Annotated in this window: 51 protein-coding genes (2 of these 51 only partly in view); 26 read left to right on the forward strand and 25 right to left on the reverse strand. The window is 65.2% G+C overall.

What is annotated here, in order from left to right; all coding sequences use genetic code 11:
• A protein-coding gene (hemN, locus tag AC522E_RS19520) for an oxygen-independent coproporphyrinogen III oxidase (protein ID WP_500747888.1) crosses the window boundary here: on the reverse strand, nucleotides 1–510 show its beginning. Its footprint begins 843 nt before the window's first position; 510 of the gene's 1,353 nt are visible here — the first part of the coding sequence; the start codon lies at nucleotides 508–510; the stop codon falls past the left edge of the window.
• A gap of 330 nt (nucleotides 511–840) precedes the next feature.
• On the opposite strand from hemN, the gene nirK reads away from it, so the two are divergent.
• From nirK to AC522E_RS19540, 4 genes are all read left to right on the forward strand, one after another.
• Complete coding sequence (nirK, locus tag AC522E_RS19525; protein WP_500747889.1) at nucleotides 841–1,962, forward strand: copper-containing nitrite reductase; 1,122 nt, start codon at nucleotides 841–843, stop codon at nucleotides 1,960–1,962.
• Between the two features lie 109 nt (nucleotides 1,963–2,071).
• Nucleotides 2,072–2,779: a Crp/Fnr family transcriptional regulator gene (locus AC522E_RS19530; RefSeq protein WP_500747890.1), complete on the forward strand. Its 708-nt coding sequence runs from the start codon at nucleotides 2,072–2,074 to the stop codon at nucleotides 2,777–2,779.
• Nucleotides 2,780–2,889: 110 nt separating this feature from the next.
• Nucleotides 2,890–3,198, forward strand: a complete 309-nt coding sequence (locus tag AC522E_RS19535; protein ID WP_500747891.1) for a hypothetical protein — start codon at nucleotides 2,890–2,892, stop codon at nucleotides 3,196–3,198.
• 169 nt (nucleotides 3,199–3,367) lie between these two features.
• On the forward strand, nucleotides 3,368–4,078 hold the full coding sequence (locus tag AC522E_RS19540) for a DUF4142 domain-containing protein (protein WP_500747892.1): 711 nt from the start codon (nucleotides 3,368–3,370) through the stop codon (nucleotides 4,076–4,078).
• Between the two features lie 60 nt (nucleotides 4,079–4,138).
• On the opposite strand, the gene fdxA is transcribed toward AC522E_RS19540, so the two are convergent.
• A complete protein-coding gene (gene fdxA, locus AC522E_RS19545) occupies nucleotides 4,139–4,477 on the reverse strand; it encodes a ferredoxin FdxA (protein ID WP_500747893.1) in 339 nt (112 codons plus the stop codon).
• Nucleotides 4,478–4,616: 139 nt separating this feature from the next.
• On the opposite strand from fdxA, the gene AC522E_RS19550 reads away from it, so the two are divergent.
• Nucleotides 4,617–5,036, forward strand: a complete 420-nt coding sequence (locus tag AC522E_RS19550) for a c-type cytochrome (RefSeq protein ID WP_500747894.1) — start codon at nucleotides 4,617–4,619, stop codon at nucleotides 5,034–5,036.
• Between the two features lie 88 nt (nucleotides 5,037–5,124).
• Here AC522E_RS19550 and AC522E_RS19555 read toward each other — a convergent pair whose 3' ends face one another.
• The 4 genes from AC522E_RS19555 to AC522E_RS19570 form a co-directional block, all read right to left on the reverse strand.
• Nucleotides 5,125–5,586, reverse strand: coding sequence for a 6-pyruvoyl trahydropterin synthase family protein (locus AC522E_RS19555; RefSeq protein ID WP_500747895.1), 462 nt, complete (start codon nucleotides 5,584–5,586; stop codon nucleotides 5,125–5,127).
• Nucleotides 5,587–5,650: 64 nt separating this feature from the next.
• Nucleotides 5,651–5,944: a DUF6522 family protein gene (locus tag AC522E_RS19560; RefSeq protein WP_500747896.1), complete on the reverse strand. Its 294-nt coding sequence runs from the start codon at nucleotides 5,942–5,944 to the stop codon at nucleotides 5,651–5,653.
• Nucleotides 5,945–6,224: 280 nt separating this feature from the next.
• Entirely contained in the window at nucleotides 6,225–6,704 is a 480-nt protein-coding gene (locus AC522E_RS19565) for an SRPBCC family protein (RefSeq protein ID WP_500747897.1), read from the reverse strand.
• 29 nt (nucleotides 6,705–6,733) lie between these two features.
• Nucleotides 6,734–7,165, reverse strand: coding sequence for a VOC family protein (locus AC522E_RS19570; protein ID WP_500747898.1), 432 nt, complete (start codon nucleotides 7,163–7,165; stop codon nucleotides 6,734–6,736).
• 58 nt (nucleotides 7,166–7,223) lie between these two features.
• Between AC522E_RS19570 and AC522E_RS19575 the strand changes: the two genes are divergently transcribed.
• The gene (locus AC522E_RS19575; RefSeq protein WP_500747899.1) at nucleotides 7,224–7,928 is read left to right on the forward strand and encodes a winged helix-turn-helix transcriptional regulator; all 705 of its coding nucleotides are present in this window, start codon (nucleotides 7,224–7,226) and stop codon (nucleotides 7,926–7,928) included.
• A gap of 11 nt (nucleotides 7,929–7,939) precedes the next feature.
• Here AC522E_RS19575 and AC522E_RS19580 read toward each other — a convergent pair whose 3' ends face one another.
• Nucleotides 7,940–9,013: an NAD(P)-dependent alcohol dehydrogenase gene (locus tag AC522E_RS19580; protein ID WP_500747900.1), complete on the reverse strand. Its 1,074-nt coding sequence runs from the start codon at nucleotides 9,011–9,013 to the stop codon at nucleotides 7,940–7,942.
• A 232-nt stretch (nucleotides 9,014–9,245) separates the two neighbouring features.
• Here AC522E_RS19580 and AC522E_RS19585 point away from each other — a divergent pair, with 232 nt between their 5' ends.
• From AC522E_RS19585 to AC522E_RS19615, 7 genes are all read left to right on the forward strand, one after another.
• Entirely contained in the window at nucleotides 9,246–9,530 is a 285-nt protein-coding gene (locus tag AC522E_RS19585) for a hypothetical protein (protein ID WP_500747901.1), read from the forward strand.
• Nucleotides 9,531–9,586: 56 nt separating this feature from the next.
• The gene (locus tag AC522E_RS19590; protein ID WP_500750771.1) at nucleotides 9,587–10,624 is read left to right on the forward strand and encodes a zinc-dependent alcohol dehydrogenase family protein; all 1,038 of its coding nucleotides are present in this window, start codon (nucleotides 9,587–9,589) and stop codon (nucleotides 10,622–10,624) included.
• 193 nt (nucleotides 10,625–10,817) lie between these two features.
• The gene (locus AC522E_RS19595) at nucleotides 10,818–12,035 is read left to right on the forward strand and encodes an adenylate/guanylate cyclase domain-containing protein (protein WP_500747902.1); all 1,218 of its coding nucleotides are present in this window, start codon (nucleotides 10,818–10,820) and stop codon (nucleotides 12,033–12,035) included.
• 154 nt (nucleotides 12,036–12,189) lie between these two features.
• Nucleotides 12,190–13,038: a universal stress protein gene (locus AC522E_RS19600; RefSeq protein WP_500747903.1), complete on the forward strand. Its 849-nt coding sequence runs from the start codon at nucleotides 12,190–12,192 to the stop codon at nucleotides 13,036–13,038.
• Between the two features lie 120 nt (nucleotides 13,039–13,158).
• Nucleotides 13,159–14,580, forward strand: a complete 1,422-nt coding sequence (locus tag AC522E_RS19605; protein ID WP_500747904.1) for an NAD-dependent succinate-semialdehyde dehydrogenase — start codon at nucleotides 13,159–13,161, stop codon at nucleotides 14,578–14,580.
• Nucleotides 14,581–14,680: 100 nt separating this feature from the next.
• Entirely contained in the window at nucleotides 14,681–15,001 is a 321-nt protein-coding gene (locus AC522E_RS19610; protein WP_500747905.1) for a hypothetical protein, read from the forward strand.
• Between the two features lie 245 nt (nucleotides 15,002–15,246).
• Nucleotides 15,247–18,396, forward strand: a complete 3,150-nt coding sequence (locus AC522E_RS19615) for an autotransporter domain-containing protein (RefSeq protein WP_500747906.1) — start codon at nucleotides 15,247–15,249, stop codon at nucleotides 18,394–18,396.
• 70 nt (nucleotides 18,397–18,466) lie between these two features.
• Here AC522E_RS19615 and AC522E_RS19620 read toward each other — a convergent pair whose 3' ends face one another.
• The gene (locus AC522E_RS19620; RefSeq protein WP_500747907.1) at nucleotides 18,467–20,911 is read right to left on the reverse strand and encodes a putative bifunctional diguanylate cyclase/phosphodiesterase; all 2,445 of its coding nucleotides are present in this window, start codon (nucleotides 20,909–20,911) and stop codon (nucleotides 18,467–18,469) included.
• A 19-nt stretch (nucleotides 20,912–20,930) separates the two neighbouring features.
• Nucleotides 20,931–21,455: a putative pterin-binding protein gene (locus tag AC522E_RS19625; protein WP_500747908.1), complete on the reverse strand. Its 525-nt coding sequence runs from the start codon at nucleotides 21,453–21,455 to the stop codon at nucleotides 20,931–20,933.
• A 202-nt stretch (nucleotides 21,456–21,657) separates the two neighbouring features.
• On the opposite strand from AC522E_RS19625, the gene folE reads away from it, so the two are divergent.
• On the forward strand, nucleotides 21,658–22,332 hold the full coding sequence (folE, locus tag AC522E_RS19630) for a GTP cyclohydrolase I (protein WP_500747909.1): 675 nt from the start codon (nucleotides 21,658–21,660) through the stop codon (nucleotides 22,330–22,332).
• Between the two features lie 34 nt (nucleotides 22,333–22,366).
• A complete protein-coding gene (locus AC522E_RS19635) occupies nucleotides 22,367–22,870 on the forward strand; it encodes a 6-pyruvoyl trahydropterin synthase family protein (RefSeq protein WP_500747910.1) in 504 nt (167 codons plus the stop codon).
• 63 nt (nucleotides 22,871–22,933) lie between these two features.
• On the opposite strand, the gene AC522E_RS19640 is transcribed toward AC522E_RS19635, so the two are convergent.
• The gene (locus AC522E_RS19640; protein ID WP_500747911.1) at nucleotides 22,934–23,752 is read right to left on the reverse strand and encodes a MipA/OmpV family protein; all 819 of its coding nucleotides are present in this window, start codon (nucleotides 23,750–23,752) and stop codon (nucleotides 22,934–22,936) included.
• Between the two features lie 240 nt (nucleotides 23,753–23,992).
• On the opposite strand from AC522E_RS19640, the gene AC522E_RS19645 reads away from it, so the two are divergent.
• Both AC522E_RS19645 and AC522E_RS19650 read left to right on the forward strand, forming a co-directional pair.
• Nucleotides 23,993–25,912, forward strand: a complete 1,920-nt coding sequence (locus tag AC522E_RS19645; protein ID WP_500747912.1) for a heavy metal translocating P-type ATPase — start codon at nucleotides 23,993–23,995, stop codon at nucleotides 25,910–25,912.
• A gap of 28 nt (nucleotides 25,913–25,940) precedes the next feature.
• On the forward strand, nucleotides 25,941–26,846 hold the full coding sequence (locus tag AC522E_RS19650) for a Gfo/Idh/MocA family protein (RefSeq protein WP_500747913.1): 906 nt from the start codon (nucleotides 25,941–25,943) through the stop codon (nucleotides 26,844–26,846).
• 2 nt (nucleotides 26,847–26,848) lie between these two features.
• On the opposite strand, the gene AC522E_RS19655 is transcribed toward AC522E_RS19650, so the two are convergent.
• The 7 genes from AC522E_RS19655 to AC522E_RS19685 all read right to left on the reverse strand — a co-directional run bounded on the left by AC522E_RS19655 (nucleotide 26,849) and on the right by AC522E_RS19685 (nucleotide 34,470).
• Nucleotides 26,849–27,172 (reverse strand): hypothetical protein, encoded by a 324-nt coding sequence (locus AC522E_RS19655; RefSeq protein WP_500747914.1) that lies wholly within the window; start codon nucleotides 27,170–27,172, stop codon nucleotides 26,849–26,851.
• A gap of 14 nt (nucleotides 27,173–27,186) precedes the next feature.
• Nucleotides 27,187–28,743, reverse strand: coding sequence for a serine hydrolase (locus AC522E_RS19660; protein WP_500747915.1), 1,557 nt, complete (start codon nucleotides 28,741–28,743; stop codon nucleotides 27,187–27,189).
• A gap of 119 nt (nucleotides 28,744–28,862) precedes the next feature.
• Nucleotides 28,863–29,804, reverse strand: a complete 942-nt coding sequence (locus tag AC522E_RS19665) for a ring-cleaving dioxygenase (protein WP_500747916.1) — start codon at nucleotides 29,802–29,804, stop codon at nucleotides 28,863–28,865.
• Nucleotides 29,805–29,926: 122 nt separating this feature from the next.
• Entirely contained in the window at nucleotides 29,927–30,943 is a 1,017-nt protein-coding gene (locus tag AC522E_RS19670) for a D-cysteine desulfhydrase family protein (protein WP_500747917.1), read from the reverse strand.
• Between the two features lie 42 nt (nucleotides 30,944–30,985).
• Nucleotides 30,986–32,422: a M20 family metallopeptidase gene (locus tag AC522E_RS19675; RefSeq protein WP_500747918.1), complete on the reverse strand. Its 1,437-nt coding sequence runs from the start codon at nucleotides 32,420–32,422 to the stop codon at nucleotides 30,986–30,988.
• 133 nt (nucleotides 32,423–32,555) lie between these two features.
• Entirely contained in the window at nucleotides 32,556–34,100 is a 1,545-nt protein-coding gene (locus tag AC522E_RS19680) for a helicase HerA domain-containing protein (RefSeq protein WP_500747919.1), read from the reverse strand.
• A gap of 151 nt (nucleotides 34,101–34,251) precedes the next feature.
• The gene (locus AC522E_RS19685; RefSeq protein WP_500747920.1) at nucleotides 34,252–34,470 is read right to left on the reverse strand and encodes a hypothetical protein; all 219 of its coding nucleotides are present in this window, start codon (nucleotides 34,468–34,470) and stop codon (nucleotides 34,252–34,254) included.
• Nucleotides 34,471–34,714: 244 nt separating this feature from the next.
• Between AC522E_RS19685 and AC522E_RS19690 the strand changes: the two genes are divergently transcribed.
• The 4 genes from AC522E_RS19690 to AC522E_RS19705 are packed head-to-tail and all read left to right on the forward strand — an operon-like array spanning nucleotide 34,715 to nucleotide 38,491.
• On the forward strand, nucleotides 34,715–35,362 hold the full coding sequence (locus AC522E_RS19690; RefSeq protein WP_500747921.1) for a TetR/AcrR family transcriptional regulator: 648 nt from the start codon (nucleotides 34,715–34,717) through the stop codon (nucleotides 35,360–35,362).
• Entirely contained in the window at nucleotides 35,359–36,351 is a 993-nt protein-coding gene (locus AC522E_RS19695) for an HlyD family secretion protein (protein WP_500747922.1), read from the forward strand. Before AC522E_RS19690 ends, AC522E_RS19695 begins: the two co-directional genes overlap by 4 nt.
• A complete protein-coding gene (locus AC522E_RS19700; protein WP_500747923.1) occupies nucleotides 36,348–37,310 on the forward strand; it encodes an ABC transporter ATP-binding protein in 963 nt (320 codons plus the stop codon). The genes AC522E_RS19695 and AC522E_RS19700 overlap by 4 nt, the downstream gene beginning before the upstream one ends.
• The gene (locus AC522E_RS19705; protein ID WP_500747924.1) at nucleotides 37,307–38,491 is read left to right on the forward strand and encodes an ABC transporter permease; all 1,185 of its coding nucleotides are present in this window, start codon (nucleotides 37,307–37,309) and stop codon (nucleotides 38,489–38,491) included. The genes AC522E_RS19700 and AC522E_RS19705 overlap by 4 nt, the downstream gene beginning before the upstream one ends.
• Before the next feature lie 12 nt (nucleotides 38,492–38,503).
• Here the strand turns inward: AC522E_RS19705 and AC522E_RS19710 are convergent, their stop codons facing one another.
• Nucleotides 38,504–40,003 carry an MDR family MFS transporter gene (locus AC522E_RS19710; protein ID WP_500747925.1) on the reverse strand — a complete coding sequence of 500 codons (1,500 nt, stop codon included), beginning with the start codon at nucleotides 40,001–40,003 and terminating at the stop codon, nucleotides 38,504–38,506.
• A 233-nt stretch (nucleotides 40,004–40,236) separates the two neighbouring features.
• Here AC522E_RS19710 and AC522E_RS19715 point away from each other — a divergent pair, with 233 nt between their 5' ends.
• Entirely contained in the window at nucleotides 40,237–41,430 is a 1,194-nt protein-coding gene (locus AC522E_RS19715; protein WP_500747926.1) for a winged helix-turn-helix domain-containing protein, read from the forward strand.
• Nucleotides 41,431–41,522: 92 nt separating this feature from the next.
• On the opposite strand, the gene AC522E_RS19720 is transcribed toward AC522E_RS19715, so the two are convergent.
• On the reverse strand, nucleotides 41,523–41,945 hold the full coding sequence (locus tag AC522E_RS19720; RefSeq protein ID WP_500750772.1) for an OsmC family protein: 423 nt from the start codon (nucleotides 41,943–41,945) through the stop codon (nucleotides 41,523–41,525).
• A 149-nt stretch (nucleotides 41,946–42,094) separates the two neighbouring features.
• Between AC522E_RS19720 and AC522E_RS19725 the strand changes: the two genes are divergently transcribed.
• On the forward strand, nucleotides 42,095–42,733 hold the full coding sequence (locus AC522E_RS19725; protein ID WP_500747927.1) for a DUF1345 domain-containing protein: 639 nt from the start codon (nucleotides 42,095–42,097) through the stop codon (nucleotides 42,731–42,733).
• 64 nt (nucleotides 42,734–42,797) lie between these two features.
• Here AC522E_RS19725 and AC522E_RS19730 read toward each other — a convergent pair whose 3' ends face one another.
• On the reverse strand, nucleotides 42,798–43,343 hold the full coding sequence (locus AC522E_RS19730; RefSeq protein ID WP_500747928.1) for a regulatory protein RecX: 546 nt from the start codon (nucleotides 43,341–43,343) through the stop codon (nucleotides 42,798–42,800).
• Nucleotides 43,340–44,077 (reverse strand): phosphatase PAP2 family protein, encoded by a 738-nt coding sequence (locus AC522E_RS19735; protein ID WP_500747929.1) that lies wholly within the window; start codon nucleotides 44,075–44,077, stop codon nucleotides 43,340–43,342. The genes AC522E_RS19730 and AC522E_RS19735 overlap by 4 nt, the downstream gene beginning before the upstream one ends.
• A 353-nt stretch (nucleotides 44,078–44,430) precedes the next feature.
• Between AC522E_RS19735 and AC522E_RS19740 the strand changes: the two genes are divergently transcribed.
• Nucleotides 44,431–45,525 carry a UdgX family uracil-DNA binding protein gene (locus AC522E_RS19740; RefSeq protein ID WP_500747930.1) on the forward strand — a complete coding sequence of 365 codons (1,095 nt, stop codon included), beginning with the start codon at nucleotides 44,431–44,433 and terminating at the stop codon, nucleotides 45,523–45,525.
• On the opposite strand, the gene AC522E_RS19745 is transcribed toward AC522E_RS19740, so the two are convergent.
• Nucleotides 45,491–46,777 (reverse strand): cation:proton antiporter, encoded by a 1,287-nt coding sequence (locus AC522E_RS19745; protein ID WP_500747931.1) that lies wholly within the window; start codon nucleotides 46,775–46,777, stop codon nucleotides 45,491–45,493. The two genes, AC522E_RS19740 and AC522E_RS19745, sit on opposite strands and share 35 nt — an antisense overlap.
• A gap of 138 nt (nucleotides 46,778–46,915) precedes the next feature.
• Here AC522E_RS19745 and AC522E_RS19750 point away from each other — a divergent pair, with 138 nt between their 5' ends.
• Nucleotides 46,916–49,048, forward strand: coding sequence for a transglycosylase domain-containing protein (locus tag AC522E_RS19750; RefSeq protein ID WP_500750773.1), 2,133 nt, complete (start codon nucleotides 46,916–46,918; stop codon nucleotides 49,046–49,048).
• 370 nt (nucleotides 49,049–49,418) lie between these two features.
• The gene (locus tag AC522E_RS19755; protein ID WP_500747932.1) at nucleotides 49,419–53,408 is read left to right on the forward strand and encodes a beta strand repeat-containing protein; all 3,990 of its coding nucleotides are present in this window, start codon (nucleotides 49,419–49,421) and stop codon (nucleotides 53,406–53,408) included.
• A gap of 78 nt (nucleotides 53,409–53,486) precedes the next feature.
• On the opposite strand, the gene AC522E_RS19760 is transcribed toward AC522E_RS19755, so the two are convergent.
• From AC522E_RS19760 to AC522E_RS19770, 3 genes are all read right to left on the reverse strand, one after another.
• Complete coding sequence (locus tag AC522E_RS19760) at nucleotides 53,487–53,966, reverse strand: GNAT family N-acetyltransferase (RefSeq protein ID WP_500747933.1); 480 nt, start codon at nucleotides 53,964–53,966, stop codon at nucleotides 53,487–53,489.
• Between the two features lie 76 nt (nucleotides 53,967–54,042).
• Nucleotides 54,043–55,239, reverse strand: coding sequence for a multidrug effflux MFS transporter (locus tag AC522E_RS19765; RefSeq protein WP_500747934.1), 1,197 nt, complete (start codon nucleotides 55,237–55,239; stop codon nucleotides 54,043–54,045).
• Between the two features lie 106 nt (nucleotides 55,240–55,345).
• Nucleotides 55,346–57,056, reverse strand: the 3' portion of a protein-coding gene (locus tag AC522E_RS19770) for a potassium transporter Kup (RefSeq protein WP_500747935.1). 209 nt of this gene lie beyond the right edge of the window; the window shows 1,711 of its 1,920 coding nt (coding positions 210–1,920); its start codon lies beyond the right edge, outside the window; the stop codon is at nucleotides 55,346–55,348.

Raw genomic sequence — 57,056 nt, forward strand, 5'->3', positions numbered from 1 at the left:
GAAACTTTGAACACCCAGACTTGCACGGGTGATGCCGGCCTCGCCAAGCGCCGTGGTCATGGTGCGGGTCAAGGTACGAGGATCGATCTCGACAGCGATCTCTGCGTCGTCGTCGAGATCGAATTTCTGCCGCATGAGCGCAACGAGACCAAGGAGCTCGGATGGCTCCATAATGGTCGGTGTCCCTCCCCCGAAATGAACATGGCGCACCGGCAAAGGGGCGCTCAGACGATCCGCAACGAGGCCGATCTCGCGGCGGAGCACCGCCAGGTAGTCGACGATCGGCGCATCCCGCTGGGTGATAGTCGTGTGGCAGCCGCAGTACCAGCACATGGAGCGGCAGAAGGGCACATGCAGGTAAAGCGAAGCGGTGGCTCCGCCCGGAAGCGACCCGAGCCAATCTGCATACTCCGAGTGACCGATTGCATCGGAGAACTGTGGTGCTGTCGGGTAGCTCGTGTAACGGGGAAGCCGCTCCTCGCCGTAGCGCGCTCTCAAGTCGTCTTTCATTGGAGTCCCTTTCGGCTGCGACGCTCCGCGATGAATCCATCGCGCGATGCCGCCGGTAAACATGGAACTTCTCTAAACACGACCGGGCCGGGGTTCTTTGACCTCGATCAACGAAACGGCAGCTTTCGGCGCTGTGGGGAGAGCGGGCCCGTCAACTGAATTAAAACTTGCATTGATTTGAATCAAAACTTGCGACTGCTTTGTCCACACGGCTTCTTTCGCATGCTTGTTTGCATTGCAACAAATAACCATGCGCTGCGGCATAGTAGAAGGTTTTCATCCGATGACGGACCAAGACGTTCCGCCAGCGGTCCCTTAGAGGAGACGACGATGAGAACCCTGAAGATCTCGGGACGCCGGCCGCTGCTTGCGACTGCTGCTGCTCTTGCTCTTGGAACGGCAGCGTTGCTCACGCAGCCCCTGCCTGCTTATGCACTCGACAAGGTTGCCGCCGCGCCGGCGGTCGAGCAGATGCACAGCCATCCCGCAGGATCTGGCACGCCGCAGGCACCTGTCAACGTGGTGCGCGATCCGACCGATCTTCCCAAGCCCATCGAGGCCCGTGGCCCGCAGCACATCAAGGTCAATCTCGAAACCACCGAGGTGACAGGGCAATTGGCCGACGGCACGACCTACCATTACTGGACCTTCAACAATAAGGTTCCGGGACCGTTCATCCGGGTCAAGGTCGGCGATACTGTCGAGGTGAATCTCAAGAATCATGATGACAGCGTCATGATGCACAATGTCGACTTCCACGCGGTGACCGGTCCTGGTGGCGGCGCAAAGGCTACGGAGGCCGCTCCAGGTGAAAGCCGCGGGTTCTCGTTCAAAGCATTGAGTCCCGGCCTGTATGTCTATCATTGCGCCACTCCGATGGTTGCCCAGCATATCGCCAACGGCATGTACGGCATGATCCTCGTGGAGCCGGAAGGAGGCCTGCCGAAGGTCGATCACGAGTTCTACGTCATGCAGGGTGAGATCTATACGGAGCAGGCGTTCGGAACGAAGGGTCTCGTGGAGGAAAGCTATGAAAAGCTGGTGAGCGAGCGGCCAGAATACTTCGTGTTCAACGGAAGTACCGAGGCTCTGAAGAAGAATCCGCTCAAGGCAAAGGTCGGCGAGACCGTGCGCATCTTCTTCGGTGTAGGCGGACCCAACTACACCTCGTCGTTCCATGTGATCGGTGAGATCTTCGATAAGGCCTATCCGATGGCCTCGTTGAGCTCGGCGCCGCTCAAGGACGTCCAAACCATTACGACCCCTCCGGGCGGTGCCAGTGTGGTGGAGTTCAAGGTCGAAGTTCCCGGCAACTACGTCCTCGTCGATCACGCCCTGAGCCGCGTGGAGCGTGGGTTGGCTGGCATCCTGAAAGTCGAAGGACCGGAGAACGAGGCGATCTTCAAGGACTTCAATCCCCAGAAGTCGGCTCAGTCGACCAGCGGCCACTAACGCTCTCTCATCGAGGCCCGGGCTCACCTCCCGGGCCTCGCATTCATCTTGACGCCATCGGCCATCAACGCCCGTGGCGTCTCGCGCCATTTTCAAGGAAGCGATGACAATGGCCCTCATCGACCGCTCCCTCATCGAGGACCTGCCCCTGTTTGCAGGCGCAACATCCAGCCAGCTCGACATTGCCATCGGCAAGGCGCAGTCGGCCTATCGTCCCAAAGGCACCAGTCTGTTTGAGCAGGACGGGAATGCCGGCTCTTTCTTCGTCCTTCTTCATGGCCGCCTGCGTGTAACGAAGACCACGGCCGACGGACAACAGGTCGTGGTACGTTTTGCAATTCCGGGGGAGCTGGTCGGGGTCGCGATTGCGCTCGGCCGGGACACCTATCCCGCGACGGCAACGGCTGCGGTCGACTCCATTGCGCTTGCCTGGCCGTCATCGACCTGGCCCGATCTTGTGGCGATGCTACCGTCTCTTGCGGTGGCGGCGCTGCAGACTGTCGGGACACGGCTGCAGGATGCTCATGGTCGGATTGTCGAACTGTCCACGGAGCAGGTCGAGCGGCGCATTGCGAACGCGCTTCTTCGCCTGAGCGAGACGACGGGACGCAAGGTCGAGCAGGGAGTGCAGATCGACTTCCCGATCTCCCGTCAGGATGTGGCGGAGGTCACGGGAACGACTCTTCACAATGTCAGTCGCATTCTGAGCGCCTGGGAGGATCGCGGCTGGGTCCGCGGAGGGCGACAGAAGATCGTGATTTGCGATCCTCACAATCTTCTCATGCTGGCAGAGGGTTCCGGGACTCGCGGCCAGTGATCGATCAGGGAGGAGTTTTCATGAAACCGGTCCTGCATGAAGTGGATATCGGCACCGATCAGGGCTCGAGGCTTACCCCTTCCCATGTCCTGACACGTGTGCGGGCCGTCGTGAGCGCACTCGATCTGGATTGCCGTTGTCGCGGCAAGCTCGACGCGGCGTTGGAACGGTTCGAGACACTGGAGATCCGGCGCCAGCTTCGTGGTGCGATTCTCGATGCTCGTCATCAGGCGGAGCGCATTGCAGCGCTTCTGGAGCTTGTCGGCGAGCTCGATACTGTCACGATGGATGAGACGGATCTCAGCGTTTTTGAGGAGATCGCGCTGCTGTTCGAAGACATCAAAGCCGCGGCAGCACGCGGGGCCGAAGACATGATCAAGGCCGGAAATCTCGATTTTCCTGAACGACAGAACCGATGAGGTTCCGACGAGAGAAGCTGAGGCTGGCGCTTCAGCTTCACGTTGGCCTGACATCGTTTATGTTGAAGCTTGGCTCCCGCAGCATGGCCATGCCAGTCGCGGCAGGAACGCCATAGAAACCTCATCTACCGTTGATCATTGACCTCCAACCTGGATGTCAGGAGATCCGATGATGAAGGTGCGATTCGCGGCCACAGCCTTATGCGCGCTCATGTCGCTTCAGCCTGTGTGGGCCCAGCAGAGCCAGCAGCGCTCGATGACTCCTTCGCGGGCCGAGCCGAACCCGACCAGCAACCCGCCTGCGGATCCTCACAAGGATGGTGGCCGTCCGGAAAGCCATGGAGGAGCTGCCCATGCGCCTCAGCTCGGGGGAACTCAGTCGGGCGCGACCTCCCTTTCACCCGAGATGCGCCAAGCCGCCGAGACCGTGGCCCGCGGCGCTGTCACGGCTCAGCAATACGGCAACCTCGCCTCGAAGCGCCACACCAGTGGTGCGGTCCATGATCTTGGCGATCAGATGGTGCTCACGAACAGCCGCATCAACCGCGCGCTGAGTGCTCTCTCCCCGGATCTGCGCACGGCAGAGTCGATGCCGCCGCAGGAACGGGCTTCGTTCGACAACCTGGCGCGCGATGCGGACGAGGTTCAGTTCGGTATCAGCGTGGCGCAATGGGTTGCGCAAACTTATCCGCAGACGATCAGCGCCGTCGAGCAGCTTGGAGGGACTACGGAGCTCCGGGACATGGCAGGCAGTGCCATTCCCGAACTTCGCGCACAGCTGTCCAATGCACAGACGATCCTGCAGAGCGCACGCGCGACGCCGAATGGACAGCCTGCCTCGACGGGAACGATTCCGGATTCGAAGACAAAATCCGATTGATCGACGCCAGTCTCTGGCTGCAGGACCTGCCTCACCCCATGGCCCGCATGATCGCTTGTCTCAGTCACCCGCTCCCGGCTCCGGGGTGAAATATTTGCCGTACTTGCCTGGAGTGCCATTCATGGCATCGGCGTCGTCGGGTGGTGTTTTCTTGCGGGTGATATTCGGCCACTGGGACGCGTAATCCCGGTTGAGCGAGAGCCAGACCGGATCGAAGGTCTCCGTGTCCGGAACAATGGCTTCCGCCGGACATTCCGGAACGCAGACGCCGCAGTCGATGCATTCGTCCGGATGGATCACGAGCATGTTCTCACCCTCGTAGAAGCAGTCGACGGGGCAAACCTCCACGCAGTCCGTGTATTTGCAACGAATACAGTTCTCAAGTACGACATGAGTCATCTCGGACCTTTCATCAGAGGCAAGTCGGAAGAACGCAACCGGCCTCATTCGGGTTTCAGGAACAACGCCGGGCTGGAATCGGCTGCGCAATGCGCTATCTTGTCGTGCGCCACCACAACCCAAACGTGAGGAAACTGCAATGCGCCTGGCCGTCCTTGTCCCGATCGCCCTGGCTTTCAGCCCGATGGCTGCCCATGCCCAGGATGCCGCCGCCGGTGAAAAGGTGTTCGCCCCGTGCAGGGCCTGCCATCAGATCGGCGAGAACGCCAAGAACGCCGTTGGTCCGGAGCTCAATGGGGTCATCGGCCGCAAGGCAGGAAGCGTCGAAGGCTACAACTATTCGCCCGCCAACAAGAATTCCGGTCTGACGTGGGATGAAGCGACCTTCTCCGAGTACATCAAGGATCCGAAGGCCAAGGTCCCCGGGACCAAGATGATCTTCGCTGGGATCAAGGACGAGCAGAAGATCAAGGACCTGATCGCCTATCTCAAGCAGTTCGATGCATCGGGCAAGAAGAGTGCGTCGCTCGGCAGCACGCATCAGATCGCAGCCCGGTAATCCGAATTCCGGGAGCCGGCCATCCACCGGCTGATCCGCGCGCCATCGCAACCCGAAGAGTAGCGGCCGGCCACCCCGGGACGTGGCCCTACTCGCCCCTGATGACCATCGCAGAATTGGCCCCGTGCTCCTTCACCTGCACTTTGCGGAGCCTCACGCGCGGGGCATAGCCGTTGTCCTGGAGCCACACCTCCGCCGCATCGAAGATCATCTCGGCAAAGCGTTCGCACCCCACATAGGGCACGACCACGAGATCCAGCACACCCCGCTCCTGGCCCTCTCGGAAATAGGGTAGCGCAGGGTCGTCCTCCGCAATGAGAGTCTTGTGGTCGAGCATGTCCTCCAGCCAGCCCTTGAGGGACTTGAGAGACCCGAAATCGACGGCCCAGTGTCGGAAATCGAGCTCCGTCGTCTCGAACTCGAAATGAACCGCGATGGAGTAGCCGTGAAGGAAGCGGCAATGGGATTCGGCACGCCATTGCCGAAACGCGCAGCTGAGACCCAGGCTGTGATCGTAGGTCTTGGTCGAAATGAATGTCTTACCGGTCATTCTGTCCTCGCCCCGTTGCGGAGTTGCCGCCAGCTTTCATCGCCCGTGCGGGCTCATTGCGTCATCAAGGGCCGGGCCTGTGGAGCGCGGCTGGCAGCGGCCGATCTCCGAAGTCGATGGTCGACCATTGCAGAACATGTCCAGACCCATCGAAGACGATGCGCAGCCGCCGGCTATCGTGAAAAAAGGAAACGCGAAACGAACCCTCGTCCTCGTCGACACCCCGCTCGAACCGGCATGTGATCGCACCGCTGCGCAGGAGCTCAGGAACGAGCGAGGGTTCGAGGCTCAGGCCCTTGCCGACAAGGGAAGCCTCGACCTGAACGGCGCCACTCTGGATGTCGATGTCGATTGCCATGACGCAGCCACTCTTGAAGTCGGATGATGCAGAAAGCGCATGGGAGGGATGCTTCAGAAACGGGTCGAGGCACCGGCCAGTCACGAGTGGACATTGCTGCCCGTTCACAACACTCCTGGCGTGTCTTCTAGCGTGAACGGGCAGGCGGCTCGTTGTTCCGGCGCAACAAAGCTGGCAGTGGCGGCGGGATGTCTATGGCCCTGCCGGAGGACCAAGCACGGCCTCGGCCCGCAGGAGAAGCGGCGCGGTGCGAAGCGACACCCGCGCTGCATGGGGCGATTCAGGCCGTTGCGGCGACACGGCTTTGTTCGGCGAGCTCCGCGAGCTGGCCCGCCACGATGGCCCAGCCCTCGTGGAAGCCCATTGTTTCGTGGCGCTTCAGGGTCTCGTCGTTCCAATGCCGCACGCGCGCCGTATAGCGGGTGCCGGTTCCTTCTGGTTCGAAGGTGACGATCACGACCATGAACGGGTCCTGCGGGACCCACCCGACCGTGAAGGCATTCGTGAACACGATTTTCCGATTCGGCACGACTTCCAGGAAGACGCCTTCCTCGTTGGACAGATCGGACCCATCGGGCGCCCTCATGAGAATGCGGGCCCGACCTCCGGGACGGAGATCGATGTCGACCACCGGCGTGGAATAGGGGCGCGGCGCCCACCACTCGCCAAGACGCTCGGTCCAGACGCGATAAACGGTTTCGGGCGGCGCCGCGATCAGCCGCGTGACGGACAATTCGTGGGCGGCAGGTTGAAAGGTCATGAATTGTGCTCCCTCTTTCTCGGCCGTGCTCAGGCCGTTGCCGTCTCTGCCTGGGCCTTCATGGCAGCTTCGACGTCCATCCACATCACTTCCCAGATATGGCCGTCGGGATCCTCGAAGCTGCGGCCGTACATGAAGCCATAGTCCTGCTTCGGGCCAGGATCGGTGCGGCCGCCAGCCTTGCCGGCCTTGGAGACGGTCTCGTCGACATCGTCGCGGCTTTCGGCCGACACGCAGATCAGAACCTCGCTCGTCGTCTTCGCGTCGGCGATTTTCTTGGGTGTGAACTGGCGGAACTTGTCGTGCGTCAGCAACATCACATGGATGGTCTCCGACATGACCATGCAGGACGCCGTGTCGTCGCAGAACTGCGGGTTTTTCGCGGCGCCGACAGCCTCGTAGAAGGCTGTCGCGCGTTCGAGATCACTGACGGGAAGGTTGACGAAAATCAGCTTGGACATGGTTTCCTCCGTTGATCCGGTTTGACACTCATGGCGCACAGAGTTATAAAAAGCAACTATGAAGTTAGAAAAAATAACTAAAAAGTCCGAGTCCTCCTCACGACGGCATTACGAGGATGCCTGCGCGACCGCTCATGCCCTCGATTTGGTCGGAGAGCGCTGGGCGCTTCTGGTGATCCGCGAACTCATGCTCGGTCCGAGGCGGTTCAGCGATCTACGGGCCAATCTCCCAGGCATCAGCGCGAATGTTTTGACCCAGCGGCTGGAAGGATTGGAGGACGCCGGCATCCTCATTCGCCGCAAGCTCCCTCCGCCCGCCGCGACCCAGGTTTATGAGCTCACTGCGTGGGGCTACGAGAGCGAGCCTATCTTCCAGGCACTCGGCCGCTGGGCAGCCCGCTCGCCGGCGCATGATCCGAACCTGCCGTTCAGCGCCGTCTCCCTCATGCTGTCGATGCGGACGATGCTCGATGCGGGCAAGGCGCAGGGAATCGATGCGCGGATCGGATTTCGCATCGGGGAAGAGACCTATCTCGGCCATCTGTCAGCGGAAGGGATCGACATCCAGCGTGCTCCGCTGGACGGAGCCGATCTGATCTTCACGGGAGCGGCCCCGCTTGTTGCCGCCGCCATCTATGGCGGCCAGCCCCTGGCCATCCTCGAGGCGGCAGGAGCCTTGCAGATCGAGGGCGACCGCGCGCTGGCCGAACGATTCGTGTCGCTCTTTCCCCTGCCTCCGAAAGCGGAGATGCCACCGCACTGAGCGGCCGGGATTCAGGGCGTGATCGCCACCTTCAGGACCCCGTCGCGCTGGTGGCCGAACAGGTCATAGGCCGCCTCGATGTCGTCGAGCTTGAAGCGATGGGTCACGAGCGGCGTCGTATCGACCCGGCCCGACGCGACCGTCGCGATCAGCCGCCGCATGCGCTCCTTTCCGCCAGGGCAAAGGGTTGTCCTGATGGTGTGATCGCCGAGACCGGCCAGGAACCCGTCGAGGGGGATCCTGATGTCGGAGGAATAGACCCCGAGAGAGGAGAGCGTGCCGCCCGGGCGCAGCACGCGAAGGGCCGCCTCGAAGGTCTCCTGGCGTCCGAGAGCCTCGATGGCGACATCGACACCGCGTCCATCCGTGAGAAGTCTGATTTCCTCGACCGGATCGGCCTTCGTGAAGTCGACCACGTGATCCGCTCCCATCCGCCGCGCAATTTCCATGCGCGCGGGCACGCTTTCGACCGCGATAATGGTGCTGGCACCCATCAGCCGCGCCCCGGCCGTGGCGCAGAGCCCGATGGGCCCCTGCGCGAAGACGGCCACGATATCTCCGATGCGGATACCCCCGCTCTCCGCCCCGGAGAAACCGGTCGACAGAATATCGGGACACATCAGGACCTGCTCGTCGGCCAGCCCTTCTGGGACCGGCGCGAGATTGGTCATCGCATCGGGAACGAGCAGGTATTCGGCCTGAGCGCCGTCGATGGTGTTTCCGAACCGCCATCCGCCCAGGGGCTTCCAGCCGTGCTTCGTGCCGGCACCGTCCTGCGAATGACATCCGCACAGGCAGGCTTCGCTGTACCCGCTCGGGGTGATCGCACCGGCGATCACCCGCTGCCCTTCGCGGTAGCCCTTCACGGCCGAGCCGAGCTTCTCGATGATGCCGACGGGCTCGTGGCCAATGGTCAGCCCGCGCGCAACAGGATACTCGCCCTTGAGGATATGAATATCGGTTCCGCAGATGGTGGTGGTGGTGATCCGGATCAGAGCATCGAGAGGGCCGACATCCGGGATAGGCTTTTCATCGAGGACGATCCGTCCCGGCTCTGCGAAGATCGCAACTTTCATCCGAGGCATATTCACCCCTCCCATCTGATCCGGGAGCAGGGTATCATGATCCGACGACTCGTGGTGAGGTCCTGAAGGCTAAGGCAGAGCGCCGGCACCGGCCTGAAATGCTTTCATGACCTTGGCAATGGGCATTCTCCCCGTTGATTGATCGCGATCAATTTCGCGGCATCGAAATCGCCTTATCGTTCAACATGCCGGGCCCGAGGTCCGGCGCCGCAACACGGGAACGGAGGAGACGATGACCACAGGCTTAGAGTTGCTGAACCTTTGGCCGACATCCCCGAAGGACCGGGTGTACTCGCCCGACATCCTCCCCCGCCTGCAATTCCTCCTGTCGGATCTTGCCGATATCGATCTTGCCTACCGGCGGAACCTCGATGCCATCGCGCATGCGGGCGGAGATGACGAGACCAAGCGCGTCTGGGCTGCAAAACTCCGGCGGCAGCACGAGGAGCGACGCAGTCCCTACCTCAGGGAGCTTGCTTCCCTGGAGGAGCGAATCGGCGCGGAAATGACGCCATGACGCGTCGGTGATCTGCCCCTTGTCGGGCTGTCTGCGGCATGAGACCTTTTCGTTCCATGCACGCCATGGTGCTCCATCGCATCGGTACGCCCCTCGTTCGGGAGACGCGGCCGCTCCCTGTCCCCGGCGCTGGTGAGATCCGCGTCACGGTGGAAGCCTGTGCCGTTTGCAGGACCGACCTTCACGTGGTCGACGGCGATCTCCCCAATCCCAAGCTTCCCCTCGTTCCCGGCCACGAGATCGTAGGGCGCGTCGATGCACTGGGCACGAATGTCAGCGGATTCGCCATCGGCGACCGGGTCGGAATTCCCTGGCTCGGCCACACCTGCGGCCACTGCGCCTATTGTCTTTCGCTGCACGAGAACCTGTGCGATGCACCGCTGTTCACAGGCTACACCCGTGACGGCGGATTCGCGACTCATGCGGTCGCCGATGCGAGCTTCTCGTTCCAGCTTCCCGAGGACGGCGATCCGGTGGCGCTTGCACCGCTTCTGTGCGCCGGACTGATCGGCTGGCGCTCCCTCGTGGCGGCAGGATCAGGCAGCGATATCGGCATCTATGGATTCGGAGCCGCCGCCCATATCCTGGCGCAGGTCTGCCGCTGGCAGAACCGGCGCGTCTTCGCCTTCACCCGGCCGGGCGACGAGGCGGCACAGGAATTCGCTCGGGAGCTCGGCGCAGCCTGGGCCGGTGGCTCGGATCAGGAATCGCCCAAGGCGCTGGATGCCGCCATCATCTTTGCACCTGTAGGGGACCTGGTGCCGGTGGCACTGCGCGCCGTGAGGAAAGGCGGGCGCGTCGTCTGCGGCGGAATCCATATGAGCGACATCCCGCAATTTCCCTACAGCCTCCTCTGGGAGGAACGGCAGATTCTGTCCGTGGCCAACCTGACCCGGCAGGATGCGCGGGACTTCCTGTCCCTTGTTCCAAAAGCGCAGATCAGGACGCAGACCACGCCCTATCCCCTTGAGGCCGCCAACGAGGCTCTCGCCGACCTGCGCGGCGGGCGCCTGCAGGGCGCCGCCGTTCTGGTTCCTGCCCTCGGCGACAATGGCATTCCGGTCACGCAGGTTGCGCAGGGTCGGGCGACGTGACCGATGCCTTGCACGGAACCGGGTCTCCCTGTCAGCGACCCGAAGGATCACCCCAGTGAAATGGGGCTGAGGTTACCGCTGCGGGCGATGCTCATGTCCTTGGGCACTGGGGCCGAAGCCCCGGACGTGCTATAGACCCGCCCGGCCGAGGTGCCGCCCAACCATCCCTTACCGTTTCCCAAGGAGCAGTTCCATGGACGTTGTCCAGGCGAAAAGCATCGTGGAGTGGGTGACCGAAGCGGGATTGGTCGGCACGGAGGAAACGGAACTGCTTGGCGAGTTCTGCAGCCGCCTGGTCGGGGCCGGGCTCCGGGTCAGCCGCGCGACGATGGGCATCGACACGCTGCATCCCGTCTTCGAGGGACGGGTTTTCCGCTGGCTCCACGAAGCGGAGTTCGAGCCCGTTTCGGAATACGGCCGTCGCAGCGAAGGAACGGAGTCGGACCAGATCTGGCGGCGCAGCCCTTACTTTCATCTCTATCAGAAGGGGGAGGACCTTCTCCGTCGTCGGATCGGTCCGGATCACCCGGTCGACTTTCCCATTCTCGAGGATCTGCGCCTTCTGGGCCAGACCGACTACCTGGCGCTCATTCAGCGTTTCACGGCCCGAGGCGTGATCGGCGAGATGGATTGCATCTTCTCCTCCTGGACGACCGATGCGCCGTCGGGCTTCTCGGACCAGGACATCGCGAGCCTGCGCAAACTCGTTCCGTCCCTGGCGCTCGCCATGAAATGCAGCTCGCTCACCCGGATCGCCGAGACCCTGGTCGAGACCTATCTTGGTCGCGACGCGGGTCACAGGGTGCTGAGCGGGCGAATTGCGCGCGGCGTCACGGATCGGATCTCCGCTGTGCTGTGGTACAGCGATCTGCGCGGCTTCACCCGCATCGCCGAAGGCTCCACGCCGGAGCAGATCATCCCTTTCCTGAACGATTATTCCGAGGCGATCATCTCATCGATTCACGAGGCCGGCGGGGATGTTCTCAAGCTCATCGGCGACGGTACTCTCGCCATCTTCAAGGCTGAGGATCAGGGCCTCGCCTGCCGTCAGGCCCTCGCGGCGGAGGATGCGATGCGCCGAAAGATCGAGACCCTCAATCGAGACCGGACGGCGCTCGGGCTTCCTGTGACCGAAGCCTATCTGGGCCTGCATATCGGCGAGGTCTTCTACGGCAATGTCGGCAGCCAGGACCGTCTCGACTTCACGGTGGTCGGTCCTGCCGTGAACGAAGTCAGCCGGATCGCCGCCCTCTGCCATTCGGTGGAGCGGAATGTCCTTCTTTCCTCGGCCTTCTCGTCTGCTGCCACCGCGTCCGACCGTACGCAGTTCGTGTGCGTCGGCCGCTATGCCCTGCGCGGCGTGAAGCGCTCCCAGGAGCTGTTTACCCTGGAAAGCGCCCTCGATGCATGACTGTCCGGCGGGCGGTCGATCCGACGGTCCGAAAAGATCCTCAGGCTTTGCTTAAAATCAAGGACAAAAAACCGAACCCGGTGTTGAATGCGCAAGGTATCGAGATAGACGGATAGCCCGTGCGGATTCTCGTCGCCCGGACTGCATGGAGAACATGATGATCAAGGACGTTCTGGTTCATTTGGATGGAAGCGCGGACGACGAGCTCCGCCTGACGCACGCCGAGGCGGTCGCGACCACGTGCCAGGCTCATGTGACGGGGCTCTTCACGAACACGCTTCCCGATCTGGCGCCCATGGTTCCGCTTGATGGCGGCGCCGCGGCGGCCGAGGTGATTGCCGAACTCGACGAGGAGGCCCGACGCAGCGGCGACCGGATCCAGCAGCGCCTCGTCGAACGTTTCTCGCGCCTCGGCGTCCCCAACGAAGTACGCAGGCTCGACGGCACGCTCGGTCAGCTGATCGGGGAAGCGGTCTCGGAGGCCCGGCGGGCCGATCTTTTCGTGGCCAAGAAACCCTATGATGGCAAGGACGGGGCGCAATGGGACGACCTGTTCGAGGCCGTGCTCTTCGGAAGCGGACGCGGCATCTATGTGGTCCCGCCGGAGAGAAGACCCTCCGACGAGATCCGACGGGTTCTGGTCGCTTGGCGCGACACTCGCGAAACGGCACGGGCGATCGCCGAGGCGGCTCCCTTCATCGAAAAGGCAACCCGCACGGGCGTCCTTGTCGTCGACCCTGAACAATCGGGTCCCGGCAAGCCCACCATCGACGTCGACATCGCGCAGCATCTCGGCCGCTACGGAACGCAGGTCGAAGTCAATCTTGTCGAGAGCAAGGGACGCTCCGTCGGGGACGTCATTCTCGAGCAGGCCCATCGGATGTCCGTCGATCTCATCGTCATGGGCGGGTACGGCCATTCCCGCACACGGGAATGGATCCTCGGCGGCACCAGCCGCGACATGCTGGAACGGTCGGACCTCCCGATCCTGATAGCCCATTGAGGGACGGCCACGGGATGGGATAGCCTGAGCGAGGAACCGAGCCTCGGCCGCAGGCTTATCGGAGACAGTATTGCGGCTCCTTCGCCCCTGAACGGAGCCGCCTCCTGAAAGGAGGCCGCAATGGCCGAAAGCTCGCTGTCCGACCATCGCAATCCCGTCTCTGCCGAAAAGCCCCGTTTCGAGACCGTCAATCCTGCAACAGGAAACTCTGGGCGCAGCTACGACGGGCACTCGATCCCGGAGGCCCTGGCCATTGCCAGGGATGTCCACAACGCCTTTCAGGCATGGCGGCGCGTATCCTTCTCCGAGCGCGCTCGCCTCATGAAGGAAGCCGCCCGCGTGCTCCGCAGCCGCCAGGTGGAATTCGCCGAGACGATGACCGCGGAGATGGGCAAACTGCTTGCCGATGGGCAGGCGGAAGTCGAGAAGTGCGCATTCAACTGCGATTACTTCGCCGACAATGCGGAAGCGTTCCTGAGCCGGCGGCCGGTTGCCCTCGATGGACACAAGGCATTCGTCACCTTCAATCCGATCGGGACCGTCCTCGCCGTCATGCCCTGGAACTTCCCGTTCTGGCAGGTTTTCCGTTTCGCCGCGCCGACCCTGATGGCGGGCAACACGGCGGTGCTGAAACATGCCAGCAATGTTCCCGGATGCGCCCTCGCCATCGAGAGCGTTTTCCGCGAGGCCGGGTTCCCAGACGATATTTTCCGCTCGCTCCTGATCCCGAGCGCATACGTGAAATTCCTCATCGACGACCCGAGCATCGCTGCGGTCACCCTCACCGGCAGCGTGGCAGCGGGCCGGCATGTGGCAGCGGCTGCGGGGGAGGCCCTGAAGAAGACCGTGCTCGAACTGGGCGGGTCGGATGCCTATCTCGTGCTCGAGGACGCGGATATCGCACAGGCGGCCAAGGTCTGCGCCACCGCCCGCATGGTCAACGGCGGGCAGAGCTGCATCGCCGGCAAACGCTTCATTGTCGTGCCGCCGGTCCGGGAGGCGTTCGAGCGCGCCCTCACGGCGGAGATGGAGCGCTACGCCATGGGCGACCCGCGCAGCACGGAGACGAAACTCGGTCCCCTGGAAAGCGTGAAGGCGCGTGACCAGATTCACGATCAGGTCCGCCGCAGCCTGGCCCGCGGCGCGCGCCTGCTGACCGGAGGCACTGTCCCGCACCGCCCCGGCGCCTGGTATCCGCCGACGGTGCTGACCGATGTGCGCCCTGGCATGCCTGCTTATGACGAGGAACTCTTCGGACCTGTCGCTGCCATCATCGAGGCGGTGGACGAGAGCGACGCGATCCGCATCGCCAACGATTCCCGTTTCGGCCTGGGATCCGGTGTCATCACGAGGGATCTCGCCCGTGGCGAGCGGATCGCGGCGGAGGCGCTGGAATCCGGCATGAGCTTCGTAAATGGCAATGTGCGATCCGACCCGCGCATGCCGTTCGGAGGCGTCAAGGAGAGCGGCCACGGGCGCGAATGCTCCGATTTCGGAATCCATGAATTCGTCAACATCAAGAGTGTCGCGGTCTTCCCCTGAAGCCGGCCTTGAGCTCTGGAAGTCCGGGCGACCGGCATTCGCCAGTGGAACCCTGCCCGAGCGACGGGCGTTGCCGGGGATCTGTCCATGAGGATTGCCGATGCGTCAGTTCGCTCTTGCCATGATCTCCCTGACCGCCCTCGCCCTGACTCCGACACTGGCCCGGGCGCAGGCTGCCACCGCGGCCGGCGCCGGAACCGGCGCCCTCGCGGGTGCGGTCGTCGGGGGCCCCATCGGCGCGGCCGTCGGGGGCGTGATCGGCGGCGTCGTGGGAGCCTCGGCAGAGCGCCCGCGCCACCGCGTAATCCGCGTCCACAGGCGGGCGGCCGCCAAGCACCGGCGCGCTCCACGCCAGATCGCCGACCAGCCCGGGCGGCAAAAGCCACGTGGGGAAAGTCGCGTGTTCCGGCCGCTCGGCTGAGGTTCGAATTGTTACAGCCTTCGCAGTTGCGCCAGAGTAACACGCGGTGAAAAGCGCAAGTTCCGCAAAGGAATGCCGCTAGACCTGCAGGCCTAAATTCTTAGTCTGCCCCCTCAAATCACGACGTCTTTCAAAAGACGCGTTGGAATTTCTTTGGGGGCATTATGACAGCATCTTCCTTCGGGCCTCGCGTTCGCGCGGGTGCACGCGTTTCTCTTCGTGCGCGCCTTCTTGCCGCGAGCCTGTTGGCCGGTACAGCGTCGCTCGGCCTCTGCGCGGGCACCTCGAATGCCTTCGCGGAAGACGCTTCGGTTGCCCGCCTGCCGCTCTTCCTGGAGGAGCCATTCGGCATTCGGGCCTACTCGGCGCCGGCATGGAACCTGTGGGGACTGTCCTCCATACGCGCCAATGCGGCGGGTCCGTCCTCCTCCCCCACCTTTTTCGAGACGGACGAATATCATCGGTCCTGGTTCCTGGGAAAAATCAACGCCGCCGAGGCCTATGCACAGGGGTTCACCGGCAAGGGCGTCCTCGTCGGAGTGATCGATACGGGCCTCGACATCCATCATCCGGAATTTGCCGGACGGATTTCGCCCCTGTTGCGGTCCTTCGCAGCCAATGAACCGCCCGGCTTCATGTCGGATCTCGAAGAAAACGGCCAGATCGCTGGTCACGGCACCCATGTCGCCGGCATCATCGGCGCCGCGCGCAACGGCGTGGGAACCCAGGGCGTCGCCTACAATGCCACGATCCTGCCCCTGCGGGCCGTTGAAGTCGCGACCGAACGCGAGCAGGACGACCCGACCCTTTCCGCCCTGTATTATGCGGCTGCGAACGGAGCCAAGGTCATCAACGGAAGCTATGGCCCCAATCCGCTTCCGCCGCGCTGGATCCGGGATCCCGCATCACCCGGCAATTACGTCGTCAACCCCACCCACCAAGTGATGGCGGACAAGCTCCTCATCGGACCGTCCCTCCAGGCGGAGCACGACGCCGTCAAGGCCGCGGCCGATGCCGATATCGTCCTCATCTTCTCGGCTGGAAACTCGTATCAGGACCAGCCTATCGCCGCGTCGAGTCCCGATGGGATTGGCTTCTTTCCATATATCCGTCCCGGCAATACCCAGGCGGGGGCCTACAGGTTCGTCACGGATGGGGACGATCCGAACGATCCTTCGACCTATGTCTACGCGGATCCCGCCGACCCCCACTATGCCAATCTCGACTTCTCCGATCTGCAGGGCACGCTGATCGCCGTCGTCGCGACGGACCGCAACAACCAGATCTCGAGCTACAGCAACCGCTGCGGCGTGACCTTCCTCTGGTGTCTTGCCGCCCCTGGCGGGGATCATGCTCTCCCCGGGCAGAGCAAAGAGTACTATGAGATCCTCTCGACCTATCCCTACAGCACCTATGCGCCCATGGTCGGCACGTCGATGGCGGCGCCCGTCGCCGCCGGTGCCGCCGCCGTACTGCGGGAGGCATTCCCCTACATGACGGCGCGTCAGATCATCGAGGTGATGCTGACCACGACGGATAATATCGGTCCGAAAGAGATCTATGGTCGCGGCCTCCTGAATCTGGGACGCGCCGTGAAAGGCCCTAAGCAATTCGGAGCTGAGGGCTTCGCGCCGGTCTTCGACGTGAACACCAGGGGTTACGACTCGGTGTGGTCGAACGATATCGTCGGCGCGGGCGGACTCATCAAGCGCGGCTCCGGCAATCTCGTCCTCACGGGCGCCAACAGCTATGCGGGCGGCACCGACGTGCTCGGCGGCATTCTCACCCTGACGGGCTCCGTCTCGTCGTCCATGACGGTCGGCGCCGCCGGAACGCTGCGTGGAACCGGCGTCATCCAGGCTCCGCTCACCCTCGCAGGCACCCTGGAGCCGGGCGGCTCTGCAGGCGGCACATTCGGTACCCTGACCATCACGGGCAACGCCACCCTGCTGTCGAGCTCGACTTACCGGGTCGACGCCAACGACCGGGGAGCCCATGACCGGCTTGTGGTCGGCGGAACGACGAATCTCGCCGGTGGAACTCTGGACGTGGAGTTGGTGGACGGTCTGGCACCTGTCGGCATGCCAATCGAAATCGTCAGCTCGGCAGGCGGTGCGACCGGTGTCTTCGGCACCCTGCGCACCAACAGCGTCTCTGCCTTCCTCGACCCCAGACTGCGCTATTCCGGGAACAGCGTGACGGTCAGCTTCGAGCGCAACGGCGTGCCCTTCGCCAACGCGGAGACTTCGCTCGACGGCAAGGACGTGGCGGCGGCCATCGAAGCTCTCGGCCAGGGAAGCCTGCTCGACGATGCGATCATGCGGCTCGATGCGGCTTCGGCCGACCAGGCATTCGATGCGTTGTCGGGTGAGGCGCATGCGGGTGCGGTGACGGCGGCCTACGGCGATGCCCGCCTGGTCGAGACCGCCCTGCTCGCCCGCCTGCGCCAGCCCCTGATCGGCTCGTCCGTGCCGCTCTTGGCCCAGGGCCCCTATCCTGCCGCCTTTGCCGCCGACCGGCCCGGGACAGCGCCGCAGCCCGTGGCCCTGGCCCCGGTCGAGCCGCGCTATGCCCTGTGGGGCGAAGGCTTCGGCGCCTGGGGCCGCCGCCGCTCGGACGGCAATGCCGCCAGCCTCGCCACCGCCACCGGCGGCTTCCTGCTCGGCGCCGATGCGCTCGTCTCCGACGGCCTGCGCCTCGGCCTCGCCGGCGGCTTCACCCGCACCCGCTTCGACGTCGATGCCCGGCTCTCCTCCGGCACCAGCGAGAGCGTGGTCGGCGCCCTCTACGGCACAGGCTCGTGGGGCGACCTGAATCTGCGGCTCGGCGCGGCCTATGCCCGCCACGACATCGCCACCCGGCGCAGCATCGCCTTTCCCGGCTTTGCCGATGCCGTGAGCGCCGCCTATGACGGCTCGACCCTGCAGGCGTTTGGCGAGATCGGCTACCGGATCGGCCTCGGAGCGGCCGCCCTCGAGCCGTTCGCCGGCGCATCCGTGCTGCGGCTCGACACCGACCGCTTCCAGGAGACCGGCGGCGCGGCGGCGCTCACCGGCTTTGGCCAGCGCTTCGATCTCGCCACCACCACGGTGGGGCTGCGCGGCGCGGCCCAGATCGGCGACCAGGGGCCGCTGACCCTGCGCGGCCTGCTCGGCTGGCGCCATGCCTATGGCGATGTCGCGCCGGCGGCGCTCCTGGCCTTTGCCGGCGGCACCAGCCCGTTTGCGGTCGCCGGCGTGCCGCTCGACCGCGATGCCCTCGTCGCCGAGGCCGGGCTCGCCTGGCAGGCCGCCGACCGGCTCAGCCTCGGCCTCAGCTACAGCGGCCAGATCGGCCGCCGCGCCCAGGACCACACCCTCAAGGCAAACCTCCTCTGGACCTTCAATACCCACTGAGACAGATCGGCGCTCGCGCTCGCTTGCCCATCCGACAGGATCGTCTCCGGCGTCTCTGGCGAGCGTCGCCCTAGCCGGCAGCCCGGGCGAGGCTGCCGGCGTCGAGTGTATGGACCAGGTCCCGGGCCGGCTTGGGACGCCCGAAATAGTAGCCCTGAACTTCTGAGCATCCGGCAGCGCGCAGCTGGACGAGTTGATCCTCAGTCTCCACCCCCTCGGCTACTGTGCTCATGCCGAGGCTGGCGCCGAGTCCCGCGATCGACTGCACGATGGCCAGGCAGTCCGCCCGGGAGGAGAGGCCCTGAACGAACGACTGGTCAATCTTGATCTTGTCGAAGGGGAAGCTGCGCAGATAGCTCAGGGAGGAATAGCCGGTCCCGAAATCGTCCATGGCGATGTGAACCCCGAGCTTGCGGAGCTGATGCAGGGTGGCGACCGTCGTATCGTTGTCCTGCAGGAGCACCGACTCGGTGATCTCGAGTTCGAGACGGCTGGGGCAGAGGCCGGAGGCCTGCAGCGCCTCCTTCACACTTTGCACGAGGTGCCTGTTCCGGAACTGCACGGGCGACAGGTTGACGGCGACGGTCATGGGAGCCGGCCAGGTCGAGGCTTCGCGGCAAGCCTCGCGGACAACCCATTCTCCCAGCGGCGAAATCAGGCCGATATCCTCCGCGACGGGGATGAACTCTCCCGGAGAGACGATGCCGCGTTCCGGATGGCGCCACCGCAGCAGCGCCTCATAACCGGTGATCTCCATTTTCCGGATATCGACCTGCGGCTGGTAGAAGAGTTCGAACTCTTCATTGGCCAGAGCCTTGCGAAGGTCGACCTCGAGAACCCGCCGCGCCTGCAGCTGGGCGTCCATTTCAGGCTCGAAGAAGCGGAACGTGCCACGCCCGACGGACTTGGCGCGGTAGAGGGCGAGGTCCGCATGCTTGAGAAGCTGATCGGGCGATGGGTTTCCCTCGGATGCCAGGGCGATCCCGACGCTGGTGCCGATGACGATCTCCTGTCCGTGGATATCGTAGGGCGCACCGAGGGATTCGACGATCCGCATCGCGAGCACGGCGCAATCGTGCGGCTCCCGCACGGACATCTGCAGGACCGCGAACTCATCGCCGCCGAGACGGGCGACGACGTCACCGTCATGCACGCAGTCCTGGAGGCGATGGGCCACAACCTTCAGGAGCGCATCGCCGGTTTCGTGCCCGAGGGAATCGTTCACGTCCTTGAAACGGTCGAGATCGAGGCAGAGCACGGCGATGCCGGTCTCGTGCCGATGGGTCTGGGCCAGCGCCCGCTCCATCTGTTCCCGGAACAGAACCCGGTTGGCGAGATCGGTCAGGGCATCGTGGTGGGCCATGTAGGCGATCTGGCTCTCCGCCTGCCGACGCTCTGTGATATCCTCGTAAGTCGCGACCCAGCCGCCGTCGCTCATGGGCTGATGCGACACGGCGATGGTCCGGCCGCCCGGCTGGCCCTGAATGAAGGTGGCGCTGCGCCGGCTCTGGATCAGCTCCTGCTGCTCCGCGCAGATCTGCCGCAGGGCCGCTGCGCCTTCCCGGCCCCGGGCATCCGCATAGCCGATCAACTGGTTGAGCGTCGCGCCGGGCTGGACCGAGCTCTCCAGCTCGAAGAGGTGCGCGAAACGCGCATTGAACACGATGATATGGCCCTTGCTGTCCACCATGCAGAGGCCGTGCGACATGTTGTTGAGCGCGGCGTTGAACCGCTCGTTCTGCGTCCGCAGCTCGATCTCCTGGATCTGCAGAACGCCGTTCTGGTGCTGAAGCTCCGCGTAGGCATTGCCGAGGGCCTTGTTGGCCTTCTTCAGCTCCTCCGAGGTCAGCTGCAAGTTCTCTGCCAGGAAGCGCAGATCGTGATGGGCCCGGGTCAGCAGCCGGTTGTGCCATCCGAGGAGGCCGAGCAGAATGAAGCCGCAGACGATGAGGCCCGCCGCCAGGCTGGAAAACAGCCAGTGCAGGCGAATCAGCTCATGCTGATCCTCGGTCACGCGCTGGGCGCCATAATGATTCGCCGCCGAGGCCAGCGCCGTGATCTTCGTCTCGAGGGGCTGAAGAAGGATCAGGGCCTTGTGGGCATTGCCCGGCTGGTCGAGCTGCTGGATCAGCGGCTGCGTTGCAGTCAGCGCCTCGCGCAGCTGCGTGACGGTGGCTTGGCGCTCGGGGTCCCTCTTGACGAAATCCTCGAACTCGCCGTCGTTGAGAAGCTTGGCGCGGCTGACCAGGATATCGTAGCGCAGCTCGACCTCGGCCTTGTCGACCTCCCCGTCGGGGGCGCTGAAGGCGCTCAGTCGCTGCTCCAGGCGGGTGAACTCGGAGACCGCCTGGCTGGCGAGCCAGGACGTGTTGTACCGGGAGACCTGCTTGAGCGCTTCCTGTCGCTCGACGACCAGGCTCGAGATATAGGCCGCCGACAGGAGAAAGCAGCCGATCACGATGGCGAGGACCGCCTTGAGGATCCGCAGCGACAACGACGGTCCGTCGAAGCTCATCAGCGCGCCGCCTCCGTCGCTACTTCACGATGATTTTGGCAACTTGCCACACGGCGCGGCCGTAATAGGTCTGGCTCTTCAGCTCCGGCATGCTGTCGAACGGATAGATCACGAAGAGCGGCCCTTTGTCCTTCACCGGCATGTATTCGCCGTTGCGCTTGAGAGCGAGGATGACGTTATACTTCGCGAAATCTGCTACCGGGATCTCGCTGCTGTAATCGTTGAGCGCAACGACGACTGCCCGTTCACCGGAGGCCCCGACCAGCTTCATCAGCTTGTCGAGGGAGACGCCCTCGAACTTCACCGGGCCGGTATACCACGGCGTCGTGGTCTCCACGGTGAGAAGGCCGAGGGATTCGAGCATGGGCCGATCGAACTGGGCCTCTCCATTCTTGTTGGTGGTGCCGATCTTGCCCGCGATCGTCAGGATCGGCTTTTCGGTCGGGACGGGAAGCGGATCGGCCATTGCCAGGCTGGCGACGGCCATGCCCATGAGACCCATGAGCGCCCCAATGATAACCTGTTTCGTCTTGGCGACTGACATTTTTTTCTCCGTTCCCGGCCCAAGGCCGGATACGCAACCCGTTAATTCGGCATAAAACTGAAATGAAGCTTCGATACTAATTTTGATAGCAACAAAAAGAGGTTATAGCTAGCTCTGAGTGCTGCAGGTCAACTACGTAATATTTCATGCTACGTTAAGACATCAGGTGGCATCTTAAAGAATTGGAAACTATAGGCAAATCATGAACTTTCACACGCGGGAGACAAAGCCGGCGCAGCTTTGCAACGAGGCCTTGAGCCAGCCTCTCGACGAGGCCGAGCGGGCCGCCATGATTGCAGCCGCGGCCATGAAGATCGAAGAACTGTTCGACATCCTCCGCATCGATCACCAGAACGATCACAACACCCGCGAGACTCCGATGCGGGTCGCGAAGATGTATGTCGAAGAGATTCTGGAAGGACGCTACACGGCTCCGCCCCGGATCACCGAGTTCGACAATGCGCAGGCCTACGACCAGATGATCGTCACAGGCCCGATCGAGGTACGGTCCATGTGCGCGCATCATCTCATGCCCATCTATGGACACGCCTATATCGGGATCCTGCCGGCGGCCGACGGAAAAATCATCGGGTTGTCGAAGTACGACCGGATCGTGGAGCATTTCGCGTCACGGCTCCAGATCCAGGAGGAGATGGTCAAGCAGATCGGCCAGTACATTCTGGACATGACGAAGCCCCGCGGCCTCGCCGTGCGCGTCAGCGCGGTGCATATGTGCAAGACGCAGCGCGGCGTCCGGGCATCGCGGCGCAGCCGCATGGTCAACACCTATTACTGGGGCGCCCTGTCGGCGGATGGGCAGTTGAAGCGCGAATTCATCGACGAATGCACAACCCTCGACCGCCAGCACGCCGACTAGGCCATCTCGAACAGAAAACCCGGAGATCAGCCCCATGAACGTATCCGTCGCGATGACCAGACTGGATTCCGGCGCCGAAGCCGTCGCCCGCGAAATCTACCGGTCCACGAAGAGCTACGACCATAATGAGGGCCTGTCCTGCTGCTTCCGGCAGTGGCGCGCCACCCATTCCCATTGCCGGCTGATCCACGGTTACGCCCTGGCCTTCCGGTTCGTGTTCGCAACCTACGAACTCGACGAGCGCCATTGGTGTCTCGATTTCGGCGGGCTGAAGCCGGTAAAGGAGTGGCTGAAGCACATGTTCGACCACACCATGCTGGTCGCCGAGGACGATCCCGAACTGGCCCGGTTCGAAACCCTCCACCGCGACGGCCTGGTCGACCTGCGCATCCTTCCCGCTGTCGGCTGCGAGGCCACGGCCAAGCACGTCTTCGACTACGTCGCCGCCTTCGCGCACAAGGAGACCGGTGGCCGGGTGTGGCTCGAAAGCGTCGAGGTCAAGGAGCACAGCGGGAACTCCGCCATCTATTCCCGCTGAGGCTCAGCCGGCTTCAGGCGCTCCGGCGAGCGGGCCAACCCGACCCGCTCGACGCACGTCCGATCACTGGCCCGTGCTGAAGGAATACGCCGCCGTAAGGCCGAAACCGAACTGGTTCTCCGAGCCGAAGCGCTTCACGATCGGGCTGTCGGCCGCGTCGCCCACCAAGCGCTTGTAGGTGACATAGGCCGTGGTCGACCATTGCTCCGACCACCGATAGGTGACGCCCGTGGTCGCGCCGACCGAGGTGATGCCGCCGGATGGCTTATAGGGCGTCACCTGGCCGTTGAGAGCCGCCTCCAGCGGCGTCACGCCGAAATAGGTCTTGGTGAAATCGTTGTCGCCGAGGGCGAGGCGCGGGCCGACCGAGAAGGTCAGGGCGCCATAGGTCTGCACGAAATCGAGACCGAAATCGGCGACGAAGCCGTGGTGCCCGTTGATGCCATGCCGGAGCTCGGCGCGGGCGCGCAGGAACTGGAGCGGCCAATATTCCACGAAGACGCCGGGCTCGACGGCCCAGTCGATCTTATCCAGACCGAACAGGCGGCGATCGTCCTTCAGATAGCGCCCGCCCTGGAAGCGTCCCACGACACCGACACGGACCGCCGATTCCTCGAGGACGGAGAAGCTGAGACCGTCGTCCGGGGCGCTGAAGAGCTCAGGCGTCCCCGCGCGGCGGAAGCTCAGGGACGGAAAGCCGATCACACTGAAATCATCCGCGCCCGGATAGGACGGGCCGACCTTGAGGTTGCCCTTCAGCGTCACGATCCAGCCGGCTGGCACGAAAGGCGCCGGCGAAAAGAGATCCGCGGCCTGGGCAGGAGCCACGACGGAACTGGCGACGAGCAGGGAGGCAAGGACGGCGGACTTCGACAAATGCATGAGACTTCCTAGGCTTCGGGTGCCGTCCTGACCTCAGACCGGGTCAGGATCAAGCATCGTTGGGGCAGCATTACCATAGGGGAGCAAGGTAATCGACCGTGCAGGCGCGCGAACGGACGCGGTCCGGCAATTCCCGGGTCCGTGTGTCTGTGAGGAAACAGGTCTACACTGCCATTTCTTTATGTCGACTTTTTCCACGAAGAAAATCTGGTAAGAAAATTATCACAAAGGTTCCTGTCCGTGGCGGCTGACGATCCAATTTCCCGTTCCGGTCCGGCGGGCGCGTTTCTGGTGACGATCTGGCACCGTTCGCGACCGGTCCTGGTTGCCATACCGGCAGCCGGCCTCCTTCTCGGGGCCGCGGCCTATGCAGCCGGACTCATGGAATGGCCCGCACGGATCTGGGCACTCGCGACGGCTCCGATCCTTGCAGCCCTCCTCGCCGAAATCGTCGGCAGCCTGCGCCGCGGCGATGTCGGCCTCGATATCGTCGCTGCCCTCTCCATGACCGGAGCCCTCGTGCTGGGCGAAACCCTTGCAGCCGTCGTGGTCGCGCTGATGTATGCAGGAGGGCAGTACCTCGAGAGCTTTGCGGAGCGGCGCGCAACGCGGGACATGACCGCGCTTCTTTCGCGGGTGCCCCGCACCGCGATGCGCTACACGAATGGCAGCCTCGGCGAAGTCCCTCTCGCGCTCGTCAAGCCCGGGGACCGGCTGCTGGTGCGCAGGGGCGAAATCGTCCCGGTGGACGGCACTCTCGTCAACGGCGTCGCCGTTCTCGACCAATCGGCCCTCACAGGCGAATCGGTTCCGGTGCAGTTGCAACCGGGCGAGGCGGCGATGAGCGGCTCCGCGAATGCAGGAGATGCCTTCGATCTCACCGCCACCCACCGGGCGGATGAGAGCACCTATGCGGGCATCGTTCGCCTCGTCGCGGCCGCCCAGCGCTCGAAGGCGCCCATGGCCCGCCTCGCCGACCGCTTCGCCCTTGTGTTTCTGGCCATCACCGTCCTTCTGGCAGGCGGCGCCTGGATCTGGACCGGGGACCCGGTGCGCGGGCTGGCCGTCCTGGTCGTGGCGACACCCTGCCCGCTGATCCTGGCTGTACCGGTTGCCATCATTGCGGGCGTATCCCGGGCGGCCAAGGCCGGCATCCTGGTAAAGGGGGGCAAGGCACTGGAAGTGATGGCCCGGACCCGCAGCCTCGTCCTCGACAAGACCGGAACCCTCACCCATGGCGAAGCCCATCTGACCAGGATCGAGCCCGCCGGCGCGATGCCGCCCTCACAGCTCCTGGCGCTGGCGGCGTCCCTCGACCAGGCGTCGAGCCACGTAATCGCCCAGGCGCTCGTGCGCGAGGCGCGGAGCCATGGCCTCTCGCTCTCCGTTCCGACAGCCGTCGCCGAGACCCCGGGGGACGGGCTCCAGGGCATGGTGGATGGCCATTCCGTCGTCGTCGGCGGCCTTCGGTTCGTGGCGAGGCATTCCTCAGATGGAGGGGCGGCCCTGCATGGCAGCGGACACGAGGCCGGCTCGGTTCGCGTCGGCGTCGCGGTCGATGGGTGCTTTGCAGGCAGTCTCACCCTGGCAGACTCGTTGCGTTCCGGCACGGCCAGGCTGCTCGACGACCTGCGGGCGCTCGGCGTCGCACGGATCGTTCTGGCGACCGGAGACCGGCGGGCGGTTGCGGAAGCCGTGACCGCTGGGCTGCATCTGGACGCGATCCATGCAGAACTCAGTCCCGACAAGAAGATCGCCGTGGTCGCGGCGGAGAGGCCGCGTGGCCCCGTGATGATGGTCGGCGACGGCGTCAACGATGCGCCGGCGCTGGCTGCGGCCGATCTCGGCGTTGCCATGGGCGCGAAGGGAGCCGCTGCCTCGGCGGAAGCGGCGGATGTGGTTCTGCTGGTGGACCGGCTCGACCGCATCGCATCCGGCATCCGCATCGCCCGCCGCTCCCGCGCGATTGCCCTGCAGAGCGTGTATGCGGGCATCGGCCTGTCCCTCCTGGGGATGGTCGCCGCCGCGTTCGGCTATCTCGAACCGATCGAGGGCGCCGTTCTCCAGGAGGGAATCGATGTGGCCGTGATCCTGAACGCGTTGAGGGCGCTGCGCGGCCCGACGGAATCCCAGTCCACTTCGCCGGAAAATGCTTTATAGCCTCGCGGCGAGAGCGAGGGCGGGTGGAATGACATACGGCATCGGCGTGATCGGTCTCGGCACCATGGGCCGACGACTGATCGACAGCTTCAAGGCGAACCCGGATTTCAGAATTGTCGCCGGATACGATCCGGCTCCCGTCGAATCCGATGTGACGCGGGCAGCCAGCGTCGAGGAACTCGTCAGCAACCCTGCCATCGCCGCAGTCTATATCGCCTCGCCGCCCGCGACCCACGAGGCGCTCGTAGCGGCGGCAGCCCGGGCGGGAAAGGCGGTGCTCTGCGAGAAGCCGCTGACCGTTTCGCCGGAATCGGCGAACGCCTGCATCGAAGCGGTCGAGCGTGCCGGCATCGCGGCCGCCGTCAACTTCCCGTTCGCGACGGCGCCCGCCGCCGTCCGGCTTCAGGAGATCGTATCGAGCGGCGCACTCGGCGACACGCTTTCCGCTCATCTGACGGTGCGATTCAGGTCATGGCCCCGCGGATGGCAACATGGCGCGGCCGGGTGGCTCGCCGGCCCGGAACAGGGCGGCTTTACCCGCGAGGTCGTCTCCCATGTGGTCTTCCTGGCATTGCGCCTCTTCGGACCGGCGCGGTTGGTGGAGCATCGCGTGGAGCGCGGCTCTGACGGCACCGAGACGCGCATCCGCGCCATGGTGGAATTTCCTGCCTGCGTGATGACCATCGACGGTGCGGTGGAGGGGGATCTCGAGGATTTCAACCGCCTCGAGGTGGCAGGGCCGAAAGGCAAGGCTGTCATGAGCGAGTGGTACCGCCTGCAGTTTCGAGACGAGGAGATCGCCCCCGCGCGGGCGGACTCCCATCAGATCATCGAGTTCGGCAAGCTCCTCGCCGGGCGGCAGAACCGCCTCGCGACCTTCCGCGAAGCGGCGGCGGTCGTCCATATCATCGAGGGGATCCTCGCAGGGCCCTGATCTCACCAGCCGCGCTGGCGCTTGATCATGTCCTTCTGCATCTGCTTCTGGGCGCGCCAGTAATCCTTCTCCGCCTCTTTCTGCATCCTGTAGTAATCCCGGATGCGCTCCTTGCGGCTCGTTGAATTGCGATACTGGTCCCAGTCGTAGTGACGGTCGTGGACATAGTCGTCGTCGTCCGCGAAGAGGTCGAGGATTCCCATCTGCGCCGGGGTCGCCGCAGGTTCGAGCCTCGGCGCGACGGGCAGGGCGAAAGCGCTTGCTGCGGGGAAACCCGTGATGACCGAGACGGCCACCGCGAGCATGACATGTTTCATCGGCCTCATGGCGTTTGTCCCCCTCATGGCTGCCGTCCGAAGACCTGCGGCAGGGTCGGGGAGGTCCAGCGCATCCGCTTGATGGCTCCCTTCTCGTCGCGCTCGAAACGCACTTGCGTCAGAACCTCGTCACCCCCCATGGCGACCACGGGCGCATAGGGCCCCACCGGATCGAGTCGCGCATCGAAGACGTCTTCGCTGCGCGGCTCCAGCGTCAGCATCGCCTCCGTATCCTCGAGTTTGAGGCGCAGTGCAGGTCCGGCGACGCTGGCGGTCACGTCGCCCAGGATGGACGATGTGTATGTTCCCGCGAAGACCGAGAGGTCCTGTGGCGCAGGAGCCTTGGCGGGACGCGCCGCCGTCTCCCGCTCCTCCGCTTCCTTCGTCCGGGCCGCCTCGAGGGCGAGGGCCACGTTGTCGACGGTGGGATTGCCCAGGAGACGGTCATACATCCAATGCGCGATGGCGTCGGGAAAGCCGCTGTTCTGGGCATTGGTCAGCACGACGATGCCGACATTGCGGTCGGGAAGAAACCCGACATGGGCGCCGAAGCCCGCGGTGCCGCCGTTGTGCCAGATGATGCGCCCGTTCGGCGTTGCGCTGACGATCCACCCGAGGGCATAGGATAGCCGCTCGTTGAGCGCGACGCGTGGGGTCCAGGTCACGTCGAGGTTCTTCTCCGAGACGATCACGTGTTCTTCGAACTGCCCGCGACCGAGTTGCAGGCGCAGCCACTGCGCCATGTCCGGAATGTTGGAATTGAGATCGCCGGCGGGTCCGAGCGCATAGGGAAAGGACGGATGGAACGGAACGGCGACCGGGCCTACCGCCGTCTGCCGATGACCCGTCGCGTGATCGGGAGCATTCGCGATGGCCTCGGCCGTGGCCGTGGTCGCCTTCATGCCGAGAGGGGCGAGGATCGCCCGTTTCACCACGTCGGGCCAGGATGCCAGGCCTGCCTTTTTCGCCAGGATCTGTCCGCCGACGAGATGAGGGATGTTGGTATAGGTGAAATCGGACCGGAATGTCAGGGTCAGCGGTGCGTCCCGCAGGGAGCGGACGAGCGTTGCCGGATCGTAGCCGAGAGCCGTCAGCGCATCGTTCACATAGGGCGTCAGCCCGCTGCGCTGGGCGGTCAGATCGAGAACGCGGAAATCGTGCTCGACCCATGGGTTGCTGAGCTGGAATTCCGGCACCAGATCGGCAACGCGGTCGCTCCACTCGATGTGCCCGGAATCAACCGCCTGGGCCAAGGCGGTACTCAGGAACGCCTTGGTGGTGGAACCGATCTGGAACAGCGTGGCCGGGCCGACGGGATCGGGCTTTGTCAGCTCCTTCACGCCGAAGCCCCTGGCATAGATCAGCTTGTCGTCATGGACGATGCCGATCGCGACGCCTGGGACGCGAAAGCTCTTCATCCCCGCCTGGAGATAGGTTTCGAATTCAGGGAGCAGTCCGTCGATGCGCTTGCGGAGGGCCTGGGCATCGGGAGCCTGCGCGTCCGCAGGCATCGCGGTGCCGCCGACCACCATCGCCGTCGCCGCGAAAGCGACGGCGCGAACGCATCCAAGAAACGACATTTCGACAGCCCCCAGTGGCCCGCCATTCGGCGGGATGGCGTCGATGGTGCCAGACTTGGACCACGCATTCAATTGGGAACGCCGTCACGAATGCTTCGGCAAGTCCTCTACCGGGGCCCTTACAAGGGCTTCAGGCCTGCTTCGATCTGTGCCCGGCGCGGTTCCAGGAAGGGAGGCAGGGAGAGGCGTTCGCCGAGATGCTCCATGGGCTCGTCCGTTGCGAATCCGGGGCCGTCTGTGGCGATCTCGAACAGAATGCCGTTCGGTTCGCGGAAGTAGAGGCTCCGGAAATAGTACCGGTCGACCGGGCCGCTGGAAGGCGCACGCATCGCCTGCAGGCGCTCTGCCGCATCCTGATAGGTTTCGTTATCCGGCGTGCGGAATGCCACGTGGTGCACCCCTCCCGCGCCCGGTTGCGCCGCAGGCAGATGCGGTTCGACAGCCACGTGCAGTTCGGCCGCCGGTCCGCCCTCGCCCATCTCGAACACGTGCACGGGATTGTCGTCCCGGCGATATTCCCGTGCCGCGCGCATGTCCATGCCCGCGGTCAGGACTAATGCCGTCCTCTCGATGGCCGGGACGCTGATGGTGATGGGGCCGAGGCCGCGGATCTGATGCTCCGGCGGCACGGGGCTGCGCGTCCAGGGATGGGATGCATCCCCCTGACCACCGTCGTCCACGAGGCCGAGGCGCTGGCCCTCGAAATCCTCGAAATCGAGCCACAGCCGCCCGTCGCGCTCGACGATGCCGCCATGGGCGATGCGATGCGCATCGAGGCGGTCCTTCCACCATTGCAGGGTCTTCTCGCCGGTCACGCGCAGGGCCGTGTGCACGATGCTGTGAGTGCCGCGCCGCTCGCGCTCAACGGGCCAGTCGAAGAAGGTGATGTCCGATCCGGGCGAGGCCTGGCCGTCGCCGTAGAACAGGTGGTAGGCGCTGACGTCGTCCTGGTTGACCGTCTTCTTCACGAGCCGCATACCCAGGGCCTGCGTGTAGAAGTCATGGTTGCCCTTCGCATTGGCGGTCACGGCGGTCAGGTGATGAATTCCCGTGAGTTTCATGTTGCTCTCCATCCGTCGGTTGATCCGAAGATAGGATTGCTGGAACGCAAACACGATACCAAGATGAACAAAATGAATTTGCAAATGTGCAAGTTCAGGAGGGATTGCCCCATTTCCTCCGATCAACCCTGATGGCTCTCTCCAAGGTCCCTCCCGAAGACGTCGTCATAGGCAAAGAGCGCGATACTGCCGCCCGTATGCCAGAAAAGAACCCTGTCACCCGGGCCGAGTCGCCGCTCGCGAATATGGCTGATCAGACCGGCCATCGCCTTGCCCGTATAGACCGGATCAAGCAGCAATCCCTCCGTCCGGGCAGTGAGGCCGACCGCTTCCGTCATGGCCTCCGTCGGCAGGCCGTAGCCGGGACCGACGAAGCGGTCGTCGACCAGGATCTCGGGCCGGCGGCCGATCTTCAAGGATATCGCGGTCTTGTCGACGAGCTCCGTCACCCGCTGCATGGCCGCCTCGCGGGCGCGGCTGACGCTGATTCCGAGCACCGGCACCATGGCATCCGCCAAGCCGAGCGCGAGGCCCGCATGGGTGCCGCCGCTCCCCGTCGTCACGACCACATGGTCGAACGAGACACCGAGCGCCCGCGCCTGCCCGAGGACCTCGGCGGCGGCATCCACATAGGCCCTCGCGCCGACGGCGTTCGATCCGCCCACGGGAATGACATAGGGGCGCCCGCCCTCCGTGATGCAGGCGGCGGCGATCTCCGCCATGACCGCATCTGTGTCGGCATCCCCATCGAAGAAGCGGATCTCGGCGCCGAACAGGCGGTCGAGAAGCAGGTTCGCGCCGCTGTGATAGGCGGGGCTGCGGCCCGGGACGGAATCGGTGAGCGCGAGGATGCAGCGCAGCCCCAACCGGGCCGCCGCGGCAGCGGTCTGCCGCGCGTGATTGGACTGAATGCCGCCGGCAGTCACGATCGTGTCGGCTCCGAGGCTTAGGGCCTCGGCCATCAGGTATTCGAGCTTGCGGGCCTTGTTGCCGCCACCCGCAAGGCCGGTGCAGTCGTCCCGCTTCACCCAGATCTCGGGCCCTCCCAAGGCGCGCGTCAGAGCAGGAAGCGGCTCGAGCGGCGTCGGCAGGGTGGCGAGCGAGACCTTTTGCGAGGCGGAGAGACGGGCATCGTTCATGGGGGAACCCTCCTTCACTTCATGTGCTGGCGGGACGAGCCGTCACGCGGCCTTGGCGCGAAGGTCGTCCGGCGTCACGTCATCCGGGATCGGGCAGGCATAGGGCCGGCCTCCGGTGCGCTCCTTCAGCTCGGCCTTCGCGCGGGCGATGAGGTCCGGGTTGCGCAAGGCATCGGCGGCGGTGGCCGCCATCGCCTTGGCGGCGAGCACCATGCCCTTGTGGGCCGCCGGCAGGTTGCCCTGCGCCACGAGCTGCCAGGTGTGGAACGGAGTGCCGATGGCAAAGCATGCCGTGTGGCACTGCACCGTCGGCACGATCCAGCTCACGTCGCCGACATCGGTGGTGCCCATCATGCATTCCTCCCGCACCGGCATGGCGAGCACGCCGTCGTGAAGGATCTTGGTCTTCAGCGAGAGGTCGTGCGGCTTCACGCTCGCCAGCACGTCCTCCTCCGTCAGCGCCGCTTTCCGCAGCTTTTCGGCGAACGCGAAATCCGCGTCGTCGAAGGGGGGCGGGCCGAGACGGCGCATGTTCTCGTACATGGCCTCCTGCAAGGCCTTGTTGGGCAGGACGTTGGAGGTGGCGTCGGTGATCTGCACGCTGACGGTCGTTTCGGTCATGAGCGCCGCGCCTTCCGCGATCTTCTTCACGCGCTCGAACAGGCGTTCCGCATCGGGGAGATGCGGCGAGCGCACGAGATAAAGCGATTCCGCATAGGCCTGCACCACGTTCGGCGCATTGCCGCCGGTATTCGTGACGGCATAGTGCACCCGCGCGTCGGAGGGCATGTGCTCGCGCATGTAGTTCACGCCGACATTCATCAGTTCCACCGCGTCCAGGGCGCTGCGCCCCACATGAGGAGCGACGGCGGCATGCGAGGCGCGGCCCTTGAAACGGAAGTAGGCCTGGATGCAGGCGAGCGAAGACGCGGTCTGGACCTCGTTGACGACGCTCGGGTGCCAGCAGAACGCGGCGTCGAGATCGTCGAAAAGGCCGGCCCGCGCCATGAAGGTCTTGCCCGAGCCGCTTTCCTCCGCCGGGCAGCCGTAATAGCGCACGGTGCCGGCGATGCCCTGGCCTTCGAGCGCATCCTTCAAGGCGGTGGCGGCGAGCGCGGAAGCCGAGCCAAGCAAGTTGTGGCCGCAGCCGTGACCGGGTGTGCCCGCCTGTGTCGGCTTGTGGGCGGTAACGCCGGATGCCTGCGCGAGATCCGGCAGCGCATCGTACTCGCCGAGGATGCCGACGACGGGACCGCCGCCTCCCCATTCGGCAACGAAGGCCGTCGCCATGCCGCCCACATTCGGCGTGATGCGGAATCCTTCACGCTCCAGCATCGCGATCTGCTCCGCCACCGAGCGGTGCTCCTCGAAGGCGAGCTCCGGCATGGCCCAGATGCGGTCGCTCGATTCGCAGAAGGCTCTTGCCTTCGCATCCACTCGGCGGGCGATTTCATCGAGGCTCAGGCGGTCGTTGTGCATGGGTTGAATTCCGCTGGATCGTATCGGGTGCTGCGTTTTCTATCCTTCGAGCAGCCGAAGTGAAAGCGGCATGGCCTGCACCTTATGGTCCGTCCCTGCCCTGGAAGAGGGTCCGGCATGAGACGCGTACCCTCTACCCGACCGCGAACAGATCCTGTCCGTTCGCCGCTACCGGCGGCTCCTCGAAAGCATTCGGATCGCCCGGTCCCGTCTCCCACCCCAGATCGGGCAGCGCGATGATGCGCAGGCCGCGCGGGTCGTTGCGGGTGACGACGATGTTGCGGTTTTCCATATAGGCGACGAGGCGGCGGGCGCGGCCCGGCGAGCGGCTGCCGCAGGCCCGCGCGATCTCGCCATCCGGCGGACAGGGCGCGCCCTCCAGGGCGGCGCGGGCAAGGAGCAGGTAGACGCCCTGGATGTCTTCCGCGAGGTCGGCCGCGAAGGCCACCGCGCGATCCCATTCCGAACCCTGGGCGGTCTGCGTGCTCACGCCGGCGCGGGCGACGGCAAGGCGGCGGCGGAAGGCCGGGAGGTTCAGGGGTTCTCCGCCGACGCGCCGGATGCGGCAGCGAACGAGGAAATCCTGATACAGCACGGCCACCGTGCGGAAGGCCGCCTCCGGATCCTCGAGAATCTCGCGCAGGATGGCATCGAGGGCCGCATCGCGCGCCGCCTTCGATTCCGCCGTCGGCTCCGGGTCAGGCTCGGACGTGGCGGCCGGGCGGGTGCGGGCGAGCTGCGCCAGAAGGTCGTTGGTCGCCGGGGGCGGGGGTGGCGGCGGACGGCGCGGCACCACTGGGCGGGCGGCAAGCTCGTCCTCGCTCGCCTTGAAGATCAGGTCGCGGGCATCCTCCACCGGTTTTTCCGGCAGGGGCAGGAGCTTGAAGTTGCCGCTCCTTGCCGCGGTCTCGACGGCACCGATGCGGATCGGCACCGGGCGGCGCGACAGGGCCGGGCCGAGGGCGACGAAATGGCCGCGTTCGAGATCGCGGAACATCTCGGCCTGGCGGCGCTCCATGCCGAGCAGGTCGGCGGCGCGCGCCATGTCGATGTCCAGGAAGGTCCGCCCCATAAGGAAGTTGGAGGCTTCGGCGGCAACGTTCTTCGCGAGCTTCGCGAGCCGCTGGGTCGCGATGATTCCGGCAAGCCCGCGCTTGCGGCCGCGGCACATCAGGTTGGTCATGGCGCCGAGCGAGACCTTGCGTGCCTCGTCCGAGACTTCCCCAGCGGCAGCGGGCGCAAAGAGCTGCGCCTCGTCGACCACCACGAGCATCGGATACCAGAAGTCACGGTCCGCATCGAAGATCCCGCCCAGGAAGGCGGCGGCGCAGCGCATCTGCGCCTCGGCATCGAGCCCTTCCAGGCTGAGAACCACGGAGACCCGGTGCTGGCGCACCCGCGCGGCGATGCGCTGGATATCGCCCTCGCTGCGGGCGGCATCCACCACCACGTGGCCGAACTTCTCCGCGAGGGTGACGAAATCTCCCTCCGGGTCGATGACGGCCTGCTGCACCATCGGCGCGCTCTGCTCGAGCAGCCGTCGCAGGAGATGGGACTTGCCGGAGCCGGAATTGCCCTGCACCAGCAGGCGCGTCGCCAGGAGCTCCTCCAGATCGAGCATCGCCGCCGTCCCGCCGGGGGACGAAGATACCTGCCCCATATCGATGCCGACCTTCATGCGCCTCCCTCGAGCGGTGCTTCAAACCGATGCCGTCCTAGCACGTCATATCCCCCCAAAGTGTCAAGGAAGGCCAAACACTCCACAACCTTGGCCCGCTATCCCCAGGCATGAGGCCGCAGATATCCCAAATCCGCCGCGAAGAGGGGCTTCAGTCGGGTGCCGACGCTCCCGGATGCGACACTGGAGGAGCGATGCCATCGATCTTCTGCGCCAGCCGGATCACATGCGACGGAGTGCCCTCCTGGCCGGGCGGGTCTTCTTTCGGGACCCCGGCAGCCGGCACCCGCCCGATCCTCGATGAACCGGGCAGCGAGACGGGCCCGCCTCCGGCGGCGGCCGCACGGGCCGAAGCATTGTTCGAAACCATCGGAATCGGCCTCGTTCTCCTGATCGTCTTGTCTGCTTTGTGGATTCTGATTCGGGGACGGCTGTAGGAGCCTCCGGGCCACGCCGGGGCCGCTCGGACGTCTTGGCCCGCCCCGCGCAGCTTGGCCGCTTCGCCCCGCCCAGGTCCCGGAACCTGCGAGTCACAGAGCTCGCGGCCGATTGGACTTTTCCGTCCCGAATGTTATGGTGACTGACCAGTCAGTCATAACACGAGGCGCCGACTCATGGCCACGAAGCAGCGCGCTCCCCGGCGGACACCGGCCCGGAAGAAGGAGGATCGCGAGGCCAAACTCCAGGCGATCCTCGACGCCGCGCTGGATGTCTTCCTGAAAAAGGGGTTCACGGAGGCCCGGCTCGAGGACGTCGCGGCGAAGGCGGGCGTCGCCAAGGGGACGATTTATCTCTACGTGCCCTCGAAGCAGGCCTTGCTGGAGGCCCTGATCCATTCCGGAATCGGAGGCCCCATCGGCGCCATCGAGGAGCGGATCCTTGCCGTCGATGCGCCCGCCGAGGACAAGCTGAGGGCCCTGTTCGCCTTTCTGAGGAAGGAGATCCTCGGTACCCGCCGCATCGACATCGTGCGGTTGATCCTGTCGGAAGCCGGGCGCTTTCCCCAGCTCGCCGAGATCTATCACCGGGAGGTGATCAGCCGGGGCATGCGACTGTTGAGGGGAATTGCCGAACAGGGCATCGCAACGGGGGAATTTCAATCGGATGCGCTCGTCAGGTTCCCGCAGCTCGCCGTCGCGCCGGGCCTGCTTGCCCTTCTGTGGACGACCTTTTTCCAGAAGATCGATCCTCTCGACGTGGAGACGATGCTCGAAACGCATCTCGGCCTGATGATGAGGGCCCTGAAAGGACCGCAGCCATGACCCGCGCCCGGCTCCTCGCAGCGGTCGCGGTTATCATCCTGGCGGGCGCTGGCGCAGCCTTCTGGTTCTACGGCGGGAGAAGCGGGGACGCCGATCGTTTCCAGGGCTACGTGGAAGGCTATCTGGTGTTCATGGCGCCGGAGGAAGGCGGCCGGATCGAGAATCTGGCGGTCGATTACGGCGATCGGGTCACGGCAGGCCAGCCGCTCTTCGAACTGGAGTCGTCCATGCAGATCGCCCAGCGCAACGAGGCCGAGGCACGATGGCAGCAGGCGAAGGCGCAGCTCGCCAACCTGCAGGCGTCTCTCCAGCGCCCCGAGGAAATCGCCGTGCTCCGGGCGCAGGAGGAGCGCGCCAAGGCGCAGCTCGAACTCTCCCAGGCCGAGTTGGACAGACAGCAGGCATTGTACACCCGGGGAATCGCCGCCAAGGCCCAGTTCGATCAGGCGAGGACGGCGTTCGAGCGCGACAAGGCCGGCCTGCAGGAAGTCCAACGGCAGATCCAGGCGGGGCAGATCGTGGCCCGCTCCGCGGAAATCCAGGCCGCGGAGGCCGCGGCACAGGCTGCGGAAGCCACCCTGCACCAGGCGGAGACCCGGCTTGCCAAGCGCAAGGTCAGCGCCCCCACCGACGCCCAGGTGCAGGACGTCTATTTCCGGTCGGGAGAAACGGTGAATCCCGGGCAGCCGGTCCTTGCGCTCCTCCCGCCTGCCAACCGCCGCATCCGCTTCTATGTGCCCGAAGAGCGGTTGAGTGCCTTCGCCCTTGGAAGAACTGTCGGCGTCACCTGCGACGGCTGCCCTCCGGACCTGAGGGCGAAGATCAGTTTCATGTCGGGGCAGGCCGAATACACGCCGCCGGTCATCTTCAGCGAGCAGGAACGCGCCAAGCTCGTGTTCCGCATCGAGGCACAGCCCTTGAACGGCACGAGCCTGCCCATCGGCCTGCCGGTGAGCGTCACGCTTCCCGAGCCGGAGTCGCCATCGTGAGCGCGGGAACGACAGGTCATGCCACGCGGCCCGCGGCGTCCGACATCGTTATCGACGTGGAGGGCCTGACCAAGTCCTTCGGCGGGCGCCCGGTGGTGCGGAACCTGTCCATGCAGGTGGAGCGCGGCCTGATCTACGGCTTTCTCGGCCCGAACGGCAGCGGCAAGACCACGACGCTTCGCATGCTCTGTGGCCTGCTCACGCCGGATAGCGGGCATGGAACCTGCCTCGGATACGACATCCTCACCCAGTCCGACGAGATCAAGCGTCATGTCGGCTACATGACACAGCGGTTCTCGCTATATGCGGATCTTTCCATCCGCGAGAACCTTGAGTTCGTGGCGCGTGTCTACAATCTCGCCGACCCGCGCGCGGCCGCCGACGGGGCGATCCGCAGGCTCGGCCTCGAGAACCGCGCCGGGCAGCTCGCCGGCGAATTGTCCGGGGGGTGGAAACAGCGTCTCGCACTCGGTGCCTGCATCCTGCCGAACCCGCAGCTCCTCCTTCTCGACGAGCCCACGGCGGGCGTCGATCCGAAGGCACGGCGGGACTTCTGGGATGAGATCCATACCCTTGCCCACCACGGCATGACGGTGCTCGTTTCGACCCACTACATGGACGAAGCCGAGCGCTGTCATGAGATCGCCTATATCGCCTATGGTGAATTGCTGGCGCAGGGCACGGTCGACCAGGTGATCGCCAACGCGCATCTCGCCACCTACATCGTCACCGGGCCGGATCTCGCCGATCTGGCGGAACGACTGAAGACCCGCGAGGGCGTCGACATGGTCGCCCCGTTCGGCACGGCGCTTCACGTGAGCGGGCGAGACCGGGACAGGCTCGATGCCGCGACGAAGGATTTCCGCGAACGGGGGCCGCAGGCCTGGGCGCCGGGCGAGGCCACCCTCGAGGACGTGTTCATCGACCTGATGGGCCATACCACGGACAACTTCGCATGAGCACCGGAGCGGGCGCCGATCGATCTGGAGCCGGCCGTCGGACCCGGGGCCTTCGCGCCGCGCTCGGCCGCATCTACGCGGCCTTCATCAAGGAATTGCTGCAGCTGCGGCGGGACCGCATCACCTTCGCGACCATGATCTTCATTCCCCTCACGCAGCTGCTTCTCTTCGGCTATGCCATCAACACCGACCCCAAGCATCTGCCGACCGCGGTGCTGATCCAGGACGAGAGTCCCTTCTCCCGCTCCTTCATCGCGGCGATGCGCGTCAGCAGCTATTTCGACATCCGCGCCAGTGCCGCGAGCGAGGCGGAGCTCGATCATCTGATCCTGTCGGGAAAGGTGCAGTTCGGCGTGCAGATTCCGGCCCATTTCGGACGCGACCTGATCCGCGGCGAGCGTCCCGCCCTCCTGGTGATCGCCGATGCGAGCGACCCGGTCGCCTCGGGCGGCGCCGTATCCGCGCTGCAGGGCCTGACGGCGACGGTGTTTTCCCACGATCTGGTCGGGCCCGTGGCCTCGCGCGCAGCGCAGCCCCCGCCTTTCGAACTGCGCATCCATCGCCGCTACAACCCCGCCGGCGAAACGCGGCTCAACATCGTGCCCGGCCTCATGGGCACGATCCTGACGCTCACGATGCTGATCTTCACCGCCCTGTCGGTGACCCGCGAGGTCGAGCGCGGCACGATGGAGAGCCTGCTCGCGATGCCGATCAGGCCCGTTGAGATCATGCTCGGCAAGATCGCGCCCTACCTAGTCGTCGGCGGATTGCAGGCGGGCCTGATCCTTGGCGCCGCGCGGCTGCTGTTCGATGTGCCGGTGGTCGGCAGCCTCTGGCTTCTCATCGCCCTGACGCTGCTCTTCATCCTCGCCAACCTGTCGGTCGGATACACCTTCTCCACCATCGCCAAGAGCCAGCTCCAGGCGATGCAGATGTCGTTCTTCTTCTTCCTGCCGAACATCCTGCTGTCGGGCTTCATGTTTCCCTTCCGCGGCATGCCGGGATGGGCGCAGGTGGTCGGCGAGATCCTGCCCCTGACCCACTACCTGCGCATCGTGCGCGGCATCATGCTGAAGGGCGCCGCCTTCGTAGACCTGCAGGTCGACGTGCTGGCGCTCGGGCTGTTTACGCTCGCCGCCATGGGCCTGGCGGTGGCGAGGTTCCGGCAGACGCTCGACTGATCAGCCCTGAACTCAATCCGCGATGGCGGCCTCGGCCGCCTTGACCGCGCCGCTGCGCAGGGGTCGCTCCTCCATGGCGAGGAGGAAAGCCAGGGCGAGGCCGAAGCCGACCATGGCCGCCACGAAGACATACGCGAACACATGCGCCAGATCGATGCCGCTCCGGGCCGCCGCTCCGGCGAGGGATTCCACGTTCGCGGCTCCGCTCAGGCCGGTCCCGCTGAGCACGATGGCGCCGAAGATCGCGACGATGAAGGCGCCGCCGAGGGAGCGGAAGAAGTTGGCGGTTCCCGTCGCGGTGCCGAGCTGATGGACCGCGACCGCATTCTGGATGGCGACCGTCGAGACCGGAAGCAGCGTCCCGAGCCCGATGCTGATGACCGCGAGCACGACCTCGATGCCCCAGAACGAGAGCCTCTCGGCGAAGAAGGCGAGAATCGCCATCGCCGCGATCGCGACCGACAGGCCCGCCAGCGGCAGGCGCTTGTAGTGCCTCACCTTCGCCATCGACCGGCCCGACAGGGTCGCGCCGACCACCGTTCCGGCCATGAGAGGGATGAGCGCGAGGCCGGAGAAGCTGGCGGAGAACCCGCGCACGGCTTCGAAATAGACGGGCAGGTAGATGGTGAGGCCGATATAGGTGCCCATGCCGAAGCAGGCCGCGAGGGTGCCCATGCGCACCACCGGATTGTGCATCACGCCCGCCGGGATCAGCGGCTCCGGCGCCCACCGCATCCGGAGAGAGAACAGGACCCATAGCAGGGCCGACAGGGCAAAGAGGCCGAGAATCGGGAGTGAGCCCCAGGGATAGCGCAGGCCGCCCCAGCTGAGGGCCAGGAGCAGGGAGACCGTGGCGGCCACGAGCAGCACCGCGCCCAGGAGATCGAGCTGGTGCGGGCGGTCGTGCCGCGGCAGTTTCTTCAGGGTGTGGAAGGTGATGAGGAGCGCGATCAGCCCGAGCGGGAGGTTGATCCAGAAAATCACCGACCAGTGCAGATGCTCCGCGAAGAAGCCGCCGAGCACCGGCCCGACGAGGCTCGATGTCATGAACACGCTGGCAAAATAAACCTGATAGCGCCCGCGCTCCTTGGGCGGCACGAGATCGGCCACGATGGTCTGCGAGAGCGCGATCAGGCCGCCGCCGCCGAGTCCTTGCACCCCGCGCGCGAGGATGAGGACCAGCATGCTCGGCGCGAGCGCACAGGCGATGGAGCCCAGGATGAAGACGACGATGCCGATCAGCATGGTGATGCGCCGCCCGTGGCTGTCGCTGAACTTCCCGTAGAGCGGCGTGACGGCCGTGGCGGCGAGCAGGTATACGGTCACGACCCAGGGCAGATGCTCGAGATCGCCAAGCTCGCGGCCGATGGTCGGCAGGGCGGTGGCGATGATGGTCTGATCGAGCGCAGCCAGGAGCAGCGCCAGCATGATGCCGACGATGATCGTGCGGATCTCGGCCTGGCTGAGGGCCGGGGCCTGCGGCTGCCGGGATTGGGACGTTGGCTGATCCATGGGTTCCTTCGCATTGCGGGCGGCCCTTCTATGAGAGAAAGACCGGATTGTCCCGAAGTTCGGCGTGCAGGCCTGATATGCGTATAGACTGCGGACAGGATTTACGCACCGGCCCACTCCGAGGTTCCGGGCGCGCGCCAGGCTGCGATCCGCCGGGGATGAGGCCACGGACGGTCTTGCCCGGCGGGCAGGGATCGGGCTAGCTGGGCGAAAGTTCTGCAATTGTTCACACGATGGCACCCCGGACCCGCTTCTCCCTCGCCCAGGCGCGGCGCATCGCGCTCGCCGCCCAAGGTTTTTCCGAAGGACGCCCCGACGCGCCGACCTCCCGGCATGTCGCGCGCGTCCTCCAGCGTTCGAACCTGCTCCAGATCGATTCGGTCAACGTGCTGGTGCGCGCGCATTACATGCCGCTGTTCTCCCGGCTCGGCGCCTATGACCGGGAGTGGCTGGAAAAGGCCGCCTACCATCCCCGGAAGCGCAGCGCCTTCGAGTACTGGGGGCATGAGGCCTCCCTGATCCGTCTCGACCTGCACCCCCTGTTCCGGTGGCGCATGGCGCGGGCGGCACGCGGCGAGGGCATCTATGGCGGAATTGCCCGGTTCGGGCGCGAAAAGCGTGCCTTCATCGAGGCGGTGAAGCGTGAAATCGCCTCCCGCGGGCCCATCGGCGCCGGCGAATTGTCCATCGGCGGCAAGGGCCAGGGCTCCTGGTGGGGCTGGAGCGACGGCAAGCGGGCGCTGGAATGGCTGTTCTGGGCCGGAGAGGTCACGACCGCCACGCGGCGCGGATTCGAGCGCCTCTACGACCTGCCGGAACGGGTGTTGCCCGCGGCCGTCATCAATGCACCGACTCCGGCCGAGGAGGAAGCGCAGCGCGAATTGCTGCGCCTTTCGATCCGGGCGCTTGGCATCGCCAGCGAGCGCTGCCTGCGCGACTATTTCCGGCTCGAGGCGGCGGATGCGAAGCTGCGCATTCCCGAGCTGGTCGAGGCGGGCGATCTCGTGCCCGTGACCGTGGAGGGCTGGAACGGCCCGGTCTATCTCGACCCCGCCGCGCGTCTGCCGCGCAAGGTCGAGGCGAGGGCACTGGTCTCGCCCTTCGATCCCATCGTCTGGGAGCGCACGCGCACGGAGCGCCTGTTCGATTTCCGCTACAGGATCGAGATCTATACCCCAGCCGACAAGCGCGAATTCGGCTATTACTGCCTGCCTTTCCTCCTTGGCGACAGCATCGTCGCAAGGCTCGACCTGAAGGCCGACCGCGCCGCCGGACGCCTGATCGTCCACTCGATCCATCCGGAAACCTCGATGCACCCGGACGACATGGCCGCCCCGCTCGGAGCTGAGCTGCGACTGATGGCGGAGTGGCTCGCCCTGAAGGAGATCGCCGCGCCGAAGCAGTGGGCGCGGCGGCTGGGGGTGTGACGACGATTGCCGTCCTTGCCGGTCGCTCCGCCGCCTTTACCGGCCCGGTCCTTCGGACCATTCCGGAATGACGGCGGAGTTATCGGCCAGTCTCATGCCAGCGTGAAATCCATCGTGATCTCGGCGTTGAGCACCTTCGAAACGGGACAGTTCTTCTCTGCCTCGCGGGCCAGTGCCTCGAACTTGGCGCGGTCGATCCCCGGCACCGTCGCCTGGAGCGTCAGGGCGGATTTCGAGATCTTGAAGCCCTCGCCCTCCTTGTCGAGGGAGACGTTGGCTTCCGTGGCGAGTTCCGTCGGGGTGAAGCCGGCACCCTGGAGCTGGAACGCCAGCGCCATGGTGAAGCAGCCGGCATGGGCCGCAGCGATCAGTTCTTCCGGGTTCGTGCCTTTCTCGTTCTCGAACCGGGTCTTGAACGAATAGGGCGTGCTCGACAGGATGCCGGAATCCGTCGTGAGATGGCCGGTACCGTCCCGACCCGTGCCCTGCCATACGGCCCTCGCCTTGCGATTCATCATATTCTCCTTCGCCAGTTGCATGCACTGATCTAGGACGCTTTGCTGGATGCTCCAGCCCGGAACCCGCCATGATGGCGGAGCGTCCGTGCGCGACAGATCGGGAGCGATTCCGGAATGGCGGATGGCCGGCCGGATGGATGCCACACATGACCCGTTTTCAAGCGCGCTTTCACCCCCGCCTTCTCGGTGCCGTGCTGGCCGGTGTCCTCGTGTTCATGGTTCTCCCCGGGGACATCCAGCTGAATTCCCGCATCCTCGTCGGCTGGGACGCCGGTGTCCTGGTCTATCTCACCATCGCCGCCAGCCTGGCCTATCGCTCCACGATCAGCCAGATGCAGCGGCGCGCCCAGATCGAGGATGAAGGGGCCGCCGTCGCCCTCATCCTGACCCTTGTGGCCGCGGTGGCGAGCCTCGGAGCCATCGCCATCGAACTCCACGGCCTTCATGGCGATCCGCAAGGAACCTCGCTCCGGATCACGGTCGCCGGGATCACCATCCTCTGCTCCTGGTTCTTCGTGCACACGATTTTCGCGATCCATTACGCGCATGAATATTATGGCAACCGCGGAGAGCAGGGTGGACTGACCTTTCCACACAAGGGCAAGCCGGATTACTGGGATTTCCTCTATTTCTCGTTCAATCTCGGGGCCGCGGCGCAGACATCCGACGTCGTCATCGTCTCCAAGCGCATGCGTCGCCTCGCGCTCGGACACACCATCCTGTCGTTTCTCTTCAACACCACCGTCCTCGCCCTCGCGGTGAATGTGGGGGCGAGCTTGATCTAGAGCATCGCGCCCATCGGACCCGCTCCTGTTGCGGCGCGTGCGAGCCGCCATCCGGTCCGAGACTTTAGAAATCGGCCTCGTCGCGCTCACCGTCGACGATGCGCCGGGCGATGTCGAACGAGAAGCCGGCGCGGGCGAGGACGGCGAGGTCCTTGTCCCGGAACGGCGCGCGCTCGCCGGACCGATAGGGGCCGAGCCTGCGGCGGCGGGCGAGCGCGAGCGCGGCCTGCTCCTCCTCGCCGTCCTCGCCCTCCAACGCCGTGGCGATGGTGTCCCGATCGACGCCCTTCAACGACAGCTTCGCGCGGATGGCGCGGGCCGAGCCGCCACGCCGGCGCAGGGTCGCGACGCGGGCCTCCGCATAGCGCGTGTCGTCGACGAGGCCAGTGCGAAGGCTCTTCGCCACAACCTCGTCGATGGCCTCGTGGAACTCGCCCGGATCCTCGCCGCGCAGACGGCAGCGCTTCTCGACCTTGCGCCGGAGCACGCGGCGCAGATTCTCCGCCGAGGAGGCATAGCGCTCGAGATAGGCCATGGCCGCGCGCTGGAGATAGGCAGGCGTGACCTTGCGCGGCGGCTTGCGAACCGGTTTCGGGGAATCCTCGGTCATGCTGGGGCCGACGTCTCCCCGGGTTTCTCGACCCGGCCCCGGCGCTGCAATTGCAGTGCCACGAACCAGCAGAGCGACGCCCAGGCGGCGCCGACGGCCCAGCCGCCCAGCACATCGCTCGGCCAATGCACCCCGAGATAGATGCGGCTGAGGCCGACGAGCAGGGTCGTCACCACCGCGAGCCCCATCACGAAGGCCTTGATCCGCCGACGCTCCTGCACCCGGGACAGAAGTGCGCCGAGGGTCAGGTAGCTGACGGCGGACAGCATGGCGTGGCCGCTGGGAAAGCTCGCCGTATAGATCCGCGTGGCATGGGGCACGAGGTCCGGCCGGGGCCGCTCGAAGCCCAGTTTGAGGCCGGTCGACAGCAAGGCTCCGCCAATGACGGCAACAGCCACGAGCGCTGCGGCGCCGCGCTTGCCCGCCATGAGCAGATAGATCACGGCGGACGCCGTTACCATCGTCAGAATGGCGTATCCGCCGAGCCCCGTGATGTCCCGGGCCGATTCCTCCAGCCAGCCGGGACCAAGGGGATCGGCCAAGTCCTGCGGATTGCGGAGAGCGAGCAGGATGGCACTGTCGAAGGCATGGGTCTCGCCCTCGAACACCTCGCCCGCGAGAGCGATGAAGGCCCAGGCGAAGAGGCCGCACGCGGCGAGAGAGATCAGCGGCCCGATTTCGTTGAGACCGAAGCGGAGCCAGAGCCGGGTGGCGGGGGTCAAAAGAGGATGCATGGCCTCAAGATAAGGATGCTGTCCTGCTCTGGCGAGGGCACCCGGAGTTCGGCGTGTGGACCGCTTCGCTGCCATTCCGGAACGGCCCTCCGGCCCGGGGCTGATCCCAAGGGCCAGCAGAGCGGAACACCCGTAACCGCCGAGCGTGATGGAGAAAGCGCGGCGGTGACCGTGGCTTTCGTTCCAGGCTTCCTTCCGCGGTCCGGAACGACGCGGGCCGCTGCGACCTCACGTCCTGTCCGGAACTCTCGCCGCCAGGCCCGTCCTTTGCTAGAACAAAAAGCGAACGAAAAGCAACCCGCGCGCATCGACGAGGTTCCTGACCTGCCCTGCGAAAATGACGGAGGCGCTTCATGACACTCCATCGCATCGCCCTGAACGACGGCGCGGATTTCGACGGCTTCCGCCAGGCGGTGCGCCGCCTGATCGCCGAGGAGCTGGCGCCACAGCATGTGCTCTGGACCATCGCGGAGGAGCCGGACCTGTTCGGCAGCGAGAGCGAGGAGGAGGCTCCGCCGATCTCCCTGCCGCGCCCTGTCGGCGAGATGATCGGCCTCGTCGTCCATCACCACGATCCGCAACGCTATGCCCTGCTCTACCAGCTCATCTGGCGCGTCCTGAACGGAGAGCGCGAACTCCTGCACATCCCGGGCGACCCGCTCGTGCACCGGCTGAACGCGATGGCGCGGGAGACCCGGCGCAGCCTGTTCGGCGGCATGCCGGACAGGAGCCCGATCCAAACCATGCCTCAAAGCGTTGAGGAGATAATCGAGCAGGAGAGCATCATGACCACCAAACGCAAGCCTGAGCCCGAGGCGCAGTGGGACCATGAGCCGAAGAGCCTGAAGGAGCTGAACGCCGCCATTGCGGAGGCAGGGCCGCTGGTGCCGGGAGCGACCCAGGCCGTCTTCGGCGAGGGACCCGCCCACGCGGACATCGTCTTCGTCGGGGAGCAGCCGGGGGATCAGGAGGACATCCAGGGCCGTCCCTTCGTGGGGCCCGCCGGCAGGCTGTTCGACAAGGCCATGAAGGCGGCCGGGATCGACCGCGACAAGGTCTATCTCACGAATGCGGTGAAGCACTTCAAGTTCGAACAGCGCGGGCAACGGCGCATCCATTCCAAGCCGACCGCCGGAGAAGTGAGGCACTACCGCCCCTGGTTGATGAAGGAGCTCGAGCTGATCCGTCCCAAGCTCGTCGTGGCGCTCGGCGGCACCGCCCTGCTGGCGCTCACCGGCAAGCAGACGCCGATCTCGCGCTCGCGCGGGCGAGCGAAGTTCGACGGCATGAACGGCTATATCACCGTGCATCCGTCCTACCTGCTGCGCCTGCCCGATGAGGAGACCAAGCGGTCGGCCTATGACGCCTTCGTCAAGGATCTGGCCCATATCCGGGATCTGGCCAGGGCCGATCTCAGGACAGGCGAGCTTCCTCTCGCGGCGGAGTAGGAGGCGTTCGGTCCTTGCGGGCCCGGACGCGGCGACGGCGGTCGAGGCGTCTCATGGCGGGCGTCACGGTCACGCCGTGCAGGAGGATGGAGACGAGGATGACGAGGCCGATCGCGCTCCAGAGGAGATTGGGTTCCTCGAACCGGCCCTGCTGCAGCGCGTAGGCGAGATAGTAGATCGAGCCGATGCCGCGGATGCCGAAGAAGCTGATCGCGAGCTTCTCGTCGGCGGGCCGGTCGATGCCCAGCATTCCGATCCATCCGGTGAGAGGCCGCACCAGAAAGATCGCCAGGATGGTGAAGAGCACCGCCTGCCAGGTGAGCCCCGCGAACAGGCCGGCTCCCGTGATGGTGCCGCCGAACAGTACAAGCACCATCATCATGAGCAGGCGCTCCAGTTCCTCCGCGAAATCGTGCAGGCGCCGGTGATAGTCGTGCTCGTGCTCCGTGGCGCGGAGCGCCAGGGCGGCCACGAAGACGCCGAGGAAGCCATAGCCTTTCACCATCTCGCACAGGCCATACACGAGGCAGGTGATGCCGAGCGCCACGAAGCCCGCCCCGGTGCGCGACAGGCGGGCGCGATTCGGCAGGTGAAACGTCAGCCAGCCCAGGATCCGCCCGGCCAGATAGCCGATGCCGACCCCGGCCGCGATCTTCCAGACCACCGCATAGGCCAGCCATTCGGTGAAGGTTTCGATGCTGGCATCGCGCGCGAGGGAGATTGCCAGAAGCACGAACGGAAAGGCGAGACCGTCGTTCAGGCCTGCCTCGGAGGTGAGGGAGAAGCGCACCTCGTCCTCCTCGCCGCTGCCCGGCGGCCCGACCTGCACATCGCTGGCGAGCACTGGGTCTGTCGGGGCAAGGGAGGCTGCGAGAAGCAGGGCCGTCGCGGTGCCCAGGCCCAGCAGGCGCTCGCCGAGAAAGGCGAGGGCGCCCATGGTGAGCGGCATGGTGATGCCGAGGAGGCGCCAGGTCAGCCGCCAGCGCTTCCACCGGAACGGGCGATCGATCTTGAGCCCGGCACCGAGCAGGGCGATGATCACCACGAGCTCGCTCAGGCGCTCGACGATGTCGATCCGCTCGCCCGGATGGGGCATGATTCCAGGGGTCGTGGGAATGGCGAAGAGGGCTGCTCCGAGGCCGACGCAGAAAATCGGCAGCGTCAGGGGCAGTTCCTTCAGAACCATGGGCAGCCAGGCGGTGAGCAGGACCACCACCCCGAAGCCGGTCAGGACGACGATATATGGATCCATGAGAGACCGAACGTCCTGCAACCTCGGCAGTTCCGCTGGGAATTCCCGCTTAACTGCCCCTTAAACCGCCACAATTACAGTGCTCCAGAGCATGCGTGAAAGCCGGAAGATGCCGGCTGCATGAAAACGGGGTTAGACGTGGCGAACGGACGCGACCGGCGCGAGCCGTCCTTCGAAACGCCGACGGCCGAAGCGGGGGCGATGGATTTTCGCCTCTCGCCTGAGGATCGGGCAGGGGGCAGAATGGCACAGAAGCGGGCTTCCCAGGGAGGCGGCGGGGACCCGTCCGCGCGCCGCACGGCACGTCCGAGGAAAGCCAAACGCCGGCGGGGCGGCTCGTTCCTGCGCAGGCTCGCCTATGGCGGCATCGTCCTCTGCCTCTGGGGCATCATCGCCGTGGGCGCCATCGTCGCGTATTACGCCGCCCAGCTGCCGCCCATCGACCAGCTCACCGTGCCGAAGCGTCCGCCGAACATCGCCATCATGGCGAGCGACGGCTCGCTGCTGGCCAACCGGGGCGAGACCGGTGGCCGAACCGTCTCGCTGAAGGAACTCCCGCCCTACCTGCCAAAGGCCTTCGTTGCCATCGAGGACCGGCGCTTCTACGACCATTTCGGCGTCGATCCGATCGGCATCGCCCGGGCGCTGTTCCGCAACATCACCCATCGCGGCGTCGCCCAGGGCGGCTCGACCCTGACCCAGCAGCTCGCCAAGAACCTGTTCCTGACGCAGGAGCGCACGGCTTCGCGCAAGATCCAGGAGGCGATCCTTTCCCTTTGGCTGGAGCGCAACTACACCAAGGACCAGATTCTCGAGCTCTATCTCAACCGGGTCTATTTCGGTGCCGGCGCCTACGGCGTCGAGGCGGCCGCCCAGCGCTATTACGGCAAGTCAGCCCGCAACGTCTCGCTTTCCGAAGCGGCCGTGCTCGCGGGCCTCGTCCAGGCGCCGTCCCGGCTCGCTCCCAACCGCAATCCGGAAGCCGCACAGGCCCGCGCCGAGCTCGTGATCGCCGCCATGAACGATCTCGGCTTCATCACGCCGGGCATGACCAAGACGGCGCTGGGCGCGCCGGCGGAGCCGGTGCGGCAGAGGGGCGCCGGGTCGGTCAACTACGCCGCCGACTACGTGATGGACGTGCTCGACGACTTCGTCGGCACCGTCGAATCGGACATCGTGGTCTCGACCACCATCGATCCGGCGATGCAGGCGGCGGCCGAGCGCGCGCTCGTGGACGAGCTCAACGCCAAGGGTCAGAAATTCAACGTCAGCCAAGGTGCTTTCGTCGCCCTGCAACCGGACGGCGCCCTGAGGGCTCTCGTCGGCGGCCGCGATTACGAGGCGAGCCAGTTCAACCGCGCGACATCCGCACGGCGCCAGCCGGGCTCCGCCTTCAAGCCCTTCATCTATCTGACGGCGGTGGAGCAGGGCCGGACGCCCAACGACGTGCGCGACGATTCCCCCGTGAACTACAAGGGCTGGACGCCGGAGAACTACGACCGGAAGTTCCGCGGACCGGTCACCTTGCGGGATGCACTCGCCCTGTCCCTCAATACCATCGCCGTCAAGCTCAACCTGGAGGTCGGACCGAAGGCCGTAGTGCAGACGGCGCAGCGCCTGGGCATCTCCTCGCCGCTGCAGGCGAATCCCTCCCTGGCGCTCGGCACCTCCGAGGTCACGCCGCTCGAACTGGTCAGCTCCTTCGCGGCCTTCGCCAATGGTGGCACCGGCGTCATCCCCTACGTCATCAACCAGGTGAAGACGACGGACGGCAAGGTGGTCTACAAGCGCCCCGCGGGCGGCGGTCTCGGCCGGGTCGTGGATCCCGCCGCCGTCGCCATGATGAACGATATGATGCACAACACCTTCGTCATCGGCACGGCGAGGCGGGCGCAGATCCCCGGCTGGGTCATGGCGGGAAAGACCGGCACGACGAACGATTACAAGGATGCCTGGTTCGTAGGCTTCACGGGTTCGCTGGTGGCGGGCGTATGGCTCGGCAACGACGACGGCGCCCTCACGAAGCGCGTGACCGGCGGCAACCTGCCGACCGAGGTCTGGCACGACTTCATGAAGGTGGCGCTGAAGGACCAGAAGCCCGTCCCTCTGCCGGGCATGGACAGGTTCACCGACCCGAATGAAACGCCGGTGGCGAGCGCGGGCGAGAACCCTACCCTGGGTGTTCCTCGCGAGAGCGGCTGGATCCAGCCTCAACCAGCCCGTCACAGCTCGCGCGAGAAGAATTTCCTCGAGAAGCTGTTCGGGCTCTGAGCCGGGATCGGGGCGCACAGCCTCGATCTCCTTCCCGGGAGCCGGTTCCATCGCGGGATCATCTTTTCCCTGTGACATCGCGCATGCCCGAGCGACGAACCGGGCCCCGGGCGGGAAGCGCTTCCGACTCGATTCTCGTCCGTGAACAATGCCGCGGATGTTGCCGTTACAGATTGCAGGCTCGGCTGCGAGACTCAGCAGAGGTTGAGCAAGCTTTCATTATTGCAATGATAGCGCTGCATTTTTGTCGTGTCCGTCCTCTCCGTCCAAGGAGCTGACCTCACGGACGGTTTAGATATGATCCATCGTTGCGAAAACCGGACTGCCTCTTGGCGAACCGGGCGGTGCCTTCGAACGAGAGGAACGGGTCATGACGACATCCATCCGCAAGCCTGGCCAGAGCCACATCGAACTTCCCGTTCCTCCCAAGGTTCTGGATGCGATGGACCTCGACAAGGCAGTCCGGCCTCTGATCGGGCTGGACAGCCTTGTCATGGCAGACCCTGCACCCACGCGCACCGCGACCCCGGGCGAGGATCCCTTCCACGTCCCCGGCACCGCGCCGCGGGCGGGCCTTCCGGTGCCCGCCTCCGCGACCGACAGGGAGGTTTCCTTGGCCGAAATCACGACTGCCGAGATGAGTGCGGCCACCGCGCCTGCTCCGGCGGCCGCCTCCGTCATCCACGGTGATGCGGACGGCAACGAGCTCGGCGATCCGGACGGCGCGACCCCGCTCACGATCTATGGCGGCGACGGATACGATACCCTCTGGGGCGGCACGGATGCGGATGATCTCCACGGCGATCTCGACAACGACTCGCTCATCGGCGGCGGCGGCGCCGACACCCTCGACGGCGGAGACGACTACGACACCGTCTCCTATTTGCAGGAAACCGGTGGAGCGGGCATCGTCGCCAATGTGGGCGATGCCGCCTGGACGTATGGCGGCATTACCTACCAGGCGCATACGGGAACCGACACCTGGGGGACTCTCGATACCTATATCGACATCGAGTCCATGGTTGGCTCGATGCAGGGGGACGTCATCCATGCCGGCAACTCAGCGCTCGCCTGGTACATCGACGGCGGTGCGGGCGACGACACGCTGACGGGCGGCGGCAACGACGACACGCTGTTCGGCGGCGATGGCAACGATACCCTCGTCAACGGCACCGTGGTCTATTTCGGCTCGGAAGCCATCAGTGCCAACCTTGCGACCGGCAGGGCCACGGGCCAGGGCGAGGACATCCTGACCAACGTCACCAAACTCATCGGCAGCGACGGCAACGACACGATTTACGGCGGTAGATCCGCCTCGACCATCGACGGCAGCCTCGGAAACGACGTCCTGTATGCGGGCGCGTCGACCACGATTCTGGCCACGATGGGCAGCGACACCGTGCATGGCGGCATGGCCACTCAGGCCAGCACGAACCGCATCTCCGGAAGCGCCTCGACGACGCTCACCTATGAGGATCTGGGCACGACCTTTGCCATCAAGGCCGATCTCGGCAGCAACTGGGTCGACGAATACAGCGGCGGAGTGCGGCTCGCGAGCGATACGCTCTTCTCCCCGGGAATCAGATCGTTCATCGGATCGAACGGGAACGACACGATCCTCGGCAGCTCGCATGGCAGTACCCTCGTCGGCGGCGGCGGCAACGACTACATCAACGCCGGCGGCGGCAGCGACTCGCTGGTCGGCGGCGACGGCAACGATACCCTCGAAGGCAGCTATGGCTATGTCGATACGCTCGTCGGCGGCCTGGGCGACGATTATTATATGATCGGCGTCGACACCATGGACGTGCTTGTCGATGCCAGCGGCAACGACACCATCGAGGTCATGCGTTCCAGCTACACGCTTGGGGCCGGCTTCGAGAATCTGGTCAACAAGGAAACGAGCGGAGCGACCCTGACGGGCAACGGCAGCGACAACAAGCTGACCAGCAGTTACGGGAACGACACTCTCGACGGCGCCGGCGGCAATGACACGATGGCCGGCGGCGACGGCGACGACACCTACTATATCCGCGATCTCGGCGACGTCGCCATCGAGCTCAACACCAAGTACAGCGGCAATGACACGGTCATCATCTCCGTCCGGAATTACGATGGTACCAAGCTCGCCAATATCGAGAACATCCGATTCGTCGGTGAAGGCAGCATCCTCGGAAGCAATACCGCCCCTGAGATCGGCGGAATCTCCTCTCCCGTGAATCTGGGCGTCGACGACGACAAAGTCGTCAACCCCTTCTCGTCGATCACCATCACGGATACCGACAGCGCCATGGTGACCGCAATCGTCACCATGGACCACAACTACGGAGCGCTGACGAATCTCGGCATCGGCTCCTATGATGCCCAGCTGTGGCGCTACACGGTCACCGGGACGGCAGAGCAGGTTCAGAATGCTCTGCGGAACCTCGTCTACGATCCGACCGATCGCCCGCTCGATGCAGTCGGCAGTTCACAGACCACTCACTTCACCGTCAGCGTGACGGATGCGGAGGGCGCGGGGGCGACGCCGAATTCCAACGTCTCCGTGACGGCGACGACGATCAATCGCGCTCCGACTCTTGCCGTCGTGCATCAGACCTTCTCGATGGCCGATACGGAGAACACCGATTTGGTGGCCCCGTTCTCGGGTGTCGCGTTCAATGATCAGAACGCCGGCGATATCCTGACTGTCAGAGTCACGCTCGATGCCGCGAGCAAAGGCGCTCTCATTCCGACGAATGGCGGCACCTACGATGCGGAAACCGGCGTCTTCACCATCATCGGGTCGGCCCAGCAGGCGATGGCGGCGATCATGGCCCTTCGGTTCAATCCCACGGATCGCCCGACGGCGCCGGGCGGAGACATCGAGACCACCACGTTCTCGATCAGCGTGACCGATGCGAGCGGCGGAACAGTGTCGCAGGATACCATCGCGACCGTCCATTCGGTCGCCACCGGATTTGTCAATCACGCGCCGACGGCGCCGGTCCTCACAGGGAACAGCACCACCGACAAGGCAAGCGCCGGGCAACTCGTCGGGACGTTGTCGGCCACGGACCAGGACGGCGACCCGCTCGCCATCACCTTCGATTCGGCCCAGCCTTATTCCTCGGGCCTGATCAGCGCCGACGGCCGCTTCAAGATCGTCAACGGCACCATCGTGGTCAACAATCCGCTCCACATCCAGGTCGACGGCAATCAGTCCTTCACCTACACGGTGACGGCCACCGATGGCCACGGCGGCACGACCTCGGGCAGCATCACGATCGATGTGGCAGACGCGAACCGTGCCCCTTCGGCGCCGGTACTCCTCGGCAACGGCACGATTTCCGAAGCTGTTGCGGCTCGCACGGTGGTCGGGACGCTGTCCTCGACAGATGCGGACAACGATCCCCTGAACTACACGTTCACCAATGCGATGGCCGGCACCAACGGGCAGGTCAGCGCCGACGGACGGTTCGAGATCGTCAACGGTACGATCCAGGTCAGAGACCCGGCCCTGATCCAGGTGAACCAGGACACCACGTTCACATATGGTGTCTATGCTTCCGACGGGTACAGCGCGAAGGTTCCGGGAACCGTGTCGATCACCGTCACGAACGTGAACAAGGCCCCGGTCGATCTCACCCTGTCCAACACCATGGTTCGGGAGCACGCGGCCGTCGGACAGACGATCGCCATCGTCAATGCCAACGATCCGGACCAGAACGGCCTGACCTACACCCTGCTCGACGATGGCGGCGGCCGGGTCGAACTCGTGAACAACGAGCTCCGCGTCAAGAACAACGCCAAGATCGACTACGAGCAGCTGACCTCCTTCAAGGTCACGGTCGCCGCCAATGACGGCACGGCGACGATCAGCAAGACGTTCACGCTCGCGATCACCGACGTCAATCCGGAGAACGTCACGGGCACCGCGGCCGCCGATCTGATCCGGGCCGGCAGCGGCAACGATACGCTCTCCGGCGGGGCCGGGAACGATACCCTGAGCGGCGGCGCAGGCAGCGACTGCCTGGCCGGAGGCCTGGGATCCGACGTGTTCCTGTTCGATACGGCCCCGACCCCGACAGCGGCCGACCTGATCCAGGACTTCAGCATTGCGAACAACGACCATATCTACCTGTCCCGGACCGCTTTCGCCGGGTTCGGCCCGACCGATATCGGCAAGCTGAAAACGACCGCCTTCGCCCTCGGCACGGTGGCGAAGGATCTGGACGACCGCATCATCTACGATCAGACATCGGGCAAGATCTTCTACGATGCCGACGGAACGGGAGCCGCCGCTCAGACCCTCATCGCCACGCTCACCAATTCGGGCACCAAGCCGGCATTGACCAACGCCGCCTTCTATATTCTCTGACGACGCGTCCGGGGCGGCTCTTCGAGCCGTTCGCCCGGTCCTCGTCGCATGCGGCGGTGGTTCCGCCTGCCTGTGCAGTCAGGCCCGCGGCTTCAGGAGCTTGGTCATGTAGACCCGCCTGAAGCCGTTCTCCTCGGCGCGGTGGGTTTCCACGAAGCCGAGGCGCGCATAGAGCGCGAGGTTCTCGGTCATCGCCTCGTTCGTGTAGAGGCGCAAGGCGTGGCAGCCGGTCTCCCGGGCGCGCTTCTCCGCGAAGGAGAGGAGCGCGCGTCCATAGCCGTGTCCCTGCGCCAGCGGATCGACGGCGACATTGTCGAGAAGCATCGCGGTTTCCTCCGGGATCAGCACCACGAGACCGCGAATGCCCTCGTCGTCGACAAGGACGTTGACGCAGCCGTCCGCGATGAGAGCGGCATAATCGTCAAGCATCGGTCCGGGCTTTCGTCCGATCCGCGGGACATAGGGAAGATAGGCCGCCTGCACGATGGCCTCGATGGCGGCGAGGTCCTCGGGACGGGCTCTGCGGATGAAGGTCATGCCCGATATTGCCTTTCTCAAGCCGTGCATCCTCCGGCGCGAAGGGCGGGCCGGGTTCCGCACCATGCACCGGAACGGTCCGGCCTCGGAAGGTCCGTCAGGCGGACCCGGCGCGACGGGCTTGTCCCGAGACCAGGAACACCATCAGCGCAAGCGTTCCGGTAGTGGCGATGGTGAGGGGCAGCGGCAGCGCGGACGCACCGAGATTTTGGCCCAGGACTGTGCCGAGGATGGCGGCGAAGGTCATCTGGCAGATGCCGAGCAGGGACGAGGCCGCGCCTGCGCGCCCCGGAAACGGCATCAGGGCCGAGGCCATGGATTGCGGCATGGTGAGGCCGACTCCCAGGGCATAGATCGCCATGGGACCAGTGATGCCCAGATAGGAGCCGACACCGGTTGCCACGAGAGCCAGCATGAGCAGGCCGCCCGCAGCAAGGCAGCCGACGCCGATCCGGATCGTCCCGTCGAGGCCAAGCGGGCCCACGAGGTGCTGCGCGAGGAACGTGCCGGTGATGTAGCCGATCACCATGAAGCCGAAGGAGAAGGCATAGGGAAGCTGTCCCAGGCCATAGATGCCCTGGAGCACGAAGGACGAGCCGGAAATGAACGCGAAGAGGCCGCCATAGGTCAGCATGGCGAGGCCCACATAGACCCGATAGCCGGGATGCTGCAGCAGGCTGCGGAACCCCATGAGGATGGCGGCGATGGAGACCGGTGCGTTCGATTTCTGCCGAATCGGCTCAGGCAGGCGCAGGGCCACCACGGCGGCCAGCACGCTGCCGCCGAGGATCGTCACGACGAAGTTCATGCGCCAGCCGCCGGCCTGGGAAACCAGGCCGCCCAGGACCGGCGCCAGGGCCGGGACGACTCCCATGATCGTGCCCATGCGCGACAATTCCCGACCGGCTCGTGCCCCCTCGTAGAAATCGCGCACGATGGCACGGGCCAGCACGATGGGGCCCGATGCGCCGAGCGCCTGCACGAAGCGGGCGAGGATCAGGGTCTCGATGGATGGGGCGACAGTGCAGACGAGGCTTGCGAGGGTGAAGAGCCCGAGGCCGAAGAGCAGCACCGGCTTGCGGCCGACCCGGTCGGAAACGGGACCGTAGAAGAACTGGCCGACCGCAAATCCCAGGAGAAAGGCGGAGAGGGTGAGCTGAGCCTGCCCCGTACTCGCCCCGAGTTCGGTTGCGATCGACGGCAGGGCCGGCAGGTACATGTCCGTCGAGAGTGGCCCCAGCGAGGTCAGCAGCGCAAGAAGGACCGTCAGGGCAAGGGTGTCGGGCTTGAGCATGGCGCCAGCGGAACGATGGAGGGAGACGTTGCCTAAGCCGAAACGGCGCGCCTGTCATCCGCCCAAAGAGGCCGACGCCGAAAGCCCGGGCGGCCGTTCCTCCCAGTCAGACCGTCACCTGCGTCCCGACCTCGACCACACGTCCCGTCGGGATGCGGAAGAAATCCGTCGCGTCGCTCGCCGACTTCGACAGGCTGATGAACAGCTTGTCCTGCCAAAGCGGCATCCCACCCTGGACCGAAGGCCGGATCGAACGCCGCGAAACGAAGAACGATGTCGCCATGATGTCGAACTTGAACCCTTGCTTGCGCAGAAGGGCGAGGCCGTGCGGAATGTCGGGCGTCTCCATGTAGCCGTAGGCCATGGTCGCCCGCCAGAATGAATCGCCGAGAGGAACCATCGTCACGCGTCCGTCGTCGGGCAGCCGCGGTGCATCTTCGATCCCGATGGTCAGGATGATGTTCTGGTCGTGCAGCACCTTGTTGTGCTTGAGGTTATGGAGAAGGGCGGGCGGCGCCGTGTCGGGATCGCCGGTCAGGAAAATGGCCGTTCCTCTCACCCGGTGGGGGTGGCTCTTGCCGAGCGTGCCGATGAGATCGAGCAGCGCCACGTCGTTCCGGCGGGTCTTTTCCGTCAGGATGCGCCTTCCACGCCGCCAGGTCATCATCACCAGGACGAGCCCGGCTCCGACGAGAAGAGGCATCCAGCCGCCCTGCGGTATCTTGAGCGCGTTGGCGGCAAGGAAGATCGTGTCGACGAGCAGGAAGGGCGCAATGACGGCGGCGGAGAGCCAGAACGGCCAGTTCCAGAAGCGCCAGATCACGAAGAAGGCCATGATGGCGGTGACAACCATGGTTCCGGTGACCGCCAGTCCATAGGCATGGGAGAGCGCGCTCGAACTCCTGAACGTGATCACCAGGAACAGAACCGCCACGAGGAGCAGCCAGTTCACGCGGGGAACGTAAATCTGGCCCTTTTCCTTTTCGGAGGTCCAGCGGATGTCCATGCGCGGCAGGAGGCCGAGTTGGATCGCCTGCTGGGTCAGGGAGAAGGCGCCGGTGATGACCGCCTGGCTTGCGATGATCGTCGCGATGGTCGCCATGCCGACCATCGGGAGCAGCGCCCAGCCGGGATAGAGCAGGAAGAAGGGGTTTTCGATCTTGGACGGATCCGCCAGGAGCAGCGCTCCCTGGCCGCAATAATTCAGAGCCAGGCAGGGCAGGACGAAGAAAAGCCACGCCAGCTGGATCGGCCGCCGGCCGAAATGGCCCATATCCGCATAGAGCGCCTCCGCTCCGGTCACCGCCAGGAACACCGCTCCCAGGGCGAACAGGCCGGCTGTGCCATGGCTCGCCAGAAAGCTGACGCCGTGGATCGGGCTGAGGGCGGCGAGGATATGCGGATCGTCGGCGATATGCCGAACGCCGCCGAGAGCGAGAAGAACGAACCACACCACCATGATCGGGCCGAACCAGGCTGCGACACGGGCTGTCCCATGGCTCTGGACAGCAAAAAGAATGAGGAGGATCGCCAGGGAGAGCGGCAGAACATAGTTCTCGAAGGCCGGGGTCGCGAGCGTCAGGCCCTCGACGGCGGACAGCACCGAGATCGCGGGCGTGATGATGGCGTCGCCATAGAACAGGGCAGCCCCGATCATGCCGAGGAAGGTGATGGTGAAGACATGATGTCCCATTGCGCGCTGCGCCAGAGCCATGAGCGTCAGCGTGCCGCCTTCGCCGTTGTTGTCGGCGCGCAGGATGAACAGCACGTACTTGATCGTGACGATCACGATGAGGGCCCACAGGATCAGCGACACG

It is taken from the genome of Microvirga sp. BF8 (assembly GCF_059888585.1).

Bases quoted from the DNA above. Each gene is read 5' to 3' on its own strand.
- AC522E_RS19660 (WP_500747915.1), bottom strand. From the start codon at position 28,743: ATGTCGTTTCTTGGATGCGTTCGCGCCGTCGCTTTCGCGGCGACGGCG.
- AC522E_RS19690 (WP_500747921.1), top strand. From the start codon at position 34,715: ATGGCCACGAAGCAGCGCGCTCCCCGGCGGACACCGGCCCGGAAGAAG.
- AC522E_RS19675 (WP_500747918.1), bottom strand. From the start codon at position 32,422: ATGCACAACGACCGCCTGAGCCTCGATGAAATCGCCCGCCGAGTGGAT.
- AC522E_RS19635 (WP_500747910.1), top strand. From the start codon at position 22,367: ATGAACGTATCCGTCGCGATGACCAGACTGGATTCCGGCGCCGAAGCC.
- AC522E_RS19540 (WP_500747892.1), top strand. From the start codon at position 3,368: ATGATGAAGGTGCGATTCGCGGCCACAGCCTTATGCGCGCTCATGTCG.
- AC522E_RS19765 (WP_500747934.1), bottom strand. From the start codon at position 55,239: ATGCTCAAGCCCGACACCCTTGCCCTGACGGTCCTTCTTGCGCTGCTG.
- AC522E_RS19740 (WP_500747930.1), top strand. From the start codon at position 44,431: ATGACACTCCATCGCATCGCCCTGAACGACGGCGCGGATTTCGACGGC.
- AC522E_RS19560 (WP_500747896.1), bottom strand. From the start codon at position 5,944: ATGGCAATCGACATCGACATCCAGAGTGGCGCCGTTCAGGTCGAGGCT.
- AC522E_RS19735 (WP_500747929.1), bottom strand. From the start codon at position 44,077: ATGCATCCTCTTTTGACCCCCGCCACCCGGCTCTGGCTCCGCTTCGGT.
- AC522E_RS19620 (WP_500747907.1), bottom strand. From the start codon at position 20,911: ATGAGCTTCGACGGACCGTCGTTGTCGCTGCGGATCCTCAAGGCGGTC.
- AC522E_RS19670 (WP_500747917.1), bottom strand. From the start codon at position 30,943: ATGAACGATGCCCGTCTCTCCGCCTCGCAAAAGGTCTCGCTCGCCACC.
- AC522E_RS19685 (WP_500747920.1), bottom strand. From the start codon at position 34,470: ATGGTTTCGAACAATGCTTCGGCCCGTGCGGCCGCCGCCGGAGGCGGG.
- AC522E_RS19720 (WP_500750772.1), bottom strand. From the start codon at position 41,945: ATGAATCGCAAGGCGAGGGCCGTATGGCAGGGCACGGGTCGGGACGGT.
- AC522E_RS19710 (WP_500747925.1), bottom strand. From the start codon at position 40,003: ATGGATCAGCCAACGTCCCAATCCCGGCAGCCGCAGGCCCCGGCCCTC.
- fdxA (WP_500747893.1), bottom strand. From the start codon at position 4,477: ATGACTCATGTCGTACTTGAGAACTGTATTCGTTGCAAATACACGGAC.
- AC522E_RS19625 (WP_500747908.1), bottom strand. From the start codon at position 21,455: ATGTCAGTCGCCAAGACGAAACAGGTTATCATTGGGGCGCTCATGGGT.
- AC522E_RS19650 (WP_500747913.1), top strand. From the start codon at position 25,941: ATGACATACGGCATCGGCGTGATCGGTCTCGGCACCATGGGCCGACGA.
- AC522E_RS19655 (WP_500747914.1), bottom strand. From the start codon at position 27,172: ATGAGGCCGATGAAACATGTCATGCTCGCGGTGGCCGTCTCGGTCATC.
- AC522E_RS19715 (WP_500747926.1), top strand. From the start codon at position 40,237: ATGGCACCCCGGACCCGCTTCTCCCTCGCCCAGGCGCGGCGCATCGCG.
- AC522E_RS19580 (WP_500747900.1), bottom strand. From the start codon at position 9,013: ATGCCTCGGATGAAAGTTGCGATCTTCGCAGAGCCGGGACGGATCGTC.
- AC522E_RS19570 (WP_500747898.1), bottom strand. From the start codon at position 7,165: ATGTCCAAGCTGATTTTCGTCAACCTTCCCGTCAGTGATCTCGAACGC.
- AC522E_RS19530 (WP_500747890.1), top strand. From the start codon at position 2,072: ATGGCCCTCATCGACCGCTCCCTCATCGAGGACCTGCCCCTGTTTGCA.
- AC522E_RS19575 (WP_500747899.1), top strand. From the start codon at position 7,224: ATGAAGTTAGAAAAAATAACTAAAAAGTCCGAGTCCTCCTCACGACGG.
- AC522E_RS19730 (WP_500747928.1), bottom strand. From the start codon at position 43,343: ATGACCGAGGATTCCCCGAAACCGGTTCGCAAGCCGCCGCGCAAGGTC.
- AC522E_RS19755 (WP_500747932.1), top strand. From the start codon at position 49,419: ATGACGACATCCATCCGCAAGCCTGGCCAGAGCCACATCGAACTTCCC.
- AC522E_RS19595 (WP_500747902.1), top strand. From the start codon at position 10,818: ATGGACGTTGTCCAGGCGAAAAGCATCGTGGAGTGGGTGACCGAAGCG.
- AC522E_RS19600 (WP_500747903.1), top strand. From the start codon at position 12,190: ATGATGATCAAGGACGTTCTGGTTCATTTGGATGGAAGCGCGGACGAC.
- AC522E_RS19640 (WP_500747911.1), bottom strand. From the start codon at position 23,752: ATGCATTTGTCGAAGTCCGCCGTCCTTGCCTCCCTGCTCGTCGCCAGT.
- AC522E_RS19585 (WP_500747901.1), top strand. From the start codon at position 9,246: ATGACCACAGGCTTAGAGTTGCTGAACCTTTGGCCGACATCCCCGAAG.
- AC522E_RS19680 (WP_500747919.1), bottom strand. From the start codon at position 34,100: ATGAAGGTCGGCATCGATATGGGGCAGGTATCTTCGTCCCCCGGCGGG.
- AC522E_RS19610 (WP_500747905.1), top strand. From the start codon at position 14,681: ATGCGTCAGTTCGCTCTTGCCATGATCTCCCTGACCGCCCTCGCCCTG.
- AC522E_RS19590 (WP_500750771.1), top strand. From the start codon at position 9,587: ATGCACGCCATGGTGCTCCATCGCATCGGTACGCCCCTCGTTCGGGAG.
- folE (WP_500747909.1), top strand. From the start codon at position 21,658: ATGAACTTTCACACGCGGGAGACAAAGCCGGCGCAGCTTTGCAACGAG.
- AC522E_RS19550 (WP_500747894.1), top strand. From the start codon at position 4,617: ATGCGCCTGGCCGTCCTTGTCCCGATCGCCCTGGCTTTCAGCCCGATG.
- AC522E_RS19745 (WP_500747931.1), bottom strand. From the start codon at position 46,777: ATGGATCCATATATCGTCGTCCTGACCGGCTTCGGGGTGGTGGTCCTG.
- AC522E_RS19605 (WP_500747904.1), top strand. From the start codon at position 13,159: ATGGCCGAAAGCTCGCTGTCCGACCATCGCAATCCCGTCTCTGCCGAA.
- AC522E_RS19565 (WP_500747897.1), bottom strand. From the start codon at position 6,704: ATGACCTTTCAACCTGCCGCCCACGAATTGTCCGTCACGCGGCTGATC.
- AC522E_RS19665 (WP_500747916.1), bottom strand. From the start codon at position 29,804: ATGAAACTCACGGGAATTCATCACCTGACCGCCGTGACCGCCAATGCG.
- AC522E_RS19695 (WP_500747922.1), top strand. From the start codon at position 35,359: ATGACCCGCGCCCGGCTCCTCGCAGCGGTCGCGGTTATCATCCTGGCG.
- AC522E_RS19555 (WP_500747895.1), bottom strand. From the start codon at position 5,586: ATGACCGGTAAGACATTCATTTCGACCAAGACCTACGATCACAGCCTG.
- AC522E_RS19725 (WP_500747927.1), top strand. From the start codon at position 42,095: ATGACCCGTTTTCAAGCGCGCTTTCACCCCCGCCTTCTCGGTGCCGTG.
- nirK (WP_500747889.1), top strand. From the start codon at position 841: ATGAGAACCCTGAAGATCTCGGGACGCCGGCCGCTGCTTGCGACTGCT.
- AC522E_RS19705 (WP_500747924.1), top strand. From the start codon at position 37,307: ATGAGCACCGGAGCGGGCGCCGATCGATCTGGAGCCGGCCGTCGGACC.